At 44.3% G+C, this 57,671-nt stretch carries 53 protein-coding genes and 1 pseudogene (2 of these 54 running past the window's edge); 33 read left to right on the forward strand and 21 right to left on the reverse strand.

What is annotated here, in order from left to right; genetic code table 11:
• Nucleotides 1-194: the 5' end (the start) of a YigZ family protein gene (locus VTAP4600_RS15275; protein ID WP_102523570.1), read on the reverse strand. The gene continues 430 nt to the left of window position 1, outside the view; only the first 194 of its 624 coding nucleotides appear in the window; it begins with the start codon at nt 192-194; the stop codon falls past the left edge of the window.
• A gap of 217 nt (nt 195-411) precedes the next feature.
• Here VTAP4600_RS15275 and fadB point away from each other — a divergent pair, with 217 nt between their 5' ends.
• The 3 genes from fadB (at nt 412) to acuI (ending at nt 4,927) form a co-directional block, all read left to right on the forward strand.
• Nucleotides 412-2,583 carry a fatty acid oxidation complex subunit alpha FadB gene (gene fadB, locus VTAP4600_RS15280; protein WP_102523571.1) on the forward strand — a complete coding sequence of 724 codons (2,172 nt, stop codon included), beginning with the start codon at nt 412-414 and terminating at the stop codon, nt 2,581-2,583.
• Nucleotides 2,584-2,609: 26 nt separating this feature from the next.
• Complete coding sequence (gene fadA / locus VTAP4600_RS15285; protein WP_102523572.1) at nt 2,610-3,773, forward strand: acetyl-CoA C-acyltransferase FadA; 1,164 nt, start codon at nt 2,610-2,612, stop codon at nt 3,771-3,773.
• A 173-nt stretch (nt 3,774-3,946) separates the two neighbouring features.
• The gene (gene acuI / locus VTAP4600_RS15290) at nt 3,947-4,927 is read left to right on the forward strand and encodes an acrylyl-CoA reductase (NADPH) (protein ID WP_102523573.1); all 981 of its coding nucleotides are present in this window, start codon (nt 3,947-3,949) and stop codon (nt 4,925-4,927) included.
• Nucleotides 4,928-4,993: 66 nt separating this feature from the next.
• On the opposite strand, the pseudogene VTAP4600_RS15295 reads toward acuI, so the two are convergent.
• Nucleotides 4,994-5,924: pseudogene (locus VTAP4600_RS15295) on the reverse strand (LysR family transcriptional regulator).
• A gap of 124 nt (nt 5,925-6,048) precedes the next feature.
• Nucleotides 6,049-6,234, reverse strand: coding sequence for a hypothetical protein (locus VTAP4600_RS15300; RefSeq protein WP_102523574.1), 186 nt, complete (start codon nt 6,232-6,234; stop codon nt 6,049-6,051).
• 138 nt (nt 6,235-6,372) lie between these two features.
• Here VTAP4600_RS15300 and tusA point away from each other — a divergent pair, with 138 nt between their 5' ends.
• Nucleotides 6,373-6,621: a sulfurtransferase TusA gene (tusA, locus tag VTAP4600_RS15305; protein ID WP_102523575.1), complete on the forward strand. Its 249-nt coding sequence runs from the start codon at nt 6,373-6,375 to the stop codon at nt 6,619-6,621.
• Nucleotides 6,622-6,671: 50 nt separating this feature from the next.
• On the opposite strand, the gene VTAP4600_RS15310 is transcribed toward tusA, so the two are convergent.
• Both VTAP4600_RS15310 and VTAP4600_RS15315 read right to left on the reverse strand, forming a co-directional pair.
• Complete coding sequence (locus VTAP4600_RS15310) at nt 6,672-6,929, reverse strand: hypothetical protein (RefSeq protein ID WP_102523576.1); 258 nt, start codon at nt 6,927-6,929, stop codon at nt 6,672-6,674.
• Between the two features lie 209 nt (nt 6,930-7,138).
• Nucleotides 7,139-8,812 (reverse strand): ABC transporter substrate-binding protein, encoded by a 1,674-nt coding sequence (locus tag VTAP4600_RS15315; RefSeq protein ID WP_102523577.1) that lies wholly within the window; start codon nt 8,810-8,812, stop codon nt 7,139-7,141.
• A 454-nt stretch (nt 8,813-9,266) separates the two neighbouring features.
• Here VTAP4600_RS15315 and glyQ point away from each other — a divergent pair, with 454 nt between their 5' ends.
• Both glyQ and glyS read left to right on the forward strand, forming a co-directional pair.
• On the forward strand, nt 9,267-10,190 hold the full coding sequence (glyQ, locus tag VTAP4600_RS15320) for a glycine--tRNA ligase subunit alpha (RefSeq protein ID WP_102523578.1): 924 nt from the start codon (nt 9,267-9,269) through the stop codon (nt 10,188-10,190).
• 2 nt (nt 10,191-10,192) lie between these two features.
• The gene (glyS, locus tag VTAP4600_RS15325) at nt 10,193-12,259 is read left to right on the forward strand and encodes a glycine--tRNA ligase subunit beta (RefSeq protein ID WP_102523579.1); all 2,067 of its coding nucleotides are present in this window, start codon (nt 10,193-10,195) and stop codon (nt 12,257-12,259) included.
• A 63-nt stretch (nt 12,260-12,322) separates the two neighbouring features.
• Here the strand turns inward: glyS and VTAP4600_RS15330 are convergent, their stop codons facing one another.
• The gene (locus VTAP4600_RS15330) at nt 12,323-12,703 is read right to left on the reverse strand and encodes a hypothetical protein (RefSeq protein ID WP_231897814.1); all 381 of its coding nucleotides are present in this window, start codon (nt 12,701-12,703) and stop codon (nt 12,323-12,325) included.
• Between the two features lie 269 nt (nt 12,704-12,972).
• On the opposite strand from VTAP4600_RS15330, the gene VTAP4600_RS15335 reads away from it, so the two are divergent.
• Nucleotides 12,973-14,223, forward strand: a complete 1,251-nt coding sequence (locus VTAP4600_RS15335; protein WP_102523580.1) for a valine--pyruvate transaminase — start codon at nt 12,973-12,975, stop codon at nt 14,221-14,223.
• Nucleotides 14,224-14,352: 129 nt separating this feature from the next.
• On the opposite strand, the gene VTAP4600_RS15340 is transcribed toward VTAP4600_RS15335, so the two are convergent.
• The 5 genes from VTAP4600_RS15340 to dnaA all read right to left on the reverse strand — a co-directional run bounded on the left by VTAP4600_RS15340 (nt 14,353) and on the right by dnaA (nt 21,123).
• Complete coding sequence (locus tag VTAP4600_RS15340) at nt 14,353-14,790, reverse strand: Hsp20 family protein (RefSeq protein ID WP_102523581.1); 438 nt, start codon at nt 14,788-14,790, stop codon at nt 14,353-14,355.
• 278 nt (nt 14,791-15,068) lie between these two features.
• Entirely contained in the window at nt 15,069-17,486 is a 2,418-nt protein-coding gene (gene gyrB, locus VTAP4600_RS15345) for a DNA topoisomerase (ATP-hydrolyzing) subunit B (RefSeq protein WP_102523582.1), read from the reverse strand.
• 18 nt (nt 17,487-17,504) lie between these two features.
• Complete coding sequence (gene recF / locus VTAP4600_RS15350; RefSeq protein WP_102523583.1) at nt 17,505-18,584, reverse strand: DNA replication/repair protein RecF; 1,080 nt, start codon at nt 18,582-18,584, stop codon at nt 17,505-17,507.
• A 12-nt stretch (nt 18,585-18,596) separates the two neighbouring features.
• Nucleotides 18,597-19,697, reverse strand: a complete 1,101-nt coding sequence (gene dnaN / locus VTAP4600_RS15355; protein WP_102523584.1) for a DNA polymerase III subunit beta — start codon at nt 19,695-19,697, stop codon at nt 18,597-18,599.
• 19 nt (nt 19,698-19,716) lie between these two features.
• A complete protein-coding gene (gene dnaA / locus VTAP4600_RS15360; protein ID WP_102523585.1) occupies nt 19,717-21,123 on the reverse strand; it encodes a chromosomal replication initiator protein DnaA in 1,407 nt (468 codons plus the stop codon).
• A gap of 672 nt (nt 21,124-21,795) precedes the next feature.
• On the opposite strand from dnaA, the gene rpmH reads away from it, so the two are divergent.
• From rpmH to ltrA, 21 genes are all read left to right on the forward strand, one after another.
• Entirely contained in the window at nt 21,796-21,933 is a 138-nt protein-coding gene (rpmH, locus tag VTAP4600_RS15365; protein ID WP_102523586.1) for a 50S ribosomal protein L34, read from the forward strand.
• A 45-nt stretch (nt 21,934-21,978) separates the two neighbouring features.
• A complete protein-coding gene (gene rnpA / locus VTAP4600_RS15370; protein ID WP_231897815.1) occupies nt 21,979-22,302 on the forward strand; it encodes a ribonuclease P protein component in 324 nt (107 codons plus the stop codon).
• Nucleotides 22,269-22,526, forward strand: a complete 258-nt coding sequence (gene yidD / locus VTAP4600_RS15375) for a membrane protein insertion efficiency factor YidD (protein WP_102523588.1) — start codon at nt 22,269-22,271, stop codon at nt 22,524-22,526. The genes rnpA and yidD overlap by 34 nt, the downstream gene beginning before the upstream one ends.
• Before the next feature lie 2 nt (nt 22,527-22,528).
• Nucleotides 22,529-24,154, forward strand: a complete 1,626-nt coding sequence (gene yidC / locus VTAP4600_RS15380; protein ID WP_102523589.1) for a membrane protein insertase YidC — start codon at nt 22,529-22,531, stop codon at nt 24,152-24,154.
• 126 nt (nt 24,155-24,280) lie between these two features.
• Nucleotides 24,281-25,642, forward strand: a complete 1,362-nt coding sequence (gene mnmE, locus VTAP4600_RS15385) for a tRNA uridine-5-carboxymethylaminomethyl(34) synthesis GTPase MnmE (protein WP_102523590.1) — start codon at nt 24,281-24,283, stop codon at nt 25,640-25,642.
• Nucleotides 25,643-25,691: 49 nt separating this feature from the next.
• Nucleotides 25,692-26,126, forward strand: coding sequence for an FMN-binding protein MioC (mioC, locus tag VTAP4600_RS15390; protein WP_102523591.1), 435 nt, complete (start codon nt 25,692-25,694; stop codon nt 26,124-26,126).
• Between the two features lie 467 nt (nt 26,127-26,593).
• Nucleotides 26,594-28,486: a tRNA uridine-5-carboxymethylaminomethyl(34) synthesis enzyme MnmG gene (mnmG, locus tag VTAP4600_RS15395; RefSeq protein ID WP_102523592.1), complete on the forward strand. Its 1,893-nt coding sequence runs from the start codon at nt 26,594-26,596 to the stop codon at nt 28,484-28,486.
• A gap of 1 nt (nt 28,487) precedes the next feature.
• Nucleotides 28,488-29,123, forward strand: a complete 636-nt coding sequence (gene rsmG, locus VTAP4600_RS15400; protein WP_102523593.1) for a 16S rRNA (guanine(527)-N(7))-methyltransferase RsmG — start codon at nt 28,488-28,490, stop codon at nt 29,121-29,123.
• An 11-nt stretch (nt 29,124-29,134) separates the two neighbouring features.
• Nucleotides 29,135-29,908: a ParA family protein gene (locus VTAP4600_RS15405; protein ID WP_102523594.1), complete on the forward strand. Its 774-nt coding sequence runs from the start codon at nt 29,135-29,137 to the stop codon at nt 29,906-29,908.
• Nucleotides 29,909-29,939: 31 nt separating this feature from the next.
• Entirely contained in the window at nt 29,940-30,821 is an 882-nt protein-coding gene (locus VTAP4600_RS15410; RefSeq protein ID WP_102523595.1) for a ParB/RepB/Spo0J family partition protein, read from the forward strand.
• Between the two features lie 190 nt (nt 30,822-31,011).
• Nucleotides 31,012-31,401, forward strand: a complete 390-nt coding sequence (locus tag VTAP4600_RS15415; RefSeq protein WP_102523596.1) for a F0F1 ATP synthase subunit I — start codon at nt 31,012-31,014, stop codon at nt 31,399-31,401.
• Nucleotides 31,402-31,409: 8 nt separating this feature from the next.
• Entirely contained in the window at nt 31,410-32,222 is an 813-nt protein-coding gene (gene atpB / locus VTAP4600_RS15420) for a F0F1 ATP synthase subunit A (RefSeq protein WP_102523597.1), read from the forward strand.
• 49 nt (nt 32,223-32,271) lie between these two features.
• On the forward strand, nt 32,272-32,529 hold the full coding sequence (gene atpE / locus VTAP4600_RS15425) for a F0F1 ATP synthase subunit C (protein ID WP_004411110.1): 258 nt from the start codon (nt 32,272-32,274) through the stop codon (nt 32,527-32,529).
• A 75-nt stretch (nt 32,530-32,604) separates the two neighbouring features.
• Complete coding sequence (gene atpF, locus VTAP4600_RS15430) at nt 32,605-33,075, forward strand: F0F1 ATP synthase subunit B (RefSeq protein ID WP_102523598.1); 471 nt, start codon at nt 32,605-32,607, stop codon at nt 33,073-33,075.
• 14 nt (nt 33,076-33,089) lie between these two features.
• Entirely contained in the window at nt 33,090-33,623 is a 534-nt protein-coding gene (gene atpH, locus VTAP4600_RS15435; protein ID WP_102523599.1) for a F0F1 ATP synthase subunit delta, read from the forward strand.
• Nucleotides 33,624-33,636: 13 nt separating this feature from the next.
• Nucleotides 33,637-35,178 (forward strand): F0F1 ATP synthase subunit alpha, encoded by a 1,542-nt coding sequence (gene atpA, locus VTAP4600_RS15440; RefSeq protein ID WP_102523600.1) that lies wholly within the window; start codon nt 33,637-33,639, stop codon nt 35,176-35,178.
• 41 nt (nt 35,179-35,219) lie between these two features.
• Nucleotides 35,220-36,086 (forward strand): F0F1 ATP synthase subunit gamma, encoded by an 867-nt coding sequence (atpG, locus tag VTAP4600_RS15445; protein ID WP_102523601.1) that lies wholly within the window; start codon nt 35,220-35,222, stop codon nt 36,084-36,086.
• 34 nt (nt 36,087-36,120) lie between these two features.
• Complete coding sequence (gene atpD, locus VTAP4600_RS15450; RefSeq protein WP_102523602.1) at nt 36,121-37,524, forward strand: F0F1 ATP synthase subunit beta; 1,404 nt, start codon at nt 36,121-36,123, stop codon at nt 37,522-37,524.
• 18 nt (nt 37,525-37,542) lie between these two features.
• Complete coding sequence (locus VTAP4600_RS15455) at nt 37,543-37,965, forward strand: F0F1 ATP synthase subunit epsilon (protein ID WP_102523603.1); 423 nt, start codon at nt 37,543-37,545, stop codon at nt 37,963-37,965.
• A 194-nt stretch (nt 37,966-38,159) separates the two neighbouring features.
• Nucleotides 38,160-39,521: a bifunctional UDP-N-acetylglucosamine diphosphorylase/glucosamine-1-phosphate N-acetyltransferase GlmU gene (gene glmU, locus VTAP4600_RS15460; protein WP_102523604.1), complete on the forward strand. Its 1,362-nt coding sequence runs from the start codon at nt 38,160-38,162 to the stop codon at nt 39,519-39,521.
• Between the two features lie 870 nt (nt 39,522-40,391).
• Nucleotides 40,392-41,675, forward strand: a complete 1,284-nt coding sequence (gene ltrA / locus VTAP4600_RS15470; RefSeq protein ID WP_102521018.1) for a group II intron reverse transcriptase/maturase — start codon at nt 40,392-40,394, stop codon at nt 41,673-41,675.
• A 74-nt stretch (nt 41,676-41,749) separates the two neighbouring features.
• Here the strand turns inward: ltrA and punC are convergent, their stop codons facing one another.
• Nucleotides 41,750-42,955 carry a purine nucleoside transporter PunC gene (gene punC, locus VTAP4600_RS15475; protein ID WP_102523605.1) on the reverse strand — a complete coding sequence of 402 codons (1,206 nt, stop codon included), beginning with the start codon at nt 42,953-42,955 and terminating at the stop codon, nt 41,750-41,752.
• Between the two features lie 136 nt (nt 42,956-43,091).
• Here punC and punR point away from each other — a divergent pair, with 136 nt between their 5' ends.
• Nucleotides 43,092-43,997: a DNA-binding transcriptional activator PunR gene (punR, locus tag VTAP4600_RS15480; RefSeq protein WP_102523606.1), complete on the forward strand. Its 906-nt coding sequence runs from the start codon at nt 43,092-43,094 to the stop codon at nt 43,995-43,997.
• A 68-nt stretch (nt 43,998-44,065) separates the two neighbouring features.
• On the opposite strand, the gene ilvA is transcribed toward punR, so the two are convergent.
• The 5 genes from ilvA to ilvG are packed head-to-tail and all read right to left on the reverse strand — an operon-like array spanning nt 44,066 to nt 50,367.
• The gene (gene ilvA / locus VTAP4600_RS15485) at nt 44,066-45,601 is read right to left on the reverse strand and encodes a threonine ammonia-lyase, biosynthetic (RefSeq protein WP_102523607.1); all 1,536 of its coding nucleotides are present in this window, start codon (nt 45,599-45,601) and stop codon (nt 44,066-44,068) included.
• 4 nt (nt 45,602-45,605) lie between these two features.
• Nucleotides 45,606-47,462, reverse strand: coding sequence for a dihydroxy-acid dehydratase (gene ilvD / locus VTAP4600_RS15490; RefSeq protein WP_102523608.1), 1,857 nt, complete (start codon nt 47,460-47,462; stop codon nt 45,606-45,608).
• A gap of 12 nt (nt 47,463-47,474) precedes the next feature.
• Nucleotides 47,475-48,425, reverse strand: coding sequence for a branched-chain amino acid transaminase (locus tag VTAP4600_RS15495; protein ID WP_102523609.1), 951 nt, complete (start codon nt 48,423-48,425; stop codon nt 47,475-47,477).
• Between the two features lie 11 nt (nt 48,426-48,436).
• The gene (ilvM, locus tag VTAP4600_RS15500) at nt 48,437-48,721 is read right to left on the reverse strand and encodes an acetolactate synthase 2 small subunit (protein ID WP_102523610.1); all 285 of its coding nucleotides are present in this window, start codon (nt 48,719-48,721) and stop codon (nt 48,437-48,439) included.
• The gene (ilvG, locus tag VTAP4600_RS15505) at nt 48,721-50,367 is read right to left on the reverse strand and encodes an acetolactate synthase 2 catalytic subunit (RefSeq protein ID WP_102523611.1); all 1,647 of its coding nucleotides are present in this window, start codon (nt 50,365-50,367) and stop codon (nt 48,721-48,723) included. Before ilvG ends, ilvM begins: the two co-directional genes overlap by 1 nt.
• A gap of 455 nt (nt 50,368-50,822) precedes the next feature.
• Here ilvG and VTAP4600_RS15510 point away from each other — a divergent pair, with 455 nt between their 5' ends.
• A complete protein-coding gene (locus VTAP4600_RS15510; protein ID WP_102523612.1) occupies nt 50,823-52,346 on the forward strand; it encodes a YifB family Mg chelatase-like AAA ATPase in 1,524 nt (507 codons plus the stop codon).
• Here the strand turns inward: VTAP4600_RS15510 and VTAP4600_RS15515 are convergent.
• The gene (locus tag VTAP4600_RS15515; protein WP_102523613.1) at nt 52,343-53,311 is read right to left on the reverse strand and encodes a DUF2860 family protein; all 969 of its coding nucleotides are present in this window, start codon (nt 53,309-53,311) and stop codon (nt 52,343-52,345) included. The genes VTAP4600_RS15510 and VTAP4600_RS15515 overlap by 4 nt on opposite strands.
• 187 nt (nt 53,312-53,498) lie before the next feature.
• Between VTAP4600_RS15515 and VTAP4600_RS15520 the strand changes: the two genes are divergently transcribed.
• The 3 genes from VTAP4600_RS15520 to VTAP4600_RS26795 all read left to right on the forward strand — a co-directional run bounded on the left by VTAP4600_RS15520 (nt 53,499) and on the right by VTAP4600_RS26795 (nt 55,811).
• Nucleotides 53,499-54,383, forward strand: coding sequence for a 1-acylglycerol-3-phosphate O-acyltransferase, YihG family (locus VTAP4600_RS15520; RefSeq protein ID WP_102523614.1), 885 nt, complete (start codon nt 53,499-53,501; stop codon nt 54,381-54,383).
• A gap of 104 nt (nt 54,384-54,487) precedes the next feature.
• Nucleotides 54,488-55,333: an IS4 family transposase gene (locus VTAP4600_RS26790; RefSeq protein ID WP_231897816.1), complete on the forward strand. Its 846-nt coding sequence runs from the start codon at nt 54,488-54,490 to the stop codon at nt 55,331-55,333.
• A gap of 70 nt (nt 55,334-55,403) precedes the next feature.
• Complete coding sequence (locus VTAP4600_RS26795) at nt 55,404-55,811, forward strand: hypothetical protein (RefSeq protein WP_231897817.1); 408 nt, start codon at nt 55,404-55,406, stop codon at nt 55,809-55,811.
• Nucleotides 55,812-55,860: 49 nt separating this feature from the next.
• On the opposite strand, the gene VTAP4600_RS15530 is transcribed toward VTAP4600_RS26795, so the two are convergent.
• The 3 genes in view from VTAP4600_RS15530 to ccoG are tightly spaced (at most 51 nt apart) and all read right to left on the reverse strand, a layout consistent with a single transcriptional unit that may run on beyond the window.
• Nucleotides 55,861-56,451 (reverse strand): thiol:disulfide interchange protein DsbA/DsbL, encoded by a 591-nt coding sequence (locus tag VTAP4600_RS15530; protein WP_172443166.1) that lies wholly within the window; start codon nt 56,449-56,451, stop codon nt 55,861-55,863.
• 50 nt (nt 56,452-56,501) lie between these two features.
• Entirely contained in the window at nt 56,502-57,488 is a 987-nt protein-coding gene (locus VTAP4600_RS15535; RefSeq protein WP_102524018.1) for a serine/threonine protein kinase, read from the reverse strand.
• Nucleotides 57,489-57,539: 51 nt separating this feature from the next.
• Nucleotides 57,540-57,671, reverse strand: partial view of a cytochrome c oxidase accessory protein CcoG gene (gene ccoG / locus VTAP4600_RS15540; protein ID WP_102523615.1) — the end only. Its footprint extends 1,287 nt past the window's final position; 132 of the gene's 1,419 nt are visible here — the last part of the coding sequence; its start codon lies off the right edge, out of view; the stop codon is at nt 57,540-57,542.

Consider the following 57,671-nt stretch of genomic DNA (forward strand, 5'->3'; position numbering starts at 1 on the left):
TTTTCAGGTCTGCCTGCAACGAAACCCCAGCAGTTATGTCTTGCTCCTGAATGACGCTGCTTTATTTGATCAACAAATTCTTTAGCTAACTCAATAGATGGAGTATGAGCCAAATGGGTAATGAACACGCTCTTTTTGATCTCTTCTTCAAATAAAGCGGGGGCAGATGGAATTTTAAAAGGCTGAAGATTCATGATAATGGGGTTAAAAAATCAAGGTAATCAGTGTATCACGACACCACACCAAAGCGCACCAGACAAGACCTAAACCACAAATGTTAAACACCTGTTTAAAAATGTATTGAAATTAGCCAAAACAAAGAGCAAACTGAGAACGCTAAACAATTTGGCAACATAACTATAACACTCACTCTGTCAGACAATCATGGATTGTGCGTCATGGAGATAGACAATGATTTACCAATCTAACACCCTACAAGTAAAGGAATTACAAGACGGAATCGCCGAGTTAAGCTTCTGCTCTCCAGAATCAGTTAACAAACTCGACGTTGCAACTCTTGAATCGCTGGATAAAGCCCTTGATGCCCTGAAGCAAGCCACTTCAGTATCAGGTTTAATCCTAACTTCAAACAAAAATGCATTTATTGTCGGCGCTGATATTACCGAATTCCTCGGTCTATTTGCGAAGCCAGAAGAAGAATTAGACCAATGGTTGCGCTATGCCAACGACGTGTTTAATAAGTTGGAAGACCTTCCATTCCCAACGCTATCTGTTCTGCGTGGCCACACTTTAGGTGGTGGCTGTGAATGCGTACTCGCAACCGATTTCCGTATTGGTGACAAGACCACCAGCATTGGCTTACCAGAAACCAAACTTGGCATCATGCCGGGCTTTGGTGGCAGTGTGCGTTTGCCTCGCGTGATTGGTGCTGATAGTGCTATGGAAATCATTACTCAAGGTAAAGCTTGTCGAGCGGATGAAGCCTTAAAGCTGGGTCTATTAGATGCCCTAGTTGATAGTGACCAACTGTTTGAGTCTGCGATCAAGACCATCACACAAGCTAAAAACGAACAAATTGATTGGCAGTCTCGACGTCAGCAAAAAACGTCGCCACTGACGCTGAGCAAACTCGAAGCTATGATGAGTTTTACCATGGCAAAAGGCCTTGTTGCTCAAAAGGCTGGCCCTCATTACCCAGCACCCATTACGTCAGTAAAAGCCATTGAAGAAGCCGCTCGCTTAAGCCGAGACGAGGCTTTGGATATTGAACGCAAGCACTTTGTTACTCTGGCAAAAACAGAGGTAGCCCAAGCCTTGGTTGGTTTGTTCTTAAGCGACCAATACATCAAAGGTTTAGCGAAAAAAGCTGAAAAATCAGCTCAAACTGACACCAAGAGAGCGGCTGTACTTGGCGCAGGTATCATGGGCGGGGGTATCGCTTATCAATCTGCATTGAAAGGTGTCCCTGTCATCATGAAAGACATCGCTCAGGCATCCCTTGATTTAGGTATGAATGAAGCGTCAAAATTACTTAACAAACGCCTGTCTCGTGGTCGATTAGATGGCTTCAAGATGGCTGGCATTCTTTCTTCCATCACGCCTAGTTTGCACTATGCAGGTATCGAGCAAGCCGATATCGTTGTTGAAGCTGTTGTAGAAAATCCAAAAATCAAAGCGGCCGTATTGGCTGAAGTTGAAGATAAAGTAGAAGACAACGCGGTCGTTACTTCTAATACTTCAACTATTCCAATCAACTTACTGGCTAAGTCACTAAAACGCCCAGAAAACTTCTGTGGCATGCACTTCTTCAACCCAGTACATCGTATGCCTTTGGTCGAAATTATCCGTGGTGAGAAGACCTCTGATGAAACCATCAATCGTGTTGTTGCTTACGCAGCTAAAATGGGCAAATCACCCATTGTCGTTAATGACTGCCCTGGATTCTTTGTAAACCGAGTACTTTTCCCTTACTTCGGTGGTTTCAGTGACCTGCTTCGTGATGGCGCTGACTTTACTCAAGTAGACAAAATCATGGAAAGAAAGTTTGGCTGGCCAATGGGCCCAGCTTACTTGCTTGATGTGGTTGGAATAGATACCGCTCACCATGCTCAAGCGGTGATGGCGCAAGGCTTCCCTGAGCGCATGGGTAAAAATGGCCGTGACGTGATTGATGCTCTATTTGAAGCAGATAAATACGGTCAGAAAAACGGTTCTGGATTCTACAGCTACAGCGTAGATAAAAAAGGCCGACCAAAGAAAACCTTCGATGACAGCATATTACCGACACTCGAGTCGGTAACGAATGACAAGCAAAGCTTCGACGAACAAACCATTATTCAGCGAATGATGATTCCAATGATCAATGAAGTGGCTCTGTGTTTAGAAGAAGGCATTATTGCTTCTCCACAAGAAGCCGACATGGCATTGGTGTACGGATTAGCCTTCCCTCCATTCAGAGGTGGTGTGTTCCGTTACCTAGATACCATAGGTGTTGCTAACTATGTTGCAATGGCCGCCAACTACAAAGAACTCGGCCCGTTGTACCAAGTGCCTCAATTACTACTTGATATGGCGCAAGACAATGGCAGCTTCTATAACGCCCAAGTCGAGCAATCACTGTAACCACCCATTGGAGAAGGAAATTCAAAATGAATAACGTTGTAATTGTTGATTGCCTGCGTACGCCGATGGGTAAATCGAGAGCCGGTGCATTTCGCCATACTCGTGCTGAAGATTTATCAGCACACTTAATGAAAGGGCTGCTAGAACGTAACCCGCAGGTCAATCCATCGCAAATTGAAGACATTTACTGGGGTTGTGTTCAACAAACTCTAGAACAAGGATTTAATATTGCACGTAATGCCTCATTGCTGGCAGGTGTACCAATTGAAGTCGGCGCTGTTACGGTTAATCGACTATGTGGTTCATCAATGCAAGCTCTGCATGATGCTTCTCGCGCTATCATGGTGGGAGATGCAGAAATTTGCATGGTGGGTGGCGTAGAACACATGGGTCATGTACCGATGAACCATGGGGTCGACTTCCATCCAGGTATGTCAAAAAACGTTGCTAAAGCGGCGGGCATGATGGGGCTAACAGCAGAAATGCTCGGCAAAATGCATGGCATAAGTCGTGAAGAACAAGATGCGTTTGCCGCTCGTTCCCACGCACGTGCTCATGCCGCAACCGTGGAAGGTCGCTTCAAAAACGAAATTCTACCTATTGAAGCTCATGCGCCAGACGGCACTTTGTTCACACTAGATCACGATGAAGTCATTCGCCCAGAAACCTCAGTTGAGGGCTTAGCACAACTTCGCCCGGTATTTGACCCAGCTAACGGTACCGTAACGGCAGGGACATCATCAGCGTTATCTGATGGTGCCTCAGCTATGCTGCTTATGAGTGAAGATAAAGCCAATGAACTTGGTTTAACCATTCGAGCTAAAGTTCGCTCTATGGCTGTCGCTGGATGCGATCCTTCAATTATGGGTTACGGCCCAGTACCAGCAACACATAAAGCACTTAAGCGCGCTGGTCTAAATATTGAAGATATGGACGTCATTGAGCTTAATGAAGCCTTTGCGGCTCAGTCTTTACCTTGTGCTAAAGATCTTGGTTTACTTGATGTTGTCGATGAAAAAGTGAATCTAAACGGTGGCGCTATTGCTCTTGGTCACCCATTAGGCTGCTCTGGTACTCGTATATCAACAACTCTGATCAATTTAATGGAAGCAAAAGAGGCTAAATATGGTTTAGCGACCATGTGTATTGGTTTAGGCCAAGGCATCGCCACCATTTTTGAAAGGCCATAAACCGCTAGCTGAGTTAAATAGAAGTACAAACCCTAAAGGCGACGAAAGTCGCCTTTAGTCTATGCGTAACATGCATAGTTAAAATGCCAAAGTATCACTTTTTTCATACCCAATATCCAACTACACTTGCTTTACTTAATCTTGCTTTGTATCAAGCCTCTGTGGAGATCATCATGTTTAACGCTCTCGTTCTAAACCAAGAAGAAAAACGCACCATCGCTAACATAGAACAAATCGAATTAGCTCAATTACCGGAAGGCGATGTTGTAGTAGATGTCGATTATTCATCACTGAACTACAAAGATGGCTTGGCGATTACAGGCAAAGGAAAAATTATCCGTAACTTCCCTATGGTTCCGGGAATCGATCTTGCGGGGACGGTATCAAGCTCTGAAGACGCTCGTTATCAAGTGGGTGACAAAGTGGTTCTAACTGGTTGGGGAGTGGGTGAAAACCATTGGGGCGGTATGGCTCAAAAAGCACGCCTAAAAGGTGATTGGCTTGTTCCTATGCCAAAAGCAATGGACAGCAAAAAATCCATGATGGTTGGCACCGCTGGTTTTACAGCAATGTTATGCGTGCAAGCTTTACTTGATGCTGATGTAAAACCAGACTCTGGTGAGATATTGGTTACAGGTGCTAGCGGTGGTGTCGGCTCAGTTGCGGTTTCACTGCTATCTCAACTTGGTTACCAAGTAGCAGCAGTAACAGGTCGAGTTGAACAAAATGGTCCGTTACTTAAAAAGCTTGGCGCTGCTCGTATTATTGACCGTTCAGAGTTTGAAGAACCCGCTCGTCCATTAGAAAAGCAAATCTGGGCAGGTGCTGTCGATACTGTTGGTAGTAAGGTTCTGGGGAAAGTACTGGCACAAATGGATTACAACAGTGCGGTAGCCGCTTGTGGCCTTGCCGGTGGTTTTGACTTACCAACGACGGTAATGCCGTTCATTCTACGAAATGTGCGCCTACAAGGTGTCGATTCTGTTTCTTGTCCATTAGAGAAACGAATTGCCGCATGGGAAAAGCTCGGTGAATTATTACCAGAAAGCTACTTTGAGCAAGCATGTACCGAAGTCGAACTCAAAGATGCGCCTAAATACGCAGAAGACATCACAAACGGCCAAGTCACCGGACGCGTGGTTATCAAGCTATAGTCAGTATCAAGCGATAAAACAGTAAGATCTGGGGGCGCACCAACATTGCGCTCCCTATAATCCTATCTACCCATCTAACCTCATATCTTCTACTCGCTTGGCAATTAAGCGACCACACTCCTCTTTAACGATACTCCGTAGCCACTCTTGTGCGGGTGAGTGATCGCATCGTGTATGCCAAATCATAGAATAATCAAACGGCGTAAACTGGAATGGCAGAGGCTTAACCACAAGGTTATGTCGATCTTCAATTAAATAGGCCAAATCTGCGGGTACGGTGATAATCAAAGGCATGGTATCGACTATCGCTAGCGCCGCTTCTAGGTGATAAGCCCTAAGTACCATATTACGTTCCGGCTCGCCGACTAAAGCTTGGTCTATCAAGGCTTTTACACCATCACTAATCGCAATCATCGCGTGCGGATAATGTTGGTAATCTTGCAGGGTCATTTCTTTGTTCGCTAACGGGTGTTGCTTTGAAAGCAAGCAGAGTACACCGACCCTACCAAGAATTTCGCTTTGTAGCGGTGCAACTGGCGCGGTAGGGCGACATATGGCTAAGTCTGCCCCTTGAGCTGCCAATTGACTGGCTAATTGATCGTGTTGCAGTGGAATGAAGTTAAACTTCACCTTAGGTGCTTCATGATAAATACGCGGCAATGCAAACGGTAAGATAGTCAGTGGTCGCAATCGTAAAGGTTTGTTCACACTCTTTTGGCTCAAACTCTTTACTCGATAATAACCACCTTAGAGATTCAAGTGGCTCGCTCAAAGCAGTATCAAGTTCTAATGCTTTTACCGTCGGAATCAACTTCTGGCCTTGGCGGGTGAATAAAGGATCATCTAACAATACTCTCAGACGCCCTAATACTCGGCTCATCGCAGATTGACTCAAACTTAAACGAGCTGCTGCCTTACTAACGCTGCCCTCTTCAATAAGCACACGCAGGGCAACCAGCAAGTTGAGATCTCGACGATAGATTTCTTCCAATTCCACTACATTCGACCTTATTTACACCATAACCGTTAAATCATGATGCCAGATGCACTTAGATACAATATAGCAGGCAAAAAAATCCCGCCTTATGTTTGAGTTAGATCGAAGTTTATTGTTACTTTTCTTATTCCTCGGTTTTTTCAATGCTCGGCTGCCATCGATACATTTCGACACCAATACCAAAAATCGTCGAAAAAAGGCCAATGAGTGGCAGTAATGATACATTCGGCGATGTTCTTAATACCAAAGCGCAAAACGTGATAAAACCGAGAACGGTATAAATTGTGAGTCTGTCTAGTCGATTTAACATAGCCCATCCCTAGCCAAATGTTGCACGATTGTTAAAATTTAATTTATATGAAATTGTTCACTTTGCCAAGAGCTTATTGCATATATTTTCTTCACTAGTATGATCTTGTCTCCATCAATACCGAGTAAAGTAAAAAAAATGACTTTTGATCCAACCATTGCCACTAATACGTTAGAAGCCGAAGGATTGCGCTGCCCAGAACCTGTCATGATGGTGAGAAAAACAATCCGCACAATGGAAGATGGCGAAGTATTGTTGGTTACAGCCGATGACCCATCAACAACAAGAGACATTCCAAGCTTTTGTCGATTTATGGATCACCAATTAATTAGCGCCCAAGTAGACAAGATGCCTTTTCAATATCTCATTAAGAAAGGTATGGATTAGTTTGACATGGTGTTATTTAAAAGGCTGTGACATCGACAGCCTTTTTGACTTTATTCCATTTCGTTAGAATGAATGCGCTTTTGTAGGCTATCGACTTGATGATGAAGCTCGCGCAGTTCATTTCGTAAAGGAATGATGTGAAGAACTCTTACCCATGACTCAACCGCCAACGCCGTCATAATAACCGACCCTGCAACCATTGGAAGCCACATATCCGTTAGCGCCATTCCCAACAAGGTTAACGCCAATCCGGTGGTAAAAAGATAACTTTGACTCTGTGGAGTGATCCCCATATAACGTGCCAGCATAATAGTGCCCTCTCGCTATGATTCACACTGTTAAGATACCATGACAATTGTGACACTAATATGGCAAGGATCCCGATTCACTGTGGTTTCAGTCGGATATTTGATCCAGTACAAATAACCTCAAAGAGGCACGATTATTATTCAAATGCCCTTAAAGAAAGGGCACCCAAATAAAGTAAAACCCGCTAAGTTTCTAGCCTAAATATGAACTAACTTTTAGGTTTTAGATCCAGCACATGAAGCAATCTTTCAGGTGTTCCTTCCCAAACCATTGGGCGACCTTTCGGGTTATCCGCACTCCACCAGCCAGTGAATCGAGTGGTGTTGTATTGATAAAAATTAGGGCCTGATAGCACAGGCACCGTCACTTGGTTTTCAGCAATCAGGCTTTGAATATCATGAGCAATATTCTTCTGCTTCTTCATGTCAGCTGTTTTGTAGAAACTATCTAATAGCGTATCTAGCTGATCGTTTTTCCAGTGATGCATGGCGAAACGAGGCATACCTTCAGACTCTTGCAAGCGAGAGTGGTAGCCGCTGTCCCAATATTTATGCGGCGTAGGGCCGTGAAAGTAATTGGTATAAGCAATGTCATAATCCGCATTTTGCATAGACTGATTGTATATAGAGAAATCAGGTGTTCTTGCTTTCGCATTAATGCCCACTTCTTGCAACTGCTCTGTTGCTAGCATCACGGTATTGTTAAAATCAGTCCAACCTTGAGGTGATTGAATGATCAATTCAAAAGCCTCGCCATCAGGAGACTCAACCAGCCCATCGCCATTGATATCTTTATAACCCGCTTCAACTAATAACGCTTTTGCGTTGCTTTTCGAGTAAGTCATGTAATTTTGATATTTCTTATGAACCGATTCATCAGACCAAGCTTCAAAGGCATAACCAAGCCCTGATGCAAAATCATTAATAACGCCATTTCCGTAGTTAGCAATATCTATGATGGTTTGGCGATCCAGTGCCATCGAAAACGCACGTCTAAACTGCACGTCTGTCAGCACGCTGTGCTTCACTTTATCTTTAGATTCATAATTAAAGACAAATGCTTGAGTCCCTGCTGGTGGGTACCAATAGCCATGATTAGCCGATGCTTTTAGATAAGTTTGGTCGATATCAGGAACAAACGAGCCAGCCCAATCAATGCGGGAGTTCATCAATTCACCCAGTACTTGATCATTATGATTCATTTGAGGAATGCGCAAGCAATCTACGTCCAAATTATTATTGTCCCAATAATGAGGGTTTCGACACTGCAAAAACAAAGAAGAAGTGAATTGTGGTATATCAGTAAATGGCCCCGTTCCGACAGGGTTTTCATTTAAGAATTCGGCCGGTGCTTTTACTTTATTCCATTGATGCTCAGGGACAATGGGAATCTGAACAATTTCATAAGTACCATTGGTGTTCACTTCCTTCATGTGGAAACGGACTTGGTATTGGTTGAGTTTTTCTACCGACTCAATTTTGTTGTTAATGCCGCGATCATCCAAAGCAGGGAATGCTTTTACTAATTCAAAGGTAAAGAGCACGTCATCAGCATCAAAGGTTTCTCCGTCAGACCATTTAACGCCTTCACGCAGATCAAATGTAATGCTCAGTAAATCTTCACTCATTGTTGAACTGGTCGCTAGGCGATACTCAGGTACATTGCCTTTTAACTCATTGAATACCACCAGCGGTTCAAACATAAAGTCACGAGCAGTATGTAAGCGAGAGACTGCAAACGGATTAAAGTTACGAATCAGCGAAGCGTTGTGATTAGGGATAATCGTTAACTTTGAGAGGCTACTGAGATCTTGAGCTGAAACAGAGTGAGCAGACAACAACACCGCAGCTCCAATCGCACTACTTAGTAAAGCTTTGTTCATAATGACATCCTGTTATTAAGTTTCAAACAACATATCGATTTACAAAATCAGCCTCAAGCCGATCAAATTCAAATAAAAACAGAAAGTTACTGTAATTATTAATTCTCTCAATAATTTTTAGATCAAACAACGTCATTAAGTTTTACCACAACAAAATAAAAGTGAAGTCACTCGAAAAGCCAAAATTTCTGATGAAAGATAACAACAGCTGTAACAGTATATTTCCAACCTTAAAATTGCTCAATATGTGAGCAAGACGCAAAATCATCACTTTAGGTTCACGATACTTGAGCCCTTTTTCATGCGCTATTCTGCTACAAAAGCAAAAAATCACCCAAAAGCACAAATATGCTGGCTAAATAAACAACATTGCCCCTACTCGACCTATCAATATTTGCGTATAATCTGAGGTTATTTCTAAAAAACCAGATAGAAGAATCGCGCGAATTTAATTATGCAAAAATACGATATCAAAACCTTCCAGGGAATGATCCTCGCGCTGCAGGATTATTGGGCTCAGAATGGTTGTACCATTGTTCAACCTCTAGATATGGAAGTAGGTGCTGGCACCTCCCACCCAATGACATGTTTACGTGCACTTGGCCCAGAGCCAATGTCTACGGCATACGTTCAACCTTCACGTCGTCCTACTGATGGCCGTTACGGTGAAAACCCGAACCGTCTGCAGCACTATTATCAGTTCCAAGTAGCACTAAAACCTTCTCCTGATAACATTCAAGAGTTGTACTTAGGCTCACTTGAAGTGCTTGGTGTCGATCCATTTGTTCATGATATTCGCTTCGTAGAAGACAACTGGGAAAACCCTACATTGGGAGCTTGGGGTCTTGGCTGGGAAGTTTGGCTAAACGGCATGGAAGTGACTCAGTTTACTTACTTCCAACAAGTTGGCGGCCTTGAGTGTAAACCTGTTACAGGTGAGATCACTTACGGTATCGAGCGTCTGGCAATGTACATCCAAGAAGTAGACTCTGTTTACGACCTTGTTTGGAACGTAGCACCTGACGGCTCTAACGTGACTTATGGTGATATTTTCCATCAAAATGAAGTTGAGCAATCAACTTACAACTTTGAACACGCCGACGTAGATTTCCTATTTGGTTTCTTTGAACAATGTGAGAAAGAGTGTCAGGAGCTTCTAGCACTAGAAACGCCACTGCCTCTTCCTGCCTACGAGCGCATTCTAAAAGCAGGTCATGCATTTAACCTACTTGATGCTCGTAAAGCTATCTCAGTTACTGAGCGTCAACGTTACATCCTTCGTATCCGCAACCTAACTAAAGCCGTTGCAGAAGCGTACTACGCATCACGTGAAGCACTTGGCTTCCCTATGCTGAAAAATAAGGATGAGGTGAAGTAATCATGGCTAAGAATTTTCTAATTGAATTAGGTACGGAAGAGCTACCACCAACGGCACTTCGTTCTCTAGCGGAAGCATTTTCAGCAAATTTTGAAGCGGGACTCAAAGCGGCAGAGCTTTCTCACGAAGGTGTGAAATGGTATGCAGCACCTCGCCGACTCGCACTTAAAGTGACTAGCCTAGCTGAAGGTCAAGCAGATAAAGTTGTTGAAAAACGCGGCCCAGCAATCTCGGTCGCTTTTGATGCCGACGGCAATGCGACTAAAGCCGCACAAGGTTGGGCTCGCGGCAACGGTATTACCGTTGAGCAAGCTGAACGTCTAAAAACAGATAAAGGCGAGTGGCTTCTATTTAAACAAGAAGTGGCTGGCAAACCAGTACAAGAATTAGTAACCGACATTGCTGCCAAAGCACTAGCGGGTTTACCTATTCCTAAAGCAATGCGTTGGGGCAACTCTGATATTCAGTTTATCCGCCCAGTAAAAACGCTAACCATGCTGCTTGGTGATGAGTTAATCGAAGGTGAAATCCTTGGTGTAGCCTCTGGCCGTACTATTCGTGGCCACCGTTTTATGGGTGAGCAAGAATTCACGATTGATTCTGCAGATCAATACCCTTCTCTTCTTGAAGAGCGCGGTAAGGTAATGGCAGATTACGATGCACGTAAAGCCATTATCCTAGCAGATGCTAAAAAAGCAGCTGAAGCCGTTGGCGGTATTGCTGACTTAGAAGACGACCTTGTAGAAGAAGTGACGTCTTTGGTTGAATGGCCTGTGGTTCTAACTGCGAAGTTTGAGCAAGAGTTCCTGAAGGTTCCTTCTGAAGCGTTGGTTTACACCATGAAAGGCGATCAGAAGTATTTCCCTGTTTATGATACAGAGAAAAATCTATTACCAAACTTTATCTTCGTTTCAAACATCGAGTCTAAAGAACCTCGTCACGTTATCGAAGGTAACGAGAAAGTTGTACGCCCTCGCCTTGCGGATGCTGAATTCTTCTTCAACACAGACCGTAAGCGTCCGCTTATCGACCGTCTTGCTGAACTAGACCAAGCTATCTTCCAGAAGCAACTGGGTACGATCAAAGACAAAACAGACCGCATCACTGAACTTGCTGGCTACATTGCTGAGCAAATCGATGCTGACGTTGAGAAATCTAAGCGTGCAGGCCTACTGGCTAAGTGTGACCTAATGACATCTATGGTATTCGAATTTACGGATACTCAAGGTGTGATGGGCATGCACTACGCAACGCACGATGGTGAAGACGAGCAAGTAGCACTAGCACTGTACGAGCAGTACATGCCTCGTTTCGCGGGTGACACGCTACCAAGTACCGGTATTTCTTCTGCCGTTGCAATGGCAGACAAGCTAGACACTATTGTAGGTATCTTCGGTATTGGCCAGGCACCAAAAGGTTCTGACCCATTTGCTCTACGTCGTGCATCGCTAGGTGTACTACGTATCATCGTTGAAAACGGCTACAACCTAGACCTAACCGATCTAATCGGTAAAGCAAAAGAGCTACTCGGTGACAAGCTGACTAACGAAAACGTTGAAGCTGACGTTATCGACTTCATGCTCGGTCGTTTCCGTGCATGGTATCAAGATGCTGGTTTCAGCATTGATATCATCCAAGCAGTATTGGCTCGTCGTCCAACTAAGCCTGCTGATTTTGATCAACGTGTTAAAGCGGTTTCTCACTTCCGTGAACTGGAAGCTGCAGAAGCGCTAGCGGCCGCCAATAAGCGTGTTGGTAACATCCTTGCGAAGTTCGATGGTGAATTGGCACAAGAGATTGACCTAGCACTGCTGCAAGAAGATGCAGAAAAGGCGCTTGCGGAAAACGTTGAAGTAATGACAGAGGCACTAGAACCTGCATTTGCTACCGGTAACTACCAAGAAGCCCTAAGTAAACTGGCTGATCTACGTGAACCTGTTGATGCATTCTTCGACAACGTAATGGTAATGGCTGACGACGAAGCTCTGAAAAAGAACCGTCTAACGCTGCTTAATAACCTGCGTAACCTTTTCCTACAGATTGCCGATATTTCTCTATTACAGAAGTAATCGCTTAAAATCTAAAAAGGGAAGCATTCGCTTCCCTTTTTTATGTCGCACCAAAACGGCCACTTACCCGTCGACTTTGTTCTCGTTGGTTTCATCGGTATTGTTCGTGCATCGATTCAGGTCAAAATGCTCCTCTCGACCACCCTTTCCTTTAAAACCTATCTTAATAACAAAACCATGCTGTAAGTATTCAATCATCTCATTGCACGCCCACTCGTTACTCATTTTCTTTATCGCAGACGTATTCCAACGAAAACCTTCTTCATTCCATGTGTAATAACTTATATAACCGTCATCAGATACATCTAAATTTTCTACTTCAGCAAATTGCTGCTGTACCATTTCTATGTCTTCTGAAGAAGCAAACGGTTTAACAACCTGGTAATCATTACTACTGCAACCAGCCAAAACTAATGCCAACGTTAATAGGGGTGTAATTTTCACACTATATCCATTACTTTTATTAATATAAGACACAAAGTGTATATTCAGTGGATATAAAGTCTAATACTTAGTCTTGCTCAGGCATTAATCTGTTAAGTCGATCAGGATCTAATCCAGCAAGCCCTTTTCACGTTAGACACTTGAATGTAAATAGGATAAATACAATTTCTTCTATGCCTCGCAAAAACATTGCGGTATGTTGATTAATCCAACAAAACCAGCATCTACACTGGAATATGACACATAAATAATAATTAGGTAATCGAGCAATGCAATTCTCTAAATTTGGTGAAAAATTCAATCGCTACTCTGGAATCACACAATTGATGGACGACCTTAACGAAGGTCTACGCACTCCCGGTGCCATCATGCTCGGTGGCGGCAACCCTGCCGCAATTCCAGCCATGCTCGAATATTTTAATCAAGCCAGTAAAGAGATGCTCGATAATGGTGAGCTTATCGCCGCCATGGCGAATTATGATGGGCCACAAGGTAAAGACACCTTTGTTAAAAATCTAGCTGTCCTATTAAAGCAAACCTATGGCTGGGATATTTCTGAAAAAAACATTAGCCTAACCAATGGTAGTCAAAGTGGTTTTTTCTATCTATTTAATCTGTTTGCCGGCCAACAACAAGATGGTTCTCATAAGAAAATTTTATTGCCATTAGCGCCCGAATACATAGGCTATGGCGACGCAGGTATTGACGACAATATTTTCATCTCTTATCACCCAGAGATAGAAATGCTGGATAACCGTCAGTTCAAATACCACGTCGACTTCGAACAGCTAACAGTGGATGACTCTGTCGCGGCTATTTGTGCCTCACGTCCTACGAACCCAACAGGTAATGTACTGACTGATGAAGAAATTCAAAAGCTAGATAAACTGGCTCGAGAAAACAACATCCCACTTATCATTGATAATGCCTATGGTACCCCCTTCCCAAACATCATATTTGAGGAGGTAACGCCTTTTTGGAATGACAATACCATTCTATGCATGAGCTTATCTAAACTGGGTTTACCTGGTGTGCGCTGCGGTATTGTTATCGCCAATGAAGAAGTGACCCAAGCCCTTGCTAACATGAATGGCATTATCAGCTTAGCGCCAGGTAGTATTGGCCCTGCAATTGCTAATCATATGATTGAGTCTGACGACTTACTCCGTTTAAGCAGTGATGTTATTAAGCCTTTTTATCAACAAAAGTCATTAAGAGCGGTGGAATTACTACAAAAAGCGATACCTGATGAGCGCTTCCGTATCCATAAACCTGAAGGTGCTATCTTCTTATGGCTATGGTTTGATGAACTGCCCATTACTACCATGGAACTGTATAAGCGCCTTAAAGATCGTGGTGTATTGATTGTTCCAGGCGAGTATTTCTTTATTGGCCAAGAAGATGAGTGGGATCATGCTCATCAATGCCTGCGCATGAACTACGTACAAGATGATGAAGCGATGCAAAAAGGCATTGCTGTGATTGCAGAAGAAGTGGCTAAAGCGTACGCCGAAGGCTAGAGGCTAGAGGCTAGAGGCTAGAGGCTAGAGGCTAGAGGCTAGAAATGATAAGAGCAAAAGCGACGCTTTTGCTCTTTTTTTGCCTGTTTAACGACGTTTCGTTACAACGGATGAACGAACGAGTTGTGGTTATTCGCTGTCGATGAGGTTTTTGCCATTGATGGCTATTTTACGTGCTTTCATCGCTTCAGGAATTTCACGCTCTAAGTCAACGTGCAGTAGGCCATTTTCCATTGTCGCTCCGACCACTGTTACGTAGTCAGCGAGTTGGAATTTACGCTCAAAGTCACGCTCTGCGATGCCTTGATAGACGTAATTCTTACCTTCTTCAGCTTGACGCTCTCCACGTACAATCAACATGTTCTCTTTTTGAGTGATATCGAGTTGTTCATCAGCAAAACCTGCCACCGCCATAGTAATACGGTAGTTATTTTCATCTTTTTGCTCAATGTTGTACGGAGGGTAGCTGCCAGACGTGTTCTTGGCATTGTTGGTTTCCATCAGGTTTAACAAACGGTCAAAACCAATGGCGTTACGGTATAGGGGAGTGAAATCTACATTACGCATAATACTATCCTTTAATAAGCAATAGCCTTAGCTGCTAAGTTAGCTAAGGGGGTCAGCATACTGTTCTGCTGATAATTGATCGTTCAATTACGCTCAGACACAGTGACTGATTGAGTTAAGTTTTGTGCTTTCCTTCGTTGGACAAGCGGTTAAGAGGCCCTATCGGCATCCTCTTCATAACTAGATATAGGGATGGGGGAAATGAAGTTCAAGGGGAGAATGAAAAAAAAACGCCACCCGAAGGCAGCGTTTCTTTATTACTTGGTAGCACCGAAGCACTACACGTCTAGGTTAGCTACCTTCAACGCATTTTCTTCAATGAAGTTACGACGAGGTTCTACGTGATCACCCATTAGTGTGGTGAACAGCTGATCCGCACCAACTGCATCGTCGATCGTCACTTGTAGCATACGACGAGTCTCTGGATCCATTGTTGTTTCCCACAATTGATCCGGGTTCATCTCACCCAGTCCTTTGTAGCGCTGTAGGCTAAGACCACGACGTGATTCTTTAATTAACCAGTTCAATGCTTCAACAAAGGTAGTAACAGGCAAAGTACGCTCGCCACGTTTAATGTAAGCACCCTCTTCAATCAAGCCATCTAGTGCTTCTGAAAGATCCGCTAACTTAGCGAACTCTTTCGAATTGATTAAATCGATGCTTAATAGATATTCGTGCGTCACACCATGAGTACGAACAACAATCTTAGGTAAGCTAATACCCATTTCAGCATGCTGTTCGATCTCTAGGCTGTATTGACTCGCGCCTTCTTCTTTAGCGTTAAGCTGAGTCACTAATTGTTGACCCCAAGCTTCTACTGCCGAAGCATCGTGGCACTGTTCCATCTTAATACGAGGTGTGTAAATCAGCTCGTGGATCAGCGCGCGAGGATAACGACGACTCATACGATCAACTAACTTAATACCCGCGTTATACTGCTGTACCAATTTCTCTAGAGCTTCACCAGAGAAAGCTGGTGCTTCAGCATTTACGTGCAACGATGCGTTATCTAGCGCCAATGAAACTTGGTATTGGCTCATCGCGTCTTCATCTTTAATGTATTGCTCTTGCTTACCTTTCTTCACTTTGTAAAGTGGTGGCTGAGCGATGTAGATGTAGCCACGCTCAATAAGCTCTGGCATTTGACGGTAGAAGAAGGTCAATAGTAGCGTACGAATGTGCGAACCATCGACATCGGCATCGGTCATGATGATGATGTTGTGGTAACGCAATTTATCCGGGTTGTACTCATCACGACCGATACCACAACCTAATGCAGTAATAAGCGTTGCCACTTCTTGAGAAGACAACATCTTGTCGAAACGTGCTTTTTCTACGTTTAGAATTTTACCTTTCAGTGGCAAAATCGCTTGGTTTTTACGGTTACGCCCCTGCTTGGCTGAGCCGCCAGCAGAGTCCCCTTCCACTATATATAGTTCAGATTGTGCAGGGTCTTTTTCTTGGCAGTCTGCAAGTTTACCTGGCAGGCCAGCTAAATCGAGAGCGCCTTTACGACGAGTCATCTCACGCGCTTTACGCGCTGCATCACGAGCTCGTGCTGCATCAATGATTTTGCTACAAACGATCTTAGCTTCACTTGGGTTCTCAATTAGGAACTCAGACAGTTTTTCACCCATCGCAGATTCAACCGCAGATTTAACTTCAGATGAAACCAGCTTGTCTTTAGTTTGGCTTGAGAACTTAGGATCAGGCACTTTAACCGAAACAATCGCGGTTAAGCCTTCACGAGCATCATCACCTGATGTCGCCGCTTTCGCTTTTTTCGAGTAGCCTTCTTTATCCATGAAGCTGTTTAACGTACGCGTTAGTGCTGCACGGAAACCAGCAAGGTGAGTACCACCATCTCGTTGAGGGATGTTGTTAGTGAAGCAGAAGATGTTCTCTTGGTAACCATCGTTCCACTGCATTGCCACTTCAACAGAAATGCCGTCTTCACGCTCATAATCAAAGTGGAAAACTTTTTGGATGATTGGTGTTTTGTTGGTGTTGAGGTAATCAACAAATGCCTGTGTACCACCTTCGTAACAGAAGTGGTCCATCTTGTCTTCTTCACGCTCATCAATCAGTTTGATTGATACGCCTGAATTTAAGAATGATAGCTCGCGTAAACGTTTTGCGAGAATTTCGTAATGGAAATGTACGTTAGTAAACGTCTCTTCACTTGGCCAAAAACGAATAATAGTACCCGTTTTTTCAGTATCGCCAGTCGCACCAAGTGGCGCATCTGGTTCACCATGACGATAAGTTTGCTGATGCGTAGAGCCTTGACGGTGAATCGTTAGATCCACTTGCTTAGATAGGGCATTTACAACAGAAACACCTACACCGTGCAAACCACCAGAAACCTTGTATGAGTTATCATCGAACTTACCACCGGCATGAAGCACCGTCATGATAACTTCTGCAGCAGATACGCCCTCTTCAGGGTGAATTTCTGTTGGGATACCACGGCCGTCATCGCTTACCGATACGGAGTTATCCTCATGAATAGTCACAATGATGTCATTACAGTGACCTGCTAACGCTTCATCAATTGAGTTATCCACCACCTCAAAAACCATGTGGTGTAAACCGGTGCCATCATCAGTGTCGCCGATGTACATACCTGGACGCTTTCGTACTGCATCCAGACCCTTCAGTACTTTAATACTCGATGAATCGTAATTTTCAGACATGAGTTACTCTCTGACTATTTATCCTTGCTCTATTGTGCCATGTTCCACATGAAACATCTTGCCATTTTCATCATGCATATCTGCAACTTGGCTGGCGGTAATAGAACTCACAAAAACTTGTGCCCCCGTCTGCTGCAAGCAATCTGCAAGACGTTGGCGACGTTGACTATCTAATTCAGATGCAAAGTCATCTATTAAGTAGATGCATTGCTTACCTGTTTGTTGCGTTAAGTGTTGCCCTTGTGCTACCCGAAGGGCACAAACCATCAGTTTTAACTGACCTCTAGACAACACATCTTCTACCGGGGTTCCCGATATTTTTATCTTTAAATCGGCTTTGTTTGGCCCACTAAAGGTATACCCGAGCTGCTGATCACGTTCAAAATTATCGCGTAATATATCGCTATACGGCGTGCTTTTATCCCACCCACGATAGTAATTCAGCTGGATATCAAACTCAGGCAAAAATGACTGACAAATTTCTTCAGCAACTTGGCGAACTTGTTCTATGTATTCCTTACGCCATGCACTGATTTTTTCGGCTAATTCGGCTAATTCTTGATCCCAGTAACTGAGTTCTCGATAGCTGGTGGCCGTTTTCAATAATGCATTTCTTTGCTTATTTAATCGCTTCAACCGACCCCAGATTTCATAAAACTGAGGCTCAGTATGAAACACCCCCCAATCGATAAATGCTCGGCGGTGTTTTGGCCCATCGGTGAGTAAATCAAAGCCTTCGGGGTGAATCAATTGCAAAGGTAATACTTGTGCCAACTGAGCAAGCTTCTGCCCAGATTGACCGCCTATTTTAACCTCTGTTGAGCCATCACGCTGTTTATTTATGCCAATTGGTAGCTCAAATTGATCCGAGTTCAAAAAACGGCCATGTACAAACAGCTCGCTGCAGTCATTTTGTATGACTCGACCTGTTAGTGAGCTTTTAAAGGAGCGGCCATGACCAAGCAAGTAGATGGCTTCTAACACACTGGTTTTGCCACTGCCATTGGGGCCGATAAGAAAATTAAAGCCTGGTGACAATTCAATATCACAGGCTTTAATATTACGAAATTGCTGAATGATTAGTCGAGTAAGAGGCATTAAGCCAGCCTATTACAAACGAATTGGCATTACGACATACATGGCACTGTCATCTTGAGCATTTTCAACTAATGCACTAGCGTTTGCATCAGACATCGATATACGTACTTGATCGCAACGAAGTGTGTTCAACACATCCAACACATAGCTAACATTAAAGCCGATTTCGAGTGCATCACCTTGATAAGACACATCCAAAACTTCTTCGGCTTCTTCTTGCTCAGGGTTATTGGCTGTGATGCGCATTTCACTGCCATCAAAATTAACTCGCACGCCACGGAATTTTTCATTCGATAAAATAGCAGCACGAGAAAATGCTTGACGTAATTCGTCACAGCTTGCTTCTAGTGTCTTGTTACTACTTTGTGGCATTACGCGTCGATAATCTGGGAAACGGCCGTCAACTAGCTTAGAAGTAAAGGTGAAATTATTTACTTCAGCACGAATATTTGAACTGCCTATCTGCAATGTTACTTCTTGCTCGGGAGCATCGAGTAACTTAACCAACTCTTGCACGCCTTTGCGTGGCACGATGATTTGCTTATTTTCAAACTCACCCACCAGGGTCGTTTGAGATACCGCCATACGGTGACCATCTGTTGCAACAGAACGAAGCGTAGTACCGTCAACCTCAAATAGCATGCCATTTAAGTAATAGCGAACATCTTGATTCGCCATCGAGAATTGAGTTTTTTCTACTAAACTGCGTAGGTCACCTTGAGACAGAGATAACGCTACGTCATCTTGCCAGTCTTCGATATTAGGAAAGTCACTTGCCGGTAATGTTGCCAAAGAAAAACGGCTACGACCGGAGCGCAGTTGAATACGGTCTGCGTCTAATACAACGGTGATGACCGCAGCATCAGGTAAACCGCGACAAATATCTAAGAATTTACGCGATGGAACAGTAATACTACCCGCTTCAAAGTCACCTTCGAGTGCCACTCGGCTTACCAACTCGACCTCAAGGTCAGTTGCAGTCATCGATAATGTGTTGTCTTCTACCTTGAGCAGCAAATTCCCCAAAATAGGCAATGTTGGCCGGCCACCAAGTGCGCCAGACACTTGCTGTAATGGTTTGATTAAATGGCTACGTTCAATGGTAAATTTCATTTTTGTCTCTTTTGTTCCCTTACGATGAAAGGGTGCGGATCAGGTTAGAATAGTCTTCTTTTATATCATGACTCTCTTCACGAAGCTGCTGTATCTTACGACAAGCATGCAGCACCGTAGTATGGTCACGACCACCAAAAGCATCGCCAATTTCTGGCAAGCTGTGGTTTGTTAACTCTTTAGACAGTGCCATTGCAAGCTGCCTTGGGCGAGTGACCGAACGAGAGCGGCGTTTAGACAGCAAATCAGCCATCTTTATTTTATAATATTCCGCTACCGTCTTTTGAATGTTGTCGATAGTGACCAGTTTTTCTTGCAGCGCTAGCAGATCACGCAACGCTTCACGAACGAAGTCTATTGTGATTGGGCGACCCGTGAAGTTAGCATTCGCTATCACGCGGTTTAATGCACCTTCGAGCTCACGAACATTTGAACGCAAGCGTTTTGCAATAAAGAACGCCACTTCATCTGCCAAGTGTATCTGGTGATCTTCTGCTTTTTTCATCAAAATCGCCACTCGAGTTTCAAGCTCTGGTGGTTCAATCGCGACAGTTAGACCCCAGCCAAATCGAGATTTTAAGCGATCTTCTACGCCGTTGATCTCTTTTGGGTATCGATCTGAAGTTAGAATGATCTGTTGATTGCCTTCCAATAACGCATTAAAGGTATGGAAGAACTCTTCTTGAGAGCGCTCTTTATTGGCAAAAAATTGAATATCATCGATCAACAGTGCATCAACACTTCGGTAATAGCGCTTAAATTCTTCAATCGCATTATTTTGTAGCGCTTTAACCATATCCTGAACAAAACGCTCAGAATGCATATACACCACTTTGGCATTCGGTTTGTTATCAACAATTGCATTGCCAACAGCATGCAATAGGTGAGTTTTACCTAAACCTGTTCCGCCATATAAAAAGAGTGGGTTGTATGCTGTACCCGGATTATCAGAAACCTGACGCGCCGCGGCCAAACCGAGCTGATTCGATTTACCTTCAACAAAGTTATGGAACATATGCTTAGGGTTAACGTTCGAGCGATGACTAATATTCACCACTTCAGATTCGTCATCCCAGGTTTTATGTACCGGCACGGGTTTGCGGGCTTGCATACGAGCTGGCGCTGAAGACTCTGCAGCAACATCAGCCGGTGAGCGTGTAGGACGTACAGGCGCAGATATTGTTGATGTGCCAACCTCGAAGCGTAAGCTAGGGATATCGTTGCCACAAAACTGCTGCAACAAGCGGTTAATTTTATCAAAATACTTGTCGCGTACCCAATCGAGTACAAATCGATTCGGTGCAAATAAAGTAAGGGTATTGTCATTGAGCTCCGCTTTAAGCGGTCGAATCCAAGTATTGAACTCGGTGACGGATAACTCTTCTTGAAGCTGTTGCAAACATTGCAACCATAGCGAAGATGACACGGTGCCCTCACTCTGACTAAGTTATTTTGGAAAAGGTCGCTAATTCTAGCGCCCTGAATCGCAGATCGCCAGCAAATGATCGCAGATCCAGTGAATAAGATCGAAGTTATTCACAATTTATCGACTTGAATAAGCAAGATCTACATCGTTGTCCCCAAATTTACTCACAATATTGATAGATTGAGACGATCTTTTTCCTCGACCTAGCCCTGTAATCACCAAAGGGATCGAAAAATCCACACAATAAAAAATAATTTCATTTTTTTTGTCCACAGGTAATTTTTGCAAGGCTCGATATTGCTTTTTATCTTAACTTTACGCCACAGACCTTTATTTACTTATATCTCCAACAATTTTTTTACCATAGAGTTCTAATTACAACTTATTGTTTTATAGATTCTTCCACAGCTTTATCACCTGAAATCCACTGAAAACTCACAGCGATCGGTGAAGGATCCTTGCGCTCTGGATTACAAACCGTATAATTCGTCGACCGGAATTTTAGTTAGACCAATTATTGACTCTTTGCGAGTCAGTGATTACAATTCCGCCTCTTTGTTGAGAGGCGTCGGATTTTACGCGCGCTTTCTATATAGATAATCGCCTGTAATAAGAATCCCACGCCGGGTTTAACAGAAACCTAAACACTACTGATCAGTAAAGGTAATAACCATGTCTAAACGCACTTTTCAACCTTCAGTTCTAAAGCGCAAGCGTAGCCACGGCTTCCGTGCTCGCATGGCAACTAAGAACGGTCGCGCAACAATCAATGCACGTCGTGCTAAAGGCCGTAAGCGCCTTTCAAAATAATCTCTGATTATTTTGAATAAGCTAGCCTTTTCTCGGGAGTTACGTTTGTTAACTCCCGAGCATTATCAAAATGTCTTCCAGCAAGCTCATCGAGCAGGCTCACCTCATTTCACCATAATAGCTAGAAAGAACACTCTTTCTCATCCTCGTCTTGGCTTAGCCGTTCCTAAAAAGCAGATTAAAACCGCCGTAGGTCGAAATCGCTTCAAACGTTTAACCCGAGAAAGCTTTCGAAACATTCAGCATCAACTTCCTAACAAAGATTTTGTTGTTATTGCGAAAAAAAGCGCGCAGGATTTAAGCAATGATGAAATGTATAAGCTTCTAGAAAAATTATGGCATCGCCTGTCTCGCCCTTCGCGTGGTTAGCCATTGGATTGGTTAAACTCTACCAATGGATAATTAGTCCTTTATTAGGACCACGTTGCCGTTTTACACCGACTTGCTCTCAATATGCCTTAGAAGCGTTGAAAGCTCACGGTTTTGCAAAAGGATGTTGGCTATCAGGCAAACGTCTATTAAAATGCCATCCTTTGAGTGATGGGGGATATGACCCCGTCCCACCAGTCCAAAAACAAGACAGAGATAATTAACGATGGATTCTCAACGTAATATCCTGCTGCTTGCTTTAGCTATGGTTTCTTTCTTGCTGTACCAACAATGGCAAGTAGAAAAGAACCCTGCGCCACAAAGCACTCAACAGGTTCAAAATAGCAGTACCCTTCCTGCGCCATCTTTTGCTGATGACTTGGCAGATCCGGCACCACAATCAAGTTCGCCTTCAGCTCAGCTCATTAGCATCAATACTGATGTCTTAGATCTGTCTATTGACACTTTTGGCGGTGATGTTGTTTCAGCTAAGCTGACTCAATACGACGCTGAACTTGACTCAGAAGATTCATTTGTATTGCTTAAAAATACTCAAGGTCATAGCTATATCGCTCAAAGTGGTTTAGTTGGTCCTCAAGGTATCGATTTAAGCAGTTCAAATCGCCCAGCTTACCAAGTAGCGAATAAAGCTTACACTTTGGCTGATGGGCAAGATGAACTTCGTATTCCATTTACTTACGCAGCAAACGGCCTTGAATACGTAAAAACATTCGTATTCAAGCGCGGCAGTTACGCGATTGACGTTGAATACGATGTTGTCAACAAATCAGGCAACAACGCAACACTAGGTATGTACGCTCACCTTCGTCAAAACTTGATGGATGCTGGCGGCAACTTAGCAATGCCAACTTATCGTGGTGGTGCATATTCTACTGAAGACGTGCGTTACAAAAAGTACAGCTTCGACGATATGCAAGATCGTAACTTGTCTCTTAGCCTGCCAGATGGCAAAGGTTGGGCGGCAATGCTACAGCACTATTTTGCAAGTGCATGGATCCCTCGTGAAGAGCCAGGCACAAGCCTTTACACTCGTGTCATCGGCAACCTAGGCGACATTGGCGTACGTATGCCAAACAAAACCATTGCAGACGGTGGCGAAGCTAACTTCCACGCAACATTGTGGGTTGGTCCTAAGCTTCAAAACGACATGGCTGAAGTTGCAGACAACCTTGACCTAGTAGTGGATTACGGTTGGTTGTGGTTTATCGCAAAACCACTGCATAGCTTGTTGTCGTTCATTCAAAGCTTTGTTTCTAACTGGGGTATCGCCATCATGGTACTGACGTTTATCGTTCGTGGTGCTATGTACCCACTAACGAAAGCGCAATACACCTCAATGGCTAAAATGCGTATGCTGCAACCGAAACTTACTGCTATGCGTGAGCGTATTGGTGATGACCGTCAGCGTATGAGCCAAGAGATGATGGAGCTGTATAAGAAAGAGAAAGTGAACCCGCTTGGTGGCTGTTTACCTATCTTGCTACAGATGCCAATTTTCATCTCCCTGTACTGGGCGTTAATGGAATCTGTTGAATTGCGTCACTCGCCATTCTTCCTTTGGATTAATGACTTGTCAGCACAAGACCCATACTACATCCTGCCTCTATTGATGGGTGCGAGTATGTTCTTAATTCAAAAAATGAGCCCAACGACAGTTACGGATCCAATGCAGCAGAAGATCATGACCTTTATGCCGGTTATGTTTACCTTCTTCTTCCTATGGTTCCCATCTGGTCTAGTACTTTACTGGCTAGTATCGAACATCGTAACGCTTATCCAGCAAACTCTGATTTATCGAGCACTGGAAAAGAAAGGCTTACATACTAAGTAAGACTAATTAATGTTCAACAAAGGCGACCTTTTGGTCGCCTTTTTGTTTTTCGCTGATTACAATTGCCAACAATGACAGCTTCATCTTTGCTATAAAACCAGCAACCAAACTAACTAGGCACTATTTATGACAACAGACACTATTGTTGCTCAAGCTACGGCTCCAGGTCGAGGCGGCGTGGGGATTATTCGAGTATCTGGCCCAAAAGCCGCTCAAGTAGCGCTTGAGGTAACAGGCAAGAGCCTTAAACCTCGTTATGCTGAATACCTTCCTTTTACCGATGAAAGTGGCACAGAGCTGGATCAAGGCATTGCTTTGTACTTCCCTAACCCACACTCGTTTACCGGGGAAGATGTCCTAGAATTACAAGGGCACGGTGGCCCAGTTGTCATGGATATGCTAATCAAACGCATCCTAACTATTTCTGGTGTTCGCCCGGCACGTCCAGGGGAGTTCTCTGAACGCGCTTTCTTAAACGATAAGATGGATCTAACACAAGCAGAAGCGATTGCTGACCTTATTGATGCGAGTTCAGAAGAAGCCGCGAAGTCAGCGCTACAGTCGTTACAAGGCCAGTTCTCTAAGCGGATTAATACGCTGGTGGAATCTCTGATACATCTACGCATCTATGTTGAAGCGGCGATAGACTTTCCAGAAGAAGAAATCGACTTTCTTGCTGATGGTAAAGTAAGTAATGACTTACAAACCATCATCAACAACCTCGGGGAAGTTCGTAAAGAAGCCAACCAAGGCTCCATCATGCGTGAAGGCATGAAAGTCGTGATTGCAGGACGACCTAACGCGGGTAAATCCAGTCTATTGAACGCATTATCGGGTAAAGAGTCAGCCATTGTTACTGATATCGCCGGTACAACCCGAGACGTATTACGTGAGCACATTCATATAGACGGTATGCCTTTGCATATTATTGATACCGCAGGCCTACGTGAGGCGTCAGATGAAGTCGAAAAAATAGGTATTGAGCGTGCATGGGAAGAAATTGCCCAAGCCGATCGTGTTTTATTTATGGTTGACGGCACCACAACGAACGCAACAAATCCAGCTGATATTTGGCCAGAGTTTGTCGATCGACTGCCTAAAAAGATCGGTATTACAGTGATCCGCAACAAAGCAGATCAAACCGATGAAAGCTTAGGGATCTGTCATGTAAACGATCCTACTCTGATTCGTCTTTCAGCAAAAACGGGGCAAGGTGTAGACGCACTACGAACCCACCTTAAGGAAATCATGGGCTTCTCGGGGAATCAGGAAGGTGGTTTTATGGCTCGAAGACGACACCTTGACTCGCTCTCTCACGCCGCCGAGCATCTGGATATCGGACAGCAACAATTGGAAAGCTATATGGCCGGTGAAATACTGGCTGAAGAGTTGAGAATCGCTCAACAACACCTAAATGAAATTACCGGTGAATTTAGCTCTGATGATTTATTAGGCCGCATTTTCTCATCATTTTGTATTGGTAAATAATACGATGATGGCAATTTAGTGCTGCCATCTGTACTTATAGGAACGAACAATGATCCACATAATTACAGGAAGTACCCTTGGTGGCGCTGAATACGTTGGTGATCACCTCAGTGATTTACTGCAACAGGCCGGACATGAAACGACTATCTATAATCAGCCCGTACTTAGTGATATCCCGACCCAAGGCACTTGGTTAGTCGTCACATCGACCCATGGTGCAGGTGATTACCCTGATAATATCAAGCCTTTCATCGCTGCAATTCAAGCAACACCACCAAAAATGACCGACGTTAGGTTCGCAATTGTTGCTTTAGGTGATTCCAGTTACGACACCTTTTGTGAAGCAGGAAAACACGCTCGTGAACTGCTTAAAGATATCGGTACCAGTGAGGTATGTGAACCTTGCGAGATAGACGTATTAACCACTCCAGTACCTGAAGATGCCGCTGAAATATGGCTAAAAGAAGTAATAACATCCTTCTAATTTAAAGAATATAGACACTCAAGAGCACCTTATCGGTGCTCTTTTTTTTGTATGAGACAAAGAAAAGCAAAAATTAATTGTTCAACTGGTGATTAATTGACCAACAAATCTGTGGATAAACATATAACTATCCCGTTATTAACCTATAGTTATCCAAAGAATAAGATCTAGACTTACGATCGCCTGTGCATAAGTAGCCATTTTGATCCCAGCTAATCCTCGTGATGATCAGATCAAGATCACAAGAAATGATCGTCTCAAACTTAATGATCTTATTGATCATTTTCCAGTTATCCACAAGATCGTGCTTCCTTAATAATAGATCTAATAAAAGATCTATATACAGATCCTACATATAGTAAAGAAATACCACTTGATCCAAAATCGTTTTCACATGAAGCCAAAGAAGGTAGAATAGCGCTCCTTTTGAAAAGCTCATCAAACATTTGAATACCTGAGGTCGGTCCATGCTTTATCACGAAAATTTTGATGTCATCGTAGTTGGTGGCGGACATGCAGGAACGGAAGCCGCACTCGCATCAGCAAGAACAGGTCAACGTACCTTGTTACTCACTCATAACATCGATACTTTAGGTCAAATGTCTTGTAACCCAGCAATTGGTGGCATCGGCAAAGGACATTTAGTAAAAGAAGTTGATGCTCTAGGTGGGTTAATGGCTCAAGCGATTGATCATTCTGGTATTCAATTTCGCACTCTTAACGCATCAAAAGGGCCTGCGGTTCGTGCCACTCGCGCTCAAGCCGATCGTGCACTTTACAAATCATTTGTGCGTAACTTTCTCGAGAACCAACCGAATCTAACCCTATTTCAACAATCAGTTGACGATCTTATTGTAGAAAATGATCATGTGGTTGGTGTTGTAACTCAAATGGGCCTCAAATTCCGCGCTCAAGCTGTGGTATTAACCGTAGGAACGTTCCTTGGTGGAAAGATCCATATTGGAATGGAAAGCAGCTCTGGAGGTCGTGCAGGCGATCCTCCTTCGATCGCTTTAGCCGATCGCCTCAGAGAACTGCCATTGCGTGTGGACAGACTTAAAACAGGTACTCCACCGAGAATTGATGCTAGAAGTGTCGACTTCTCTGTTTTAGAACCTCAGCATGGTGATAATCCAACCCCTGTTTTCTCATTTATGGGAAATAGAAGCCAGCAACCACGTCAGATCCCATGTTTTATTACTCACACCAATGAGCAAACACATGATGTGATCCGTGCAAACTTGGATCGTAGTCCAATGTATGCGGGTGTTATTGAAGGAATTGGGCCTCGGTACTGTCCGTCAATTGAAGACAAAGTCATGCGCTTTGCCGACAAAAACAGCCACCAAATATTTGTTGAACCAGAAGGCTTAACAACACATGAATTATACCCAAATGGTATTTCTACAAGTTTGCCATTTGATGTACAGGTTCAAATCGTTCGTTCTATGAAAGGGTTTGAAAATGCGCATATTGTTCGTCCAGGTTACGCCATTGAATACGATTTCTTCGATCCAAGAGACTTAAAGCAAACTTATGAAAATAAGTATATTCATGGTTTGTTTTTTGCGGGCCAAATTAATGGCACTACTGGCTATGAAGAAGCCGCAGCACAAGGTTTAATGGCTGGATTGAACGCCAGTTTATATACCCAAGGTAAAGACGGATGGAACCCTCGTCGCGACCAAGCTTACATGGGCGTATTGATCGACGATCTGTCGACCATGGGAACCAAAGAACCTTATCGAATGTTCACTTCTCGTGCCGAATATCGTTTGTTACTACGAGAAGACAATGCGGATTTACGTTTGACCGAAAAAGGCCACGAACTCGGATTGGTCGATGAAGCTCGTTGGGCTCGCTTCAATGAAAAAGTCGAGAGCATTGAAAAAGAACGTCAGCGTCTGAAAGATACTTGGATGAATCCAAAATCAGAAGGCATTGATAAGCTTAATGAACTATTAAAAACACCTATGTCTCGTGAAGCCAGCGGTGAAGACTTATTGCGTCGTCCAGAAATGAATTATTCTTTGTTGACCGGTCTTGAGGCATTTACCCCAAGTATCGAAGACAAACAAGCGGCTGAACAAGTTGAAATACAAGTAAAATATGAAGGTTATATTCAGCGTCAGCAAGATGAGATTGAAAAATCATTACGTCACGAAAACACCCAGATTCCTACTGATACCGATTATTCTCAAGTCAGTGGCTTATCGAATGAAGTCGTTGCAAAACTCGATCAAGCGAAACCAGAAACGGTAGGAATTGCTTCTAGAATTTCAGGTATTACACCGGCAGCAATTTCAATCATCTTGGTGCATTTAAAGAAAAAAGGTCAGCTGAAAAAGGGAGACTTATAATATGAGCGCTTTACGCCTTAAACTTGATCAGTTGATTGATCAGACCGATCTAGAAGTCAATGATCATCAACGAGATCAACTGGTTGGTTACGTTGAAATGTTAAACAAGTGGAATAAAGCTTATAATTTAACGTCGGTTCGCGATCCTCAAGAAATGGTCGTTAAACATATACTTGATAGCATAGTGGTAAGTCCTTACTTACCTGGTGAAGATTTTATTGATGTTGGTACGGGCCCTGGTTTACCGGGTATCCCACTCGCAATCATGAATCCTGATAAGCGTTTTACGTTACTTGATAGCCTTGGTAAGCGTATTCGTTTTATTAAGCAAGTTGTGCACGAACTCGGTATTTCAAACGTTACTCCTGTACAGAGCAGAGTTGAAGACTTTCATGTTGAAGAAGGCTTTGATGCAGTTTTGAGTCGCGCATTTGCTTCGGTTGTTGATATGGTAGAGTGGTGTCACCATTTACCTAAAGCAAAAAGCGGGGTATTTTTGGCACTAAAAGGAATGCGTCCAGATACCGAGTTGGATCAACTACCGAGTTGGTGTTCTGTGACTAACATCAAAGCTTTGAAAGTTCCTGAGCTCGAAGGTGAACGACATCTTGTAACCTTAGTGCGCAAGGATAAATAACCGAGGTTAACGTGGGAAGAATCATATCAATTGCTAATCAGAAGGGTGGTGTCGGTAAGACGACTACCTGTGTGAATTTGGCGGCCTCTATGGCGGCTACAAAACGAAAAGTGTTGGTGATCGATCTTGACCCACAAGGTAATGCAACCATGGCTAGTGGCGTCGATAAATATCAAGTCGATGCTACGGCTTATGATCTATTGGTTGAAGATACGCCTTTTTCTGAAGTGGTTTGTAAAAAAACCAGTGGTGGTTATGATTTAATTGCCGCTAACGGTGATGTGACGGCAGCAGAAATCAAATTAATGGAAGTGTTTGCACGAGAAGTGCGCCTAAAAAATGCTTTAGCCTCTGTTGTTGATCATTACGATTATATTTTTATTGATTGTCCACCGTCATTAAACCTACTGACTATCAATGCGATGGCTGCATCGGACTCAGTACTTGTGCCCATGCAGTGTGAATATTTTGCATTAGAGGGGCTGACTGCATTGATGGATACCATCAGTAAACTTGCAGCGGTTGTGAATGAAAACCTAAAAATAGAAGGTTTGCTTCGCACCATGTATGATCCGCGAAATCGTTTATCAAACGATGTATCTGATCAGCTTAAACTGCACTTTGGTGATAAAGTGTATCGTACTGTTATTCCACGCAATGTACGTTTGGCTGAAGCGCCGAGTCATGGCAAACCCGCTATGTACTACGACAAATACTCGACGGGAGCTAAAGCGTATTTAGCACTCGCAGGCGAAATACTTCGCCGTGAAGAGATTCCTGCATAATTCATTTCGTTTCCGATATAAGGATAGACCCATGTCTAAACGCGGCTTAGGTAAAGGCCTCGATGCGTTGCTTGCGACCAGTTCAGTGGCTCGTGAAAAACAGCAAACCATCTCTCATAGTCAATCTTTGTCAACGGAAGGTGAATTAAAAGATATTTCCGTTCATAACCTGCAGACTGGCGTTTATCAGCCAAGAAAGGAAATGGAGCCAGAAGCTCTTACTGAATTAGCATCATCAATTAGCTCTCAAGGTGTTATACAGCCTATCGTGGTTCGCCAAGTGAGCGAGACCCACTTTGAAATTATTGCTGGTGAGCGTCGCTGGCGTGCGGCAAAACAAGCGGGATTAAAACTTGTCCCATGTTTGATTAAAAAGGTCACAGACAAAGCGGCTATCGCAATGGCACTGATCGAAAACATCCAGCGCGAAGACTTAAACGCAATCGAAGAAGCACAAGCACTAGAACGACTTCAAAATGAGTTCCAACTCACTCATCAACAAGTGGCTGAAGCAATCGGTAAATCTAGAGTTGCGGTATCAAATCTTTTGCGTTTGAATCAACTAGAAGCAAACGTGAAACAATTTGTAGCAGAAAAAAAGTTAGATATGGGCCATGGTCGTGCATTATTAGCACTTGGGCTTGATTTGCAATATGAGGTTGCAAAAGAAGTAGTAGCCAAGCAGTTAACAGTGCGTAAAACTGAACAATTAGTGAAAAAATACTTATCACCACAGGTTGACGTTGAAAAAGCACCTGTCGATCAGGAAGTGCAAGTTCTGTCAAAACGACTAACAGACAAACTAGGCTCTCAGGTTTCCATACAGCGTGGTGCAAACGGAAAGACCAAAGTTACGATAAGTGTTGATGAACATCACAAATTTGAGCAACTCATTGCAATGCTAGAACGCTAAATGAGATAATTGATTTAGGTCAATTGTGACTAAAATTGTGTTTTTAAGTAAAAGTTGTCGGTTTGTAAACAAAGATGTAACTTTTTGCAGTGTTTTCATTGCAATCAGGTAGACTCACCGTATAATTTTTTCCAATTTCCCAGCACAGAGAGAAGTAGTGCAGAGTGGATATTATTAGAGGTACGAATACATGGTAGCTGCGTTGGCTAGACCAGGACGAGAGCTTGCAAAGCGATTGTTGATGATCGAAACTGGCGCGGTTACATTAGTGGCAGCAGGTGTTACATTTGCTGTTAATAGTGAGTGGGGAGTTTCAGCGCTGATTGGAGGAAGCATATTTGTTTTCGCTAATGCTGTATTCGCTTTTTGCGCTTTTTTGTTTGTAGGAGCGCGTGCTACCAAAATGGTGGCCGCATCGTTCTTTGCAGGGGAAGCGCTTAAGATCCTCATCACGGTGGCACTTTTCTCCGTTGCCTACATGTATATGCAGGTGGAACTCGTTCCCCTCAAACTAACCTATTTGCTGGTATTAGGGATTAATATCTTTGCGCCAGCGCTATTCATTAACAACAAAAAATAGGATGAGTTATGGCTGCGCCAGGTGAAGCGCTAACATCGTCCGGTTACATTGCCCACCACCTTTCTAACCTTTCTTTAGCTAAGTTAGGTTTGGTTGCGGATGAAGCAAGTTTCTGGAACGTACATATAGATAGCCTGTTTTTTTCTTGGTTTACTGGTTTAATTTTCTTAGGAATTTTTTACAAGGTAGCAAGGAAAACGACAGCGGGTGTACCAGGTAAGCTTCAGTGTGCTGTTGAAATGATCGTAGAATTTGTCGCGGAAAACGTCAAAGATACGTTCCATGGACGCAACCCATTGATTGCCCCTCTGGCACTGACTATCTTTTGCTGGGTACTTTTGATGAACGTGATGGACTTAGTTCCTATCGACTTCTTACCTTACCCTGCAGAACATTGGCTTGGTATTCCTTACCTTAAGGTTGTACCTTCTGCTGATGTCAATATCACCATGGCTATGGCTCTAGGCGTATTTGCTCTGATGATCTATTACAGCATCAAAGTAAAGGGTCTAGGTGGCTTTGCAAAAGAACTTGCATTACACCCTTTTAATCACTGGACAATGATCCCGTTTAACCTACTGATTGAAGTGGTATCGCTACTCGCGAAACCTCTATCACTTGGTATGCGTTTATTCGGTAACATGTTCGCTGGTGAGGTTGTATTCATTCTTTGTGCGGCAATGTTACCATGGTATTTACAATGGATGGGTTCACTTCCGTGGGCAATTTTCCATATTTTGGTCATTACGATTCAGGCCTTCGTGTTTATGATGCTAACGATTGTTTATATGTCGATGGCTCACGAAGACAGTGATCATTAATTTTTATTTTTTAATTTTTATTAGTCAAAAGTATATTTGGAGATAGTAAATGGAAACTGTACTGAGCTTCTCAGCAATCGCAGTAGCAATCATCGTTGGCCTGTGTGCGGTAGGTACTGCAATTGGCTTTGCAATCCTAGGTGGTAAATTCCTAGAAGGTGCTGCACGTCAACCAGAAATGGCTCCTATGCTACAAGTTAAGATGTTCATCATCGCTGGTCTACTAGATGCGGTTCCAATGATCGGTATCGTAATTGCTCTACTATTTACTTTCGCGAACCCATTCGTTGGTCAACTAGCTGGTTAATCAATAGTTTTTAGCGAGCGAGCAAGTGTTTTTAATGCTGAGTTCGTTGGTGAATAAAATAGAGGGGTAGCTGTTGTGAATATGAACGCAACTCTGCTGGGCCAAGCAATCTCGTTCGCACTGTTTGTGTGGTTCTGCATGAAATATGTATGGCCGCCAATTATGGGTGCGATCGAAGAACGTCAGAAGAAAATTGCTGACGGACTTGTAGCCGCTGAACGCGCTGCAAAAGACTTGGATCTAGCACAAGCCAATGCTTCTGACCAAATGAAAGAAGCAAAGCGCACAGCAACTGAAGTTATCGAACAGGCCAACAAACGCAAAGCTCAAATTGTTGACGAAGCTCGCGAGGAAGCTCAGGCAGAACGCCAGAAAATCCTAACGCAAGCAGAAGCAGAAATTGAAGCTGAACGTAACCGTGCCCGTGATGACTTGCGCAAACAAGTTGCTACTCTGGCTTTAGCTGGTGCAGAGAAAATCCTTGAGCGTTCAATCGATAAAGATGCGCACAAAGATATTCTTGATAACATTACTGCAAAACTTTAAAGCGGGGGGCGCTTATGTCTGACTTGACTACTATTGCACGCCCCTATGCTAAAGCAGCATTTGATTTTGCGGTTGAGAAGGAAACACTAGACCAATGGAGTCTAATGTTAACTTTTGCTACCGAAGTAACGAAGAACGATGATGTTCAAGGATTGCTTACGAGCTCTTTGAATGCCGATAAAATGGCTGAAATATTCATCGCAATTTGTGGCGAACAGTTTGATGAACATGGCCAGAACTTTTTGAAAGTGATGGCTGAGAATGGCCGATTACAGGCTATTCCTGATGTTTGTATAGAGTTCCATGCCCTCAAACGAGAGCATGAGAAAGAGATGGATGTTGAACTTATTTCAGCAACTGAACTTTCGACAGAGCAACTAGCAGATATTGGCAGCAAACTTGAGCAGCGTCTTGAACGCAAAGTTAAGCTGAATTGCAGTATAGATGAGACCCTACTTGGTGGGGTTATTATTCGAGCCGGAGACCTTGTCATCGATAACTCAGCACGTGGTCAATTGAACCGCCTGAGCGATGCCTTGCAGTCTTGATGGGGATTGGAGCATGCAACTTAATTCCACTGAAATTAGCGATCTAATCAAACAACGTATCGAATCTTTCGAAGTTGTTAGTGAAGCTCGTAACGAAGGTACTATCGTTTCGGTAAGCGACGGTATCATCCGCATTCACGGCCTAGCGGACGTGATGCAAGGTGAAATGATTGAATTACCGGGTGGCAATTACGCACTAGCACTTAACCTTGAGCGTGACTCGGTTGGTGCAGTTGTAATGGGCCCATATGCCAACCTAAAGGAAGGCATGAAAGTAACAGGTACTGGTCGTATTCTTGAAGTACCAGTTGGTCCTGAATTGCTTGGTCGTGTTGTAAACACACTAGGTGAGCCAATTGATGGTAAAGGCCCAATTGAAGCGAAATTATCTTCTCCTATTGAAGTGATCGCACCAGGCGTTATCGCACGTAAATCGGTAGACCAACCTGTGCAAACAGGTTACAAAGCGGTTGACTCAATGATTCCTATCGGCCGTGGCCAGCGTGAGCTGATCATCGGTGACCGTCAGATTGGTAAAACAGCACTGGCGATCGATTCAATCATTAACCAACGTGATTCTGGTATTTTCTCTATCTACGTAGCAATCGGTCAGAAAGCATCGACTATCGCTAACGTAGTTCGCAAACTAGAAGAGCACGGCGCATTGGCAAACACCATTGTTGTTGTAGCATCTGCTTCTGAATCTGCTGCGCTGCAATACCTTGCGCCATATGCAGGTTGTGCGATGGGTGAATACTTCCGTGACCGCGGTGAAGATGCACTGATTGTTTATGATGATCTATCTAAGCAAGCTGTAGCGTATCGTCAGATTTCACTATTGCTTAAGCGTCCACCAGGTCGTGAAGCATACCCAGGTGACGTATTCTACCTCCACTCTCGTCTACTAGAGCGTGCTGCTCGTGTAAGCGAAGCGTACGTAGAAGCATTCACAAATGGTGAAGTGAAAGGTAAAACTGGTTCTCTAACCGCTCTACCTATCATCGAAACTCAAGCTGGTGATGTATCTGCATTCGTACCGACGAACGTAATCTCGATTACTGATGGTCAGATCTTCCTACAAACTGAGCTATTCAACGCAGGCGTACGTCCAGCTGTTGACCCAGGTATCTCAGTATCTCGTGTAGGTGGTTCTGCGCAAACGAAAATCGTTAAGAAGCTATCTGGTGGTATCCGTACTGCTCTAGCTCAATACCGTGAACTAGCAGCGTTTGCTCAGTTCTCGTCTGATCTTGACGAAACAACTAAGAAGCAACTAGACCACGGTCAAAAAGTTACTGAGCTAATGAAGCAAAAGCAATACGCTCCATTCTCTGTATTTGACCAAGCGTTGGTTATCTTCGCGGCAGAGCGTGGCTACTTACAAGACATCGAGCTAAACAAGCTTGCTGACTTTGAAGCTGCACTACTATCGTTTGCTCACGGCCAACATGCTGATTTCGTATCTGAAATCAACTCGACGGGTGCTTACAACGACGAAATCGAAGCCAAGCTTAAAGCGCTTGTTGACGACTTCAAAGCAACCCAGACTTGGTAATTGGTTGGTGATCGAAAGATCACCTTCTAACGGAGAGTAAAATGGCCGGCGCAAAAGAGATTCGTAATAAGATCGGGAGTGTTAAAAGCACTCAAAAGATCACGAAAGCAATGGAAATGGTAGCAGCTTCAAAAATGCGTCGCTCGCAAGATGCGATGGAAGCTTCTCGTCCGTATGCAGAAACAATGCGTAAAGTGATCGGTCATTTGGCGAACGGAAGCCTTGAGTATAAGCACCCTTATCTTGAGGAACGTGAAGCCAAACGTGTTGGTTACATCATCGTTTCTACTGACCGTGGTCTATGTGGTGGCTTGAACATTAACTTGTTCAAGAAAGCCATTGTAGACATGAAAGGTTGGCAAGAAAAAGGCGCAGAAGTTGAATTAGCCGTAATTGGTACTAAAGCAACTGCCTTTTTTAATAACAGCGGCGCGAAAGTGGCAGCTCAGGTCTCTGGTTTAGGCGATAGCCCTAGTCTAGAGGAACTGATCGGTTCAGTTGGCGTAATGTTACAGAAATACGATGAAGGCGAATTGGATCGTCTGTACCTAGTGTTCAACAAGTTTGAAAACACCATGGTGCAAGAACCAACGATCGATCAATTACTACCATTGCCTAAATCCGATAGTGCTGATATGCAGCGCGAACATGCTTGGGACTACATTTATGAGCCTGAGCCAAAACCACTACTGGACGCATTGCTTATTCGCTACGTCGAATCGCAAGTGTACCAAGGGGTTGTCGAGAACTTAGCCTGTGAAATGGCTGCTCGAATGATCGCAATGAAAGCTGCTACAGACAACGCTAGCGACTTGATTGATGACTTAGAACTTGTGTACAACAAAGCCCGTCAGGCTGCGATCACACAAGAGCTATCAGAAATCGTTTCAGGCGCTTCTGCGGTTTAAGCAAGGTAACATTAAATAGTTTAGAGGATTAACGATGGCTACAGGTAAGATCGTACAGATCATCGGTGCGGTAGTCGACGTAGAGTTCCCACAGGGCGAAGTACCTCGTGTATACGATGCTCTGAATGTTGTTGACTCAAAAGAACGTCTTGTTCTAGAAGTTCAGCAGCAGTTAGGCGGTGGCGTTATTCGCGCAATCGTAATGGGTAGCTCTGATGGTTTACGTCGTGGTTTGACAGTAGAAAATACTGGCGCTCCAATCACAGTTCCAGTGGGTACTAAAACTCTTGGTCGTATCATGAATGTTCTTGGTGATGCGATTGATGAGTGTGGTGACATTGGTGCTGAAGAGCATTACGAAATTCACCGTGCAGCGCCTAGCTACGAAGAGCAGTCTAACGTGACTGAACTTCTAGAAACAGGTGTTAAAGTAATCGACTTGATTTGCCCATTCGCTAAGGGTGGTAAAATCGGTCTATTCGGTGGTGCTGGTGTAGGTAAGACCGTTAACATGATGGAACTTATCAACAACATCGCACTGCAGCACTCTGGCCTATCAGTATTTGCTGGTGTAGGTGAGCGTACGCGTGAAGGTAACGATTTCTACTTTGAAATGCAGGAAGCAGGCGTTGTAAACGTTGAAAACCCTGAAGAATCAAAAGTAGCAATGGTTTACGGCCAAATGAACGAGCCACCAGGAAACCGTCTACGTGTTGCCCTGACTGGTCTAACAATGGCTGAGCGTTTCCGTGACGAAGGTCGTGACGTTCTGTTGTTCGTTGATAACATTTACCGTTATACCCTTGCGGGAACAGAGGTATCGGCTCTACTAGGTCGTATGCCATCTGCGGTAGGTTACCAACCAACACTTGCTGAAGAAATGGGTGTTCTACAAGAACGTATCACATCGACTAAACAAGGTTCTATCACCTCTGTTCAGGCGGTATACGTACCTGCGGATGACTTAACGGATCCATCTCCAGCAACAACCTTTGCTCACTTGGATGCAACGGTTGTACTTAGCCGTAACATCGCAGCGATGGGTTTATACCCTGCAATCGACCCATTGGATTCAACATCTCGTATGCTTGATCCACTGGTTGTTGGTCAAGATCACTACGATACGGCTCAAGGTGTTCAAACAACTCTTCAGCGTTATAAAGAGCTAAAAGACATCATCGCGATTCTAGGTATGGACGAGCTATCTGAAGCAGATAAGCAAGTTGTATCTCGTGCACGTAAGATTGAGAAGTTCCTAACTCAGCCTTACCACGTAGCTGAAGTATTTACTGGTGACCCAGGCATCTATGTTTCTCTTAAAGAGACACTACGAGGCTTTAAAGGTCTACTAGCTGGTGAGTACGATGACATTCCAGAGCAAGCGTTCATGTACTGCGGTTCAATTGACGATGCTATTGAGAACGCGAAGAAGCTATAAGGCTAACTAGGAGGCGATATGGCAGCAATGACCTTTCACCTAGACGTTGTAAGCGCTGAGAAAAAACTTTTTTCTGGTGTGGTTGAAACGTTTCAGGTGACCGGTAGCGAAGGTGAATTGGGTATTTTCCCAGGGCACACTCCGCTGCTAACCGCTATTAGGCCTGGTATGGTGCGCATAGTGAAACTGCACGGCCACGAAGAAATCATTTATGTTTCTGGTGGTATGATTGAAGTTCAGCCTGGTACAGCGACTGTACTGGCTGATACAGCAATCCGTGGTGAAGATCTTGATGCAGCTAAGGCTGAAGAAGCCAAGCGCAAGGCTGAAGAGAATATTTCGAATCAGCATGGCGACATGGACTTTGCTCAAGCGGCGAGTGAATTGGCTAAAGCCATTGCTCAGCTTCGAGTTATCGAGCTGACCAAAAAAGTACGTTAATTCACGTTAGCGTAGATGATAAAGGCGACCTTAGGGTCGCCTTTTTGCTTTCTGTTGCCTGTTAAAATGATGATGGGAACAACGGCAAGTACCTAATTTGAGTTAAAAAATAACCAGTCAGATTTAACATCTCCCCTGAATCAGGTTAGAATTTGAAACTTAATAAAAAAACAACGTCTCTAGGGATAGCTACTATGAAATTCAGCGCGGTGATCCTCGCTGCGGGTAAAGGTACCCGTATGTATTCTAATAAGCCAAAGGTACAGCATACACTAGCAGGCAAACCTATGGCAAAACACGTCATTGATACCTGTACCGGCCTTGGTGCTCAAAACATTCATTTGGTGTACGGTCATGGTGGAGACCAAATGAAACAGGTCTTGGCTGAAGAGCCGGTCAACTGGGTGTTACAAGCAGAACAATTAGGTACCGGTCATGCGGTAAACCAAGCATCTGCAGAATACGCTGACGACGAAAAAGTCCTCGTGCTTTACGGTGATGTACCGCTTATCTCCTCAGAGACCGTTGAAAACCTTTTAGAAGCACAACCTAATGGCGGTATTGCACTGCTGACTGTAGTACTCGATAACCCAATGGGTTACGGTCGTATCGTGCGTAAAAATGGCCCAGTTGTGGCGATTGTTGAACAAAAAGATGCGACCGACGAACAAAAACTGATTAAAGAAATCAACACCGGTGTCATGGTTGCGACGGGTGGCGATTTAAAGCGTTGGTTATCGGAGCTGAAAAACGAAAATGCTCAAGGTGAATACTACCTAACCGATATTATTGCAGCGGCACATAATGAAGGTCGTGCCGTTGAAGCGGTTCACCCTGTTAGCCCTATTGAAGTAGAAGGCGTAAATGACAGAGCACAACTAGCTCGCCTTGAACGTGCTTATCAAAACATGCATGCACAGCGTTTGTTAGAACAAGGCGTGATGCTTCGCGATCCTGCTCGTTTTGATCTACGCGGTACCATTCAATGTGGTATGGATGTTGAGATCGACACAAACGTGATCATTGAAGGTAATGTTACTTTAGGCGATAACGTAATTATTGGCACGGGTTGTGTGTTGAAAGACTGCGAGATCGACGACAACAGCATCATTCGTCCATACAGTGTGATTGAAGGTGCGACGGTTGCTGAAGATTGTACTGTTGGACCCTTTACTCGTCTTCGTCCGGGTGCTGAGCTACGAAATGATGCCCATGTCGGTAACTTCGTAGAAGTAAAGAATACTTGCATTGGTGAAGGCTCTAAAGCTAACCATCTTACTTATCTTGGTGATGCCGAAATAGGCCAACGTGTTAATGTTGGTGCTGGTGTTATCACGTGCAATTACGATGGCGCAAATAAGTTTAAAACGGTTATTGGCGACGACGTATTTGTTGGCTCTGATTGCCAACTCATTGCTCCTGTTACGATTGCTGATGGTGCGACTGTCGGTGCTGGTACTACGCTAACGAAAAACGTAGGTGAAGGTGAGCTGGTGATTACTCGTGCAAAAGATCGCACGATCGCTAATTGGCAGCGCCCAGTTAAGAAAAAATAGCGCCAGTTCTAGTAAAAGTACGCCATGCCTATCGATATACCATGAGCAAGGCGTACCCTAGCTTTTAGTACCTAGCTTTTAGTACCTAGCTTTTAGCATTTGATCAAAAAAGGAGCCTTTGCTCCTTTTTTGTTTGCCCAGCGAAGCTGGCAAACCCATTAGGCTGAAAGAAGCCTAAATCACCCTGATTGAGGGGAAGATAATCCGAATCGCAAGGGCGTTGCTGGCCAACGGCAGGGTTTGAAGGAAGCGATAGGAAGTTAACAGTACACAACGAAAGTGAACCTGATTCGGCAATTTAGGTGGGTAAGCGTGCAAAATAGCGTGAAGCCCGATACTCAATCAGACCTAGATTGTGCTTGAGGGTGGCATTGTTAACAGGGAGCCAGTGCAGTAACTGGGGAAGCCTGACACCACATCCGAGCAAACGTCGGAAGCATAAACTCAAGGCGAGAGCCAAGATCTATGTTGGTGCGAGGTGGCAGATGAATCCGTAGTAGTGAGTAAAGCTCGGCCGGTGAAGCCCAGTAATGGTGTGGAGGATAAAACTGAGCTGACCATCAGTAACACGTCTGATGGGACAACATTTTGCCAAAAGCAATCTGGTGTTGCGAAGGGATGAAGTACATTTTAAGTCTGTGATGAGCAGATGTTTTTTTTTTCAGTGGTATACAAGTTGATTAGCTATCGAGGTATTCCGTCTCGGTCTTTGTGAAAGCAAAGCACTGAAGCGAGAAACCGTACAAGGGAGTAACTCTGACTCACTCTAGTAAATTGCCATTGAGCTAGAAGGCTAGAGAGTGGAGTGAAATACACCAACACTGTGAGAGAGCATTTGTCCCCACACGGCACACAATCTAAAGGAAAAAGTTGAGAGTTTACTACAGTTTATATGGTCACTTGCTCCACAAAGAGCGACTCTATAAAGGATTTAAAAAAGTGTGGAAAGCGAAAGGCGCGGCCGGAATAGATAGGCAGAGCCTAAGCGACTACGCCCAAAATCTGAGTGATAACCTAGATCAACTTCTTCTGGAACTCAAAACCAAGCGATACACCCCTCAACCCGTCAGACGGGTAGAAATACCGAAAGATGATGGTGGGGTGCGATTACTTGGGATCCCAACAGTACGGGATAGAGTTGTCCAACAAGCTCTAAATGATCTATTAACCCCAATCTTCGAAGAGCAGTTTCACCCATCCAGCTTTGGGTATAGACCGAATCGAAGTTGTCACGATGCTATAAACAAAGCGACGATGTTCATCCGTCGATACGGAATGCAACACGTCGTAGATATGGACTTATCGAAGTGCTTCGATAAGCTCGACCACGAGCTTATTCTAAAAAGCATTAAGAAACGAGTCACAGACAGTAGCGTACTGGAGCTCATCAAACAGTTCCTGAAAAGTGGCGTAATGGTTGATGGAGAGTGGCAGCATACCGAGATAGGTAGTCCGCAAGGTGGAGTAATAAGCCCACTGATAGCGAACATCTATCTGGATGCGTTTGATCAAGAGATGCGAAAGCGAGGACATCGAATAGTCCGTTATGCCGACGACATACTGATCTTCTGTCGCAGCCGTAAAGGTGCAGAAAATGCGCAAGTACAGGCAACGAAGGTCCTGGAAAAACAGCTCAAGTTAACGGTGAACGAAACCAAATCACACATAGCGCACAGCGGCGAAGGTGTGAAATTCCTTGGAATAGAAATCGGTAGCCATTATAGCCGTATTCAGCCAAAGAAAATGTCGACGTTCAAAGGAAAGTTGAAGCGAGTGACAAGACGCAATGGCGGTAAGCCATTGTTAGAAGTCATTAAACAACTGAATCCACTTCTGAGAGGGTTCAGCCAGTACTTTCGAATAGCGAATGCCAACAGGGAGTTTAAGAAACTGGCCGCGTGGTTAAGGCGAAGACTTCGCAGCGTCCAATTACGATTATGGAAAAAACCGACCCGACTCCACCGCAGGCTAAGACAGCTAGGTTACGAAGGGTCATTCAGGTATATCTGTATGGATAGTTGGAGAAATGCTGCGAGTCCATTAGCCAGTTACTCGATGCCAAATCAATGGTTTAACGACCTTGGATTAGTGAATCTTGAACACGTTAGGACAGGATATGTGTTCAGCCATTATGCTGAATGGAAATGTGCATGAGCCGTATACGAGGTCCGTACGTACGGTTCTGTGAGAGGGATGAGGCGGAGACGCCTCACCCTACTCGATATTGCCTATTTTTCGTCTCGTGCAACACGAGAGTTATCGGGTACAGCGAAGTGCTGACTTAAACCACGATGAGAAATGAAATAACCTGCCCATAAGCCCACCAAGCATACAATGATAGCAATCCCAGTAATTTGTAGAGCTTGGCTTGCAAACCCTGCCACTAATGCACTCGCAAGGCCGCAGATACATATTTGGAAGCTGTTTTGCAGACCAGCAGCCGTTGCAGGACTCTGTTTAGCGCTAGATAGCGCACGGTTAACAACAATAGGGTAGAGCGCACCATTTGCCACGGCAATCAAACAGAATGGGGCGAGCAGTGGCAAAATAGAGGTTAATTCCCACTGAGTTGCCATGAATACCATTAATGCTGAAACCGTAAATAGAGACAATAAATTCTTAAGAACTTTCTCATCACCAAATTTCTTCACCCATCGTTTACCCAAGTATCCGCCCACCATAAACGCGATGGTTTGTGGAATGAAACTTAGGCCAATGTCTTTTGCGTCATACCCCAGTTGAGCCATGATCTCTGGCATACCAGTAAGGTAAGCAAAGAAAGCGGCAGAAGAGGTCGCGTAAATGATGACGTTACCAGTGTAGTGCTTCGACTTAACCAACATCTTGATATCAGTGCTGACGCTGGTGGTTTTTGGTTCCACTTCGTCTTTTGTTTGCACTAAAGTTGCAACAACGAGCACGGCGCCAATGACGGTTAATGCGATAAAAATGCTCGACCAACCAAATTGGCTAAGCAATAACACACCAAGTTGAGGGGCGAGCGCGGGTGAAAGTGCCACCAGCGGCATAATGGTCGCGAATACTTGTTGGCTGGTTTGGCTAGGGTAGCGTTTGATGACCATGGCTTGCCAAATAACAGCAGGAGCACATACACCAATAGCTTGCACGAAGCGTAACGACAGTAACTGCCACACTTGCTCACTGAAAGACAAACCAAAAGAAGCGAGTGAGAATATGACTAGGCCAGCGACGAGGGTGTTTCTATGACCAAATTTGTCACTTGCTAGCCCCCATAGGATTTGTCCAATGGCAAGCCCGGCTAAGAAAATGGAGAGAGAAAGCGCTATTTGCTCTGGGCCCGTTGCGAAATCGCCTTCCATTGCTTTAAAAGCCGGTAAGTACATGTCGGTGGCAATGAAGCCAAGCATTGAGAGACAAGCCAAGTAAAATAACTGACGTTTAGTGACGTTCATAAAATTTCCATTCAAAATGTTTGTTGGGTAAAAGGTGGCGCCAGCCCATATATTTCGATCAAAATGATTGTATTTTTGGTCAAAGGAAATTGGAAACGCTATATTTGTTAGTTATCGTTCAAAAAATTTGATAGCTATGTTTTCAAGACAATCATTAGAGATGTTAGATACCGTTGCTCGAATGGGCAGTTTTACCGCCGCGGCTGAAAGATTGCATAAGGTGCCTTCTGCAATCAGTTACGGGGTTCGGCAAGTTGAGCAAGATCTTGGCGTTGAACTGTTTCATCGTTTACCCAGAAAGGTCGAATTGACGGCTGCTGGCGTGATCTTTATTGATAATGCTCGACAAATGCTAAGGCAGATGGAGAGCGTAAGCGCACAAACTCGTAGAGCCGCACAAGGTTGGCAGCAAACACTAAAGATCACGTTGGATAATGTGGTTAAGCTCGACAATTTGAAGCCATTGATCGAAGACTTTTACCAAACCTTTGAATTTGCTGAATTGCAGATCAATATGGAAGTGTTTAATGGATCTTGGGAAGCAATATCCCAAGAGCGTGCTGATATTGTGTTAGGTGCGACAGCGGCGGTGCCTGTTGGTGGAGAGTTCTCAATAAAACCCATGGGCAAACTTGAATGGGCCTTTGTGATGTCTCCTGCTCATCCCGCTGCAAAGTTAACGGTATTGAATGAAGAAACACTTAACTCATTTGCCGCTATTTGTTTAGATGATACATCGAACGTGCTGCCAAAAAGACATAACTGGCATTATCCTCAACAAAGGCGATTATTGCTACCGAATTGGTATAGCGCCATTGAGTGCTTAAAAAATGGCGTTGGAATCGGTTTTATGCCATTGCATATTGCTAAGCCATATTTACTGTCTGGAGAAATTGTTGAAAGGGATCTCATCGAAAATAAACCCTTGAGTAATTGCTGCATGGTTTGGTGTGCTGATGAAAATAATCGATTAGTGAATTGGATGGTGAATTACTTAGGAGACTCAGAAAAACTGTACCGAGATTGGCTAAGAGCTGACTGAGCAACAGATAAAAAAACAGCGAGGAGAGTCCTCGCTGTTTGATTCGTTAACCGTACGTAATGATGATATTACTGGCTAGATAGGAAAAAACGATAAGATGGGTTATCGGTTTCATCTTTGCACTGGTAACCCAGCTCACGCAGGTGAGCTGAGAATCGGCTTAAATCAGACTCTTCTAATTCAAAGCCACACAATACACGGCCGTAGTCGGCACCTTGGTTACGGTAGTTAAATAAACTGATGTTCCAGTGAGTCCCTAGCGTGCTTAAAAACTTAAGCAAAGCACCAGGAGATTCAGGGAATTCAAAGCTGTATAAACGCTCTTTTAGTGGCTTTGACGGCTTACCACCAATCATATAACGCACGTGCAGCTTTGCCATTTCGTCGTCAGACAAATCGGCAACAGGGTAGCCACCGTGTTTGAGGTCTTGAATGACGCTATCCAGTTCTCTCTGACCATCTTGCAAACGCAAACCAACAAAGATATTCGCCAATTTGTCGTCGTTAAAACGGTAGTTAAACTCAGTAACAGCGCGGCCGCCAATCAAGTTACAAAACTCTAAGAACGCCCCTGGTCTTTCTGGAATCGTTACCGCCAGTAGACCTTCACGTTTTTCACCCAGCTCACTGCGCTCAGAAACATAACGCAAACCGTGGAAGTTGGTGTTCGCTCCCGACAATACCGTTGCTAGCTGTTTGTCTTGCAGTTGATTTTGCTCGGCGTATTTCTTAAGACCGGCGAGAGCCAAGGCCCCAGACGGCTCAGCGATAGCACGAGTGTCTTCAAAAATATCTTTAACGGCAGAGCAAATTTCGTCACTTGAGACCGTGATATGGCCATCAAGGTATTGCTGACAAACGCGGAACGTTTCATCGCCGATACGTTTAACGGCAACGCCATCAGCAAACATACTGACTTGATCAAGCACCACAGGTTCACCGGCATCAAGCGCAGCTTTTAAACAGGCAGACTCTTCAGGCTCAACCGCAATGACTTTGATTTCCGGCATCAGTTGCTTGATAAGCACAGCAATACCAGCAGCCAGACCGCCACCACCAACAGGCACAAAGATATAATCTAAGTGACCGTTTTGTTGCAGCATTTCCATGCCAATCGTGCCTTGCCCAGCAATCACGAGTGGGTGATCAAAAGGGGGCACAAAAGTGAAGTTATGTTCAGCAGCTAATCGTTCAGCTTCAGCTTTGGCTTCATCGAAGTTATTACCATGAAGTACCACAATGCCACCAAAACCGCGCACGGCTTCTACTTTGATGTCCGGTGTGGTTTTAGGCATCACAATAGTGGTTTGAATTCCCAGCTTAGTGCCAGAGAGCGCCATACCCTGTGCGTGGTTACCTGCTGAGGCGGCAATGACCCCAGCTTGTTTCTGCTCGTCACTCAAGCTGGCGACCATGGTGTAAGCGCCACGTAGCTTGAACGAGTGAACCGGTTGGCGATCTTCTCGTTTGAGTTGGATCTGATTTCCTAATCGAGCAGACAATCTCGGCATATCTTGAAGTGGCGTTACCATCGCCACTTCATAGACCGGTGCTCTTAGGATTTGGCGCAGATATTCTGCGCCAGTTTGATTGGAGACAGCCATACGACTAACCTTCTAACTTCGACTTGTCACGCACCGCGCCTTTGTCAGCACTGGTTGCTAAGCTTGCGTAGGCTTTAAGCGCAAGAGACACAACACGCTCACGTGATACGGGCTTCCAGCCTGCTTGGTCTTGTTCACCGCGACGCTTTGCGAGTACATCTTCAGCGACATCGAGTGTAATTGAACGACTAGGGATATCGATGGTGATGATATCGCCATTTTGTACCAAACCAATGGTGCCACCGCTAGCGGCTTCAGGAGATACGTGACCAATAGAGAGACCCGAAGTACCACCAGAGAAGCGGCCGTCGGTTAGCAGCGCACAGGCTTTGCCTAAGCCCATAGATTTAAGGTAGGTTGTCGGGTAAAGCATTTCTTGCATGCCCGGGCCGCCTTTAGGGCCTTCGTAACGAATCACAACTACATCGCCAGCGCTTACTTTGCCACCTAAGATGCCTTCAACTGCGGTATCTTGGCTTTCGAATACGATAGCAGGGCCTTGGAATTTAAGGTTTTCTTCATCAACACCCGCTGTTTTTACGATACAACCATCAAGCGCAACATTACCTGACAGTACCGCTAAGCCACCTTCTTGGCTAAAAGCATTTTCTTTGGTGCGAATACAGCCATTTTCACGATCGTCATCAAGACGATCCCAACGGCAATCTTGCGAGAAAGCTTGTGTAGTACGAATACCTGCAGGGCCAGCTCGGAAGAATTTCAGTACGGCTTCATCTTCCGTTTGCATGATGTCGTATTGTGCCAGTTGCTCTGACATGGTTAGGCCTAGCACAGTGCGAGTTTGATTATTAAGTAACCCTGCACGATCAAGCTCACCTAAAATGGCCATAACGCCACCAGCACGGTGAACGTCTTCCATGTGGTATTTCGGCGTAGACGGCGCGACTTTACAAAGGTGTGGAACACGACGAGACATGGCGTCGATATCGTCCATATCGAAATCGATGTCGCCTTCTTGAGCAGACGCAAGTAAGTGCAATACGGTGTTACTAGAGCCGCCCATCGCGATATCAAGCGCCATGGCATTTTCAAACGCCGCACGGTCAGCAATGTTGCGTGGAAGTGCTGAGTCATCGCCATCTTCATAGTAACGTTTGGTTAACTCAACAATACGAGAACCGGCTTTAAGGAATAATTGCTCACGGTCTGCATGAGTGGCAAGCATAGAACCGTTACCCGGCTGAGATAAACCGAGCGCTTCAGTTAGGCAGTTCATGGAGTTGGCAGTAAACATGCCTGAACACGAACCACAAGTTGGGCACGCAGAGCGTTCTACTTGCTCACTTTGCTCGTCAGAAATAGTGGGATCAGCACCTTGGATCATGGCATCAACCAGATCAAGTTTGATGATCTGATCGGAAAGCTTGGTTTTCCCCGCTTCCATTGGTCCGCCAGAAACAAAAATAACCGGGATGTTGAGGCGCATCGCAGCCATCATCATTCCTGGAGTGATTTTGTCACAGTTAGAAATACAAACCATGGCATCGGCACAGTGTGCATTTACCATGTACTCTACTGAGTCTGCAATCAGCTCACGAGAAGGCAATGAGTAAAGCATGCCTCCGTGGCCCATTGCGATACCATCATCAACCGCAATCGTGTTGAATTCTTTCGCAATACCGCCAGCCTTTTCAATTTCACGAGCAACCAGTTGGCCCATGTCCTTAAGGTGAACGTGGCCAGGTACAAACTGAGTAAATGAGTTAACAACAGCAATAATAGGCTTGCCGAAATCGTCTTCTTTAACACCTGTTGCGCGCCAAAGGGCACGAGCACCCGCCATGTTACGTCCGTGCGTCGTTGTGGCGCTGCGGTAAGTGTTCTTGTTAGAGCTAGACATTAATAATTCCTTTTATTTTGCAGCAGGTGCATTTGCTGGGTAAACGTAATCTAACCAGCCCCACTTATCTTCAGTGGTGCCGTTGAATAGGCCGAAGTACGCTGACTGAACTTTTTCAGTAATAGGGCCGCGTTTGCCTTCTCCTACTGTAATTTTATCGACTGAGCGAACCGGTACAATCTCAGCAGCAGTGCCTGTCATGAATACTTCGTCAGCAAGGTATAGTGCTTCACGGGCAATGTTTTCTTCGCGAACTTCATATCCCATTTCTCTTGCTAGAATCATGATCGAGTCACGAGTGATACCTGGTAAAATAGCACTGGTTGCTGGTGGTGTAGAAATGATGCCGTTACGGATGACAAACAGGTTTTCACCCGCGCCTTCCGATAAGTAACCATCGACGCTTAGTGCGATACCTTCATCGTAACCGTGACGACGAGCTTCGCCACCAACCAATAAAGAAGATAGGTAATTACCCCCCGCTTTTGCTGCGGTTGGAATGGTGTTAGGTGCGGCACGATTCCAGCTTGAAATCATGGCATCAACACCATTTTCTAGCGCTTCTTCGCCTAGGTATGATCCCCAAGGGAATGCGGCAATAATAAGATCCATTTCCGTTTCTTCTGGTGGACACACGCCTAAACCTACGTTGCCAACAAAGCCAAGTGGACGAATGTAAGCGGAATCCAATTTATTTTGACGCAGGGTTTCGCGTGTCGCTTCCATGATTTCATCAACCGTATACGGGATTGGGAAACGATAGATTTTTGCTGAATCTTTTAGGCGCTTTGCGTGATCTAAATGACGAAATACAATCGGCCCATTGGGCGTGTTGTAACAACGAACCCCTTCAAATACAGAAGTGCCGTAGTGCATAGCGTGAGTCAGTACGTGAACGTTCGCGTCTGCCCAAGGAACCATTTCACCATTAAACCAAATGTAATCTGCTGTTTTTGCTGCCATGTCTGTATTCCTTAAGCACCGAGCTTTTGTTGTAAGTTATTATTTGGAAGTTCATTACCGTGCAATAACGTAACGGTGACGCTTCTAATATCCCATAATTTTTCGATTTGGTTGGTCAAAAACGTAATTGGGCGGTCACTGTCTACGATGATTTCTACACTGGCTACGTGGCTTTCATGATTTTGTGTTGCTGCCACTTGTTTGATGATGAAACCACGGTGTCTTACTACGCGTAAAACGCGCTCTAGCAATACCGGTTTGTCATCTGCTTTAATATCTAATAAGTATCTTTCCATTAGGTATTCTCCAACATGTCTTGGTTAGCAGCACCCGGTGGAACCAGTGGCCATACATTTTCTTCTTCTGAGATTAGAACATGCAGCAAGTAAGCGGTGTCACTTTCAAGCATTTCTTTTAGAGCGGGCTCAACTTCTTCTTTTTTGGTGATGGTTTTACCCGGAATACCAAATGCGCTGGCCAGCACGACAAAATCGGGGTTGTCATCAAGAATGGTTTCACTGTGGCGACCATCAAAAAACAGCGATTGCCATTGTCTTACCATACCCAAGCGTTGATTGTTGATAAGCACCATTTTAAGAGCAACTTGCTTGCGCTTTAGCGTACCGAGTTCTTGTACATTCATCATGAATGAGCCATCACCTGAGATCAGAATCGATTGATCATCAGGACGAGCAATTTTAGCGCCCATTGCTGCAGGTAAGCCGAAGCCCATTGTGCCTAATCCTGCAGAAGTGATGAAGTTTTGTGGCTGGCGAGGTTGAATGTGCTGCGCTGCCCACATTTGATGTTGTCCAACATCAGTTGAAACAATGGCGTTGTCATCCATCATGTCAGAAAGTTGTTTTAGCATTAATGGCGCGTAGATGAGATCGCCAGGATGGTTGTAATTCCACTTGTTTTCACGGCGTAGTAATTCTGATTCCGTTAACCAAGAGTCGATTCCATGCTCTAACGTGAGTTGAGGCAAGATCACATTGATATCACCTTGAATTGGTGCATGAGCATGGCGAAGTTTATTAAACTCAGCGGCATCAATATCGATGTGAATGACTTTAGCGTGTGGAGCAAACGTACCAAGCTTGCCAGTTACTCGGTCATCAAAACGAGCGCCAACAACAATCAAAAGATCAGATTCTTGAACCACAAGGTTAGCGGCTTTGGTACCGTGCATACCGAGCATGCCAAGGTAGTGAGGGTCGTGTCTTTCTATGCTGCCAAGACCTTTTAGGGTACTGACCGATGGCATTGGGTTTTGCTTTAAGAATGCACGAACCGATTCAGTCGCTTTGGCTATTTGAATACCACCACCGACATACAAAACTGGCTTCTGACTTTGTGCCAGCAAATGCTGAGCCAGTTCAACATTTTCTACTGTTGCTACAGGGATAGCTGGCGGCTCAAAATATGGAAGTTCTGAAACAGGAGAAGCAGCCAATTGTACATCTTTAGCGATATCAACCAATACAGGGCCAGGGCGACCAGTTTTTGCTACTTCAAATGCTTCAGCAAGGGTCGAAGCAAGATCTTCAATGTCGGTGACAAGATAGCTGTGTTTGGTACAAGACAAAGACATGCCAATGACATCCATTTCTTGGAATGCATCAGTACCAATGTGGCTACTCGCAACTTGGCCTGTAATCGCAACAAGAGGAACAGAATCTAAGAAAGCATCAGCAAGGCCTGTCACGAGGTTGGTTGCTCCTGGGCCTGACGTTGCAAGACAAACCGCCACATCTTGAGTTGAACGAGCCATACCAATGGCTGCCATCGCGGCACCTTGCTCGTGTCGGCAGAGGACATGCTCAACTCCGCCGTCATAGAGGGCGTCGTATATTGGCATGATGGCACCACCAGGGTAGCCAAAAACCGTCTTAATTCCTTGTTGTCGTAGTGCTGCAACTACGAGTCCTGCACCTGTCATTGCTGCTCTCCTTGCGCTCGTACTGTAAAGCTGTACTTATTTGTTGCTCGACTCTTGCACATCGTGTGCTCCATTTCTTCCTGTTTTAACCAAGTTGCTGGTTAGTGCTAATTTAAAACTTATAAAAAAACCCCCGTACTTTTCAGTGCGGGGGTTTTAAGCATTCTGTGGTTTACCTTCTGCCCACATGCCCCCGCTCGGAGTCAATAATGACCACGATAATCAGGGTAATGAGTACGTTAATGCGAGCGGTAAAATTCATTTATGTTATTTATTCTTTTAGTTCGAAATTGTTTGCACTACTAGTGGTATCACAGTCATTGCTTACATGACAAGCAAAAACTAGGACTTTTTTCACATTTAATCAGCATTCAAAAAGGATATATAACAATTATGAGATGAAAGTTATGCAGTTATAACGTTATCAATGAAAATTGTTACTACAAGGAAGTCGAATGGGATTGGCAATTATTAACAGCCGAGCGTGCATTGGTGTTGAAGCACCAGAGGTAACGGTAGAAGTTCATATTAGTAACGGAATGCCAGGTTTCTGCTTGGTGGGCCTTCCTGAGACAACGGTGAAAGAGTCTAGAGATAGGGTACGCAGTGCGATTGTTAATTCAGGGTTTGAGATGCCCGCAAAGCGGATCACCGTCAATCTTGCGCCAGCAGATTTACCCAAAGAAGGAGGGCGGTTCGATTTACCCATCGCATTAGGGATCTTAGCCGCCTCAGATCAAATAGCCGTCACTAAGCTCGGTACCTATGAATTTGTTGGTGAGTTAGCTCTTTCAGGTGAATTGCGACCGGTAAAAGGCGTCTTGCCAGCCGCATTGGCCGCCAATAGCAAAAATCGGTGCTTGGTAGTGCCGGATGAAAACGGCGATCAAGCCGCGTTAGTGGGTGAAAAAAGGCACAAGTCATCAGCGCATTTATTGGATGTATGCGCCGATTTATCGGGTCAAAAGGTCATGTCTCTTTTCCAAACCACCCGCTATCAGCCGCCAGAAGCACCGGAACGTTGCTTGCGAGATATTATTGGTCAACAGCAAGGAAAACGTGCGCTAGAAATCGCCGCTGCTGGCAGTCATGACGTGCTTTTTTTAGGCCCTCCAGGTACCGGAAAAACCATGCTAGCTTCAAGGTTGTGTGATTTATTGCCCGAGATGGATGAAACCGAAGCCATGGAAACGGCCGCCGTGGCGTCATTAACGCAACAAGAAATTAATCAGCACAATTGGAAACAACGTCCGTTTCGCTCTCCTCACCACTCGAGTTCAATGGCGGCATTGGTGGGAGGCGGGTCGATGCCAAGACCCGGAGAAATATCTTTGGCTCATAATGGTTTGTTGTTCTTGGATGAAATGCCAGAGTTTGAGCGAAAGGTGTTGGACTCATTGCGTGAGCCGTTGGAATCTGGCGAAATCATTATTTCCAGAGCGGCGGGTAAAACACGATTTCCTGCTCGATTCCAATTGGTCGGTGCGCTTAACCCTAGCCCTACCGGGTATTACGAAGGTAATCAATCCCGTACCAATCCTCAAATCATCTTGCGTTATTTGAATCGCCTTTCTGGGCCGCTACTTGATCGATTTGATATGTCTTTGGAAATTCCGCTTTTACCTAAGGGCACCTTGGCGCAAGGAGGTGAGAGGGGGGAAGCGACATCCATCGTAAAAAAACGAGTCGTGACAGCCAGAGAAACCATGTTGTCTCGCGGCGGTAAAGTGAATGCGTTATTAGGGACGAGAGAGCTTGATAAGCATTGTGGACTAGAAAAAGCCGATGCTGAGTTTTTGGAGAATGCACTGCACAGACTTGGCTTATCGATAAGGGCATATCATCGAATCATCAAAGTCGCACGCACGATTGCAGATTTAGACGGTCAGGATTCTATAACAAGGCCTCACTTAGCGGAGGCCTTAGGGTATAGAGCTATGGATCGGTTATTGAAACAGCTTACCGCGCAAGCCGTTTAGAATTTCCAGTTAACACCGACAGAGGTGACTAAGCCAGTTTCATCATAGAACTCAATGTTTGAATCTGAGGTGTTGTAACCTGCAAAAGCAACCAACGATAGGCTGTCTATATCGAAAAAGTCGGTGTATTCATAAGCGATGAAGCTTTTTATCTTGGCGTCGGAACGTGTTTTAGAAAACACAGGGTGTTGCTCGTTGTATTCATGCTTCATGTAGCCTAGCGTTGCGGCAAATTGATGCTGACCAAAGATCATTATGCTGGTTAGCTCACCACCTAATGCTGAGTTACTCATGGCATTACCGTCGGCTTTGCTGTCTATGTATTTAATCGCTGGAAACAGTAAAAAGGTGCGAGACAGTGGCAGCATCATATCGAATTTAGCGTAGTACACCTGGCGATCTCGCTCGAGTTGAGATTGCTCTGATACGCTGTATTCGGAGCCTGATTGCTCATCGCTCACTTTGCTGTCACCGTATGCTAAATCTAGATTAAATAGCGAACCGGCTATATTTTTAAACTGCATACGATAAGCCGTGCCTTTTTCTTCTGTTTCTTCGCGCCCCCCCGTCAGTTGATATGGGTCTTGCCATACTTTGCTTGCCAGTACTGTCGGAAGTACAGAAACACTCCATTTTGTACCACCAGAGAATCTGTATTGATAACCTGCTTCTAGCGCAACAGTACCGACTGCAATGTCGGCTCTAGAGGTACCAGCAAAAAGTTGGTGGTTATCGAAGGTGTATTTGATGTTGCCGAGTGGAAATACACCGTAGCTGGTGGTTGTCGGCGTTTCATTTTCTACTCGTTGTGCTTCTGCGCTGGTGTTTAGATTCGATTTACTTTGAAAAAACGCAGTATTTAATGCAATTTCACCACTGAATCCTTGGGGTGTTTCTGATCTCGCAACACTAGGAGCAGCAACGACTGTTGCAGTTAGTAGAAGGGCAATTTGTGTCTTTTTCATCGTAATCCATTACAGTTGGTTGCCAAGTATTGATCCAGTATATGGTTTTTGGCGTGATAATCGACCATTTTGCGAGCTCTTTTGTCTAATAAATCAGTCAATTAATTAAGTGGATTACAAATTCATACAGTAAATGTACAATTCTACACCGTTCAATTCACTAATTCGGGCTTTGTGTTTTTCTGTTATGTTTGCTTATCTTATTCTTACCGCTAATCTTTTTCTTGGTACGTTAAATAATATTCTGTGCTCAACGGTGATTGTCATCTTGGCTTTAATTAAAGTCTTGATGCCGATTCAATGCTCGAAACGTTTTATCACTCGGGTGGCCAACACGGTTATGCGCTTTTGGTCGGGTATTAATGGCTTAATTATTAATGGCCTAAACCCGGTTGAATGGCATGTCATCGGTGGTGAGGACCTTAGAAAAGATCAATGGTATTTGTTGATTTGTAATCACATGAGTTGGACCGATATCTTAGTGCTATGCACCGTATTTAAAGACAAAATACCGATGCCCAAGTTCTTTCTTAAGCAAGCTTTGTTATATGTGCCGTTTATCGGCATGGCTTGTTGGGCGTTAGACATGCCATTTATGCGTCGTCATTCTAGAGAGTATTTGATACGTCACCCTGAAAAACGAGGCCAAGACTTAGAGACGACACGCCAGTCATGTGAAAAGTTTCAACACATTCCGACTACGGTCGTGAACTACGTGGAAGGAACGCGCTTTACGGCGGAAAAACATCAGAAGTCGGCACAACAATACGATCATCTATTAGCACCTAAGTCGGGTGGCATTGCGTATACGCTGGCTGCAATGGGCGAACAGTTTGATAGCATCATAGATGTGACCATCGCCTACCCAGACAATAGAGAGCAGCCTTTTAAAGACTTGTTATTTGGGCGCTTGAAGCGAGTTGAGGTTCACATTCGTACCATTCCAATGAATGAGCAGCATACCGGTGACTACTTTAACGATAAGCCGTATAAGCGCAGTTTTCAGTTGTGGCTTAATAATTTGTGGCAAGAAAAAGACGATTTGTTGAAATCAATTTACAGACGTAATTAGAACAAAAAAGGGAGCCAATTGGATTAATGCCGATCGTTTAGCTACTTGAACGATCCTCCAGAGGCCTCATAATCGGTCGTAACGTAAGTTACGGCCGATTTTTTATGTCTGAGTTTTCAAAAGAGTTACAGGTTACCGCAGAGTTTTGCCACGAACGTCCAATCGATGTGTTTAATAAACACATTCCTTGGGAATGGGTTGAAGAAGCTGTTCAACAAACTGGACGAGTATCGCTCAGAAAGCGACGCCTCCCCGCAGAGCAAGCTGTTTGGTTAGTATTAGGGATTGGGCTCCAACGTAATCGCTCCATTCAAGATGTCTGCGACAAGTTGGAGTTAGCATTCCCTGATGTAGATGGTGAACTCACACCTATGGCAACAAGCAGTATTATCAAGGGGAAAGAACGCCTCGGCGATAAACCTATGCGTTACTTATTTAAAACTACAGCCCAACAGTGGGAGCAACAATCAGACTTTGACGAAGTTTGTGGCTTAAAGCTTCTTAGTGTCGATGGAACGTATTTCAAAACTCACAATACCGAAGAAAATCAGCATTTTGGGTTTGCTCAAAAAGGTGCATCATTTCCAAGCGTGTTGGCAGTAACATTAATGTCTACACGTAGCCACCTTGTGTCCGATGCTGCTTTTGGACCAGTAACAAACAGTGAAATATCATATGCCCAACAACTTGTGGGGTCAGCACCAGATGACTCATTAACACTTTTTGATAGAGGGTTCACTTCTGCGGAGTTATTTACCAGCTGGCAGGGTGCTAGCAGTAACAGCCACTGGTTAACACCAATCAAAACCAAAATGCGCTATGACATAATCGAGAGTTATACTGATTATGATCATCTCATTGAGATGCCTGTTTCACCACAAGCTCAAAAGCAGACTCCCATATCTTGGCAAGAGATGGCAAGCACGCCTTATTCTAATTCCAACCCCTAAAGGTGAAATCAAAGGCTTCATTACTTCGTGCTTATGCCCTGAGCGCTATCTGTTTGATGACTTAGTTAAAGTGTATTGGGAGCGTTGGGAAATCGAACGCAGTTACGGCGAACTAAAGCAGTATCAGTTACAAAACAAACCAACATTACGAAGTAAGAAAAAAGTCGGGATATATCAGGAGCTATGGGGAATATTAACCAGCTATAACATCGTGAGGCTGGAAATGGCTGAGATGGCTAAACAACATGAAGTTGAGCCTCTACGGATCAGCTTCATTAATGCCTTATTTTTGATTATGGATGAGATGATTTGGGCGAGCGACACTCGAAGTCCAGGAGCGATACCAAAAAACTTAAAAGCTCTCAGGGACAATGGGAAGCGGCTTATTCTCCCCAAGAAACGGAAAAGGAAACCATACCCCAGAGCGGTTTTAAAAAAGCCAGCCCGATACCCCAATAAACATGCCACTCGCTCTTAAGCAAGTGGCATTAAGCCAATTGGATCCCTTTTAGCATGGCTTGTTTGGGTTACTTCTTCAGTAAGAAGTTAACCAATTCAAAGTACTGTTCAACGGATTCTAGGGATTCTGTTTTTACTAGGTACTTATTGTTAACGATGAGAGCGGGAACACCTCTTAAGCCGCTATTTTCGAATTGCTTGTCAAAACGGCGCACCATTGAGTCGACGGCAAACCCATTGAATGCAGCATCAAATGCTTTTGCTTTCACACCGTGGTCGAGAAAAATTTGGCGCAGTTCAGCGTCATCTTTTGGTGCTTGGCGCATGTTATGAATGCGATCAAATAAAATTGGCGTCATTTTGTCTTCGATTTTTAGCACGATAGACGTCGCGTAAGCTTTGCTCATCGACATGCCCATCGGGCCTCCCATGAAAGATACGTGTACTTTTTGTAGCTTGGCGTTGTCTGGAAGTTGACGCTTAAGTTCTTGAATCATTGGCTCAAATGAATGGCAATGTGGGCAATAGAATGAAAATAACTCAGTGACTAGCGGTGATGATGAAGCCGTCACATCCAGCACTTTATAGTGCTCATCTTGATTAAACTTCGCAGCGTAGGCAAAAACACTTAATAGCAGGGTTACTGCTAGGGCAATGATTTTTTCATGTTTTAATTTTTCTCCATTAAATCCGTATGAGCTGTTTTTGATTACCACTGAGGCATTAACGAAAGCGGTGCATCTTGCAGTGCCGCCATTTGCTCTTTGAATGCAAGCACCTGACCTTCCCAATACCTTGGGTCGTTAAACCAAGGAAAAGCGATTGGAAATGCAGGGTCATCCCAGCGCTTAGTCAACCACGCCATATAATGTACCATTCGTAAGCCGCGTAGTGGTTCTATAAGTGCCAGTTCCGCTGGGTTGAAATCACAAAAATCGTTATAGCCTTCAAGGATAGTATCTAGTTGCGCGAGTTTATCGGCACGATCACCGTTTAATAACATCCATAAATCTTGAATGGCAGGCCCATTCCTCGCGTCATCGAGATCGACAAACATTGGGCCATCTCGCCATAGGATGTTACCTGGGTGGCAATCACCGTGCAGGCGGATAATCTTCGAATTATCGGACCATTGAGCTTCAATCATTTTTATTAGCGTATCTAAATCACCAAAAAAACTGTTTTCTAGGTGCGATGGGATAACATTTGATTGCACCAGTAGCTCTCGAGGGTTGCGTAAATACTCATCTAAGCCCATCGTTGGTCTATGAGTGAAAAGTTGACGCTCTCCTACCTTGTGAATACGTCCTAAAAAGCGACCAGCACCTTCTAATTGGTCAAAGTTATCAACTTCAAACTGACGCCCACCAACACTTTCAAACAAAGAAAATAGGTAGCCTTGGTATTGATGAATGGTTTGTCCATTGATGTGAATAGGTGGAGCGACCGGGATCTCTTGTTCGACCATTTCGAGCGTAAAATCGTGCTCTTCTTGGATTTGTTCTAAGCTCCAACGCATTGGGCGGTAAAATTTGACCACGTAGCGTTTTTTGTCTTCGTCACTAAACTGATAAACGCGGTTTTCGTAGCTGTTAAGAGCCAGTAACCCCGACTCAGCGCGAATGCCGATGCTTTCTAAGGCGTACCACATAAAGTCGGGAGTCAGGGCATTAAAGTTAAAAGCATTTTCGGACATAGAATAAAAAAGGCTCATTGCTGAGCCCTTTCCTTATTAATTATATGAGGTTTATAGCTTTTTAATAAAGCGGCTTTCCACTTGAATGGAAAAATCGTCACTGTCGGTGAGTATAAACTGAATCGTTGAAATAGGAGAGCTGAGATTATCAGAGTCGACTCCTAACGATATTGGCAAGTTAAA

Origin of the sequence: Vibrio tapetis subsp. tapetis, from assembly GCF_900233005.1 — a bacterium.
GTDB lineage: Bacteria > Pseudomonadota > Gammaproteobacteria > Enterobacterales > Vibrionaceae > Vibrio > Vibrio tapetis.

What these genes read in the sequence shown, in the direction of transcription:
- yidC (WP_102523589.1), top strand. Translation starts at nt 22,529, where the DNA reads ATGGATTCTCAACGTAATATCCTGCTGCTTGCTTTAGCTATGGTTTCT.
- acuI (WP_102523573.1), top strand. Translation starts at nt 3,947, where the DNA reads ATGTTTAACGCTCTCGTTCTAAACCAAGAAGAAAAACGCACCATCGCT.
- VTAP4600_RS15310 (WP_102523576.1), bottom strand. Translation starts at nt 6,929, where the DNA reads ATGCTGGCACGTTATATGGGGATCACTCCACAGAGTCAAAGTTATCTT.
- ilvG (WP_102523611.1), bottom strand. Translation starts at nt 50,367, where the DNA reads ATGACAGGTGCAGGACTCGTAGTTGCAGCACTACGACAACAAGGAATT.
- tusA (WP_102523575.1), top strand. Translation starts at nt 6,373, where the DNA reads ATGACTTTTGATCCAACCATTGCCACTAATACGTTAGAAGCCGAAGGA.
- glmU (WP_102523604.1), top strand. Translation starts at nt 38,160, where the DNA reads ATGAAATTCAGCGCGGTGATCCTCGCTGCGGGTAAAGGTACCCGTATG.
- atpA (WP_102523600.1), top strand. Translation starts at nt 33,637, where the DNA reads ATGCAACTTAATTCCACTGAAATTAGCGATCTAATCAAACAACGTATC.
- VTAP4600_RS26790 (WP_231897816.1), top strand. Translation starts at nt 54,488, where the DNA reads ATGTCTGAGTTTTCAAAAGAGTTACAGGTTACCGCAGAGTTTTGCCAC.
- punR (WP_102523606.1), top strand. Translation starts at nt 43,092, where the DNA reads ATGTTTTCAAGACAATCATTAGAGATGTTAGATACCGTTGCTCGAATG.
- ilvD (WP_102523608.1), bottom strand. Translation starts at nt 47,462, where the DNA reads ATGTCTAGCTCTAACAAGAACACTTACCGCAGCGCCACAACGACGCAC.
- VTAP4600_RS15415 (WP_102523596.1), top strand. Translation starts at nt 31,012, where the DNA reads ATGGTAGCTGCGTTGGCTAGACCAGGACGAGAGCTTGCAAAGCGATTG.
- atpD (WP_102523602.1), top strand. Translation starts at nt 36,121, where the DNA reads ATGGCTACAGGTAAGATCGTACAGATCATCGGTGCGGTAGTCGACGTA.
- VTAP4600_RS15510 (WP_102523612.1), top strand. Translation starts at nt 50,823, where the DNA reads ATGGGATTGGCAATTATTAACAGCCGAGCGTGCATTGGTGTTGAAGCA.
- rsmG (WP_102523593.1), top strand. Translation starts at nt 28,488, where the DNA reads ATGAGCGCTTTACGCCTTAAACTTGATCAGTTGATTGATCAGACCGAT.
- mnmE (WP_102523590.1), top strand. Translation starts at nt 24,281, where the DNA reads ATGACAACAGACACTATTGTTGCTCAAGCTACGGCTCCAGGTCGAGGC.
- VTAP4600_RS15455 (WP_102523603.1), top strand. Translation starts at nt 37,543, where the DNA reads ATGGCAGCAATGACCTTTCACCTAGACGTTGTAAGCGCTGAGAAAAAA.
- VTAP4600_RS15495 (WP_102523609.1), bottom strand. Translation starts at nt 48,425, where the DNA reads ATGGCAGCAAAAACAGCAGATTACATTTGGTTTAATGGTGAAATGGTT.
- mioC (WP_102523591.1), top strand. Translation starts at nt 25,692, where the DNA reads ATGATCCACATAATTACAGGAAGTACCCTTGGTGGCGCTGAATACGTT.
- VTAP4600_RS15535 (WP_102524018.1), bottom strand. Translation starts at nt 57,488, where the DNA reads ATGTCCGAAAATGCTTTTAACTTTAATGCCCTGACTCCCGACTTTATG.
- fadA (WP_102523572.1), top strand. Translation starts at nt 2,610, where the DNA reads ATGAATAACGTTGTAATTGTTGATTGCCTGCGTACGCCGATGGGTAAA.
- rpmH (WP_102523586.1), top strand. Translation starts at nt 21,796, where the DNA reads ATGTCTAAACGCACTTTTCAACCTTCAGTTCTAAAGCGCAAGCGTAGC.
- VTAP4600_RS15515 (WP_102523613.1), bottom strand. Translation starts at nt 53,311, where the DNA reads ATGAAAAAGACACAAATTGCCCTTCTACTAACTGCAACAGTCGTTGCT.
- VTAP4600_RS15300 (WP_102523574.1), bottom strand. Translation starts at nt 6,234, where the DNA reads ATGTTAAATCGACTAGACAGACTCACAATTTATACCGTTCTCGGTTTT.
- VTAP4600_RS15520 (WP_102523614.1), top strand. Translation starts at nt 53,499, where the DNA reads ATGTTTGCTTATCTTATTCTTACCGCTAATCTTTTTCTTGGTACGTTA.
- mnmG (WP_102523592.1), top strand. Translation starts at nt 26,594, where the DNA reads ATGCTTTATCACGAAAATTTTGATGTCATCGTAGTTGGTGGCGGACAT.
- dnaN (WP_102523584.1), bottom strand. Translation starts at nt 19,697, where the DNA reads ATGAAATTTACCATTGAACGTAGCCATTTAATCAAACCATTACAGCAA.
- ilvA (WP_102523607.1), bottom strand. Translation starts at nt 45,601, where the DNA reads ATGGCTGTCTCCAATCAAACTGGCGCAGAATATCTGCGCCAAATCCTA.
- recF (WP_102523583.1), bottom strand. Translation starts at nt 18,584, where the DNA reads ATGCCTCTTACTCGACTAATCATTCAGCAATTTCGTAATATTAAAGCC.
- fadB (WP_102523571.1), top strand. Translation starts at nt 412, where the DNA reads ATGATTTACCAATCTAACACCCTACAAGTAAAGGAATTACAAGACGGA.
- gyrB (WP_102523582.1), bottom strand. Translation starts at nt 17,486, where the DNA reads ATGTCTGAAAATTACGATTCATCGAGTATTAAAGTACTGAAGGGTCTG.
- atpG (WP_102523601.1), top strand. Translation starts at nt 35,220, where the DNA reads ATGGCCGGCGCAAAAGAGATTCGTAATAAGATCGGGAGTGTTAAAAGC.
- atpB (WP_102523597.1), top strand. Translation starts at nt 31,410, where the DNA reads ATGGCTGCGCCAGGTGAAGCGCTAACATCGTCCGGTTACATTGCCCAC.
- yidD (WP_102523588.1), top strand. Translation starts at nt 22,269, where the DNA reads ATGGCATCGCCTGTCTCGCCCTTCGCGTGGTTAGCCATTGGATTGGTT.
- VTAP4600_RS15335 (WP_102523580.1), top strand. Translation starts at nt 12,973, where the DNA reads ATGCAATTCTCTAAATTTGGTGAAAAATTCAATCGCTACTCTGGAATC.
- punC (WP_102523605.1), bottom strand. Translation starts at nt 42,955, where the DNA reads ATGAACGTCACTAAACGTCAGTTATTTTACTTGGCTTGTCTCTCAATG.
- VTAP4600_RS15410 (WP_102523595.1), top strand. Translation starts at nt 29,940, where the DNA reads ATGTCTAAACGCGGCTTAGGTAAAGGCCTCGATGCGTTGCTTGCGACC.
- VTAP4600_RS15340 (WP_102523581.1), bottom strand. Translation starts at nt 14,790, where the DNA reads ATGCGTAATGTAGATTTCACTCCCCTATACCGTAACGCCATTGGTTTT.
- glyS (WP_102523579.1), top strand. Translation starts at nt 10,193, where the DNA reads ATGGCTAAGAATTTTCTAATTGAATTAGGTACGGAAGAGCTACCACCA.
- atpH (WP_102523599.1), top strand. Translation starts at nt 33,090, where the DNA reads ATGTCTGACTTGACTACTATTGCACGCCCCTATGCTAAAGCAGCATTT.
- VTAP4600_RS15315 (WP_102523577.1), bottom strand. Translation starts at nt 8,812, where the DNA reads ATGAACAAAGCTTTACTAAGTAGTGCGATTGGAGCTGCGGTGTTGTTG.
- atpE (WP_004411110.1), top strand. Translation starts at nt 32,272, where the DNA reads ATGGAAACTGTACTGAGCTTCTCAGCAATCGCAGTAGCAATCATCGTT.
- glyQ (WP_102523578.1), top strand. Translation starts at nt 9,267, where the DNA reads ATGCAAAAATACGATATCAAAACCTTCCAGGGAATGATCCTCGCGCTG.
- ilvM (WP_102523610.1), bottom strand. Translation starts at nt 48,721, where the DNA reads ATGGAAAGATACTTATTAGATATTAAAGCAGATGACAAACCGGTATTG.